Source organism: Maledivibacter halophilus (assembly GCF_900167445.1).
Lineage (GTDB): Bacteria > Bacillota > Clostridia > Peptostreptococcales > Caminicellaceae > Maledivibacter > Maledivibacter halophilus.
Genome location: NZ_FUZT01000006.1, coordinates 227,072 through 284,742, shown reverse-complemented (window position 1 = coordinate 284,742; position 57,671 = coordinate 227,072). Strand labels below are relative to the sequence as shown.

Here is a 57,671-nt window from a genome sequence, read left to right as displayed (position 1 = left end):
TTAAATCATGGAAGTATTAAAAGTATCAGCAAGATCAAATCCAAACTCAGTTGCAGGAGCGTTGGCAGGTGTTTTAAGAGAACGTGGAGCTGCCGAAATTCAAGCTATAGGTGCAGGAGCTCTTAATCAAGCAGTAAAAGCAGTTGCTATTGCTAGAGGATTCGTTGCTCCTAGTGGTATGGACTTAATTTGTATTCCAGCATTTACAGACATAGAAATCGATGGTGAAGAAAGAACCGCTATAAAATTAATTATACAACCCAGATAGTGAAAACGATTACCTTGAAAACCTGCTGTTACCTAAGCAGGTTTTTTCTATGGAAGTTTTTCTAAAAAAGAGTAAATTAATTTTTTTATTAGCATATATATCATTATTTTTATATTATTGTTATTTAAAAACATATAATGTATAATACTATATGGAAAGATACGAACATTATTTAAATATTTATAATAAATGTAAGGAGTGATTTGGTGACGGCTCTATATGAAAATCCACTGATAAGTAGATATGCTAGCAAAGAAATGCTTAAACTTTTTTCCCCCGACACAAAATTTAAAACGTGGAGAAAGCTTTGGATAGCATTAGCTGAAGCAGAAAAGGAATTAGGACTTCCCATAAGTAATGAACAAATAGAGGAATTAAAAAAGCATCAGGATAATATTAATTATGATGTGGCTAAGGAAATGGAAAAAAAGACAAGACATGATGTTATGTCCCATGTTTATGCCTTCGGTGAGCAGTGCCCAAAGGCTAGAGGAATCATCCATTTAGGGGCCACAAGTGCATTTGTTGGAGATAATACTGATTTAATTATAATGAGTAAGGCTTTAAATATTGTCCGTAATAAACTTATAAATTGTATAGATAGATTATCAAAGTTTGCTTATAAATATAAAAATGTACCCACACTAGGGTTTACACATTTTCAACCTGCTCAGTTAACAACAGTAGGAAAAAGGGCCACACTTTGGCTTATGGACCTTTTATTGGACTTAGAGGATATAGAATACCTTTTGTCAAAAATGATGCTTAGAGGGGCAAAGGGGACGACAGGAACTCAAGCTAGTTACTTGAAATTATTTGATGGAGACCATGAAAAAGTTAAGAAATTGGATCAGCTTGTGGCTAAAAAATTAGGGTTTAAAAAAACATTTCCAGTATCAGGACAAACCTATTCAAGAAAATATGATTATAGGGTATTATCTACCTTAAGTGGTATTGCACAGAGTTTGCATAAAATGACTAATGATATAAGACTATTACAGCATTTAAAAGAGATAGAAGAACCCTTTGGTAAAAATCAGATTGGATCTTCCGCCATGGCTTATAAAAGAAATCCTATGAGGAGTGAAAGAATCGCATCCCTTGCGAGATATGTAATAACTAACACTCAAAATCCAGCAAATACTGTGGCTACTCAATGGTTTGAAAGAACTTTAGATGATTCGGCAAATAGAAGACTTTCCATACCAGAATCTTTCTTGTGTATAGATTCTATATTGGAAATAACAATAAATATTAGCACAGGTCTAGTTGTCTATCCAAAGGTTATAGAAAAACGTATTAAAGAAGAATTGCCTTTCATGGCAACTGAAAACATACTAATGGAAGCCGTAAAAAAAGGTGGAGACAGACAGGAGCTTCACGAAAAAATAAGGGTTCATTCAATGAACGCCGGTAGGGTAGTAAAAGAAGAAGGGAAAAAAAATGATCTGTTAGAGAGAATAGCTAAGGATGATGCATTTAATCTTACTAATGATGAGATAAATAATTTACTAGATCCTATGTTGTTTATAGGAAGATCTCCACAACAGGTAGAAGAGTTTATTGAAGATTGTATAAAGCCAATTCTAGAAGAAAATGAGAATATTTTAGGTGTCAATGTTGAGTTAAAAGTTTAGTAATTATAGTTAAAATTCATAAAATTAAACCTCTTTAGTCTTTAGAGATTTCTTTTGAGTAAAGAGGTTTAATAATTGGAGTGATAAAATGATTTTTCAAACAGAAAAATTTTATGTAGATACAGTAGAAAAAGAAGATTTACCTGGAATTGTTGAAATATATAATTCCAATATTAATTTTTTGCAAGCCCATATGTCGAGAAAAAGTGTAGATATAGATTGGATAAAAAAAGAAATCAAAAATATGAAAGAGGAAGGTTTTTATTCTTGTAAAATAATTTGTAAAAAAACGAAAGAGATTATTGGAATAATAGACTTTTCACTTAAGGAAAAATGCTATTTATCTTTAATAATTATCCATAATAATCATAAAAAAATGGGATATGGGAAGGAAATATATTTGGGGTTTGAAGACTATGTAAAATCTAAAGGAGCTCGGGATATACGAATTGATGTTGTTACCAATTATGATAGAAATGTATTAAAGTTTTGGAAGGTAAATGGTTTTAATGTGGCAGAAAAGATAGAACTAAACTGGACAGGAAAAATATTGAATGCTTTTATCATGAAAAAGAGAATATTTTCTTAATCAAATATATATCAAAAGCCCAAGATAATATATTCTAATTAGAATAAATATTACCTTGGACAAATTGATTTTGTAAAAGATATAAAGTTTTTAAATATATTTTTCTTATATAAATTTATAACAGATAAGGTTTTTCTATATTATTGGCTAAATTAAATTATCTAATTGATTTTCATATTCATCCAATAATTGATTTATTTCATGTTCACTAAGCTTTTTTGAAGGTAAATCAGTATTTTTTTCTTCATAAGCAGGAACCATTGCGGCTATTGGTTTACCGTTTTCTGTTATTAGGAACTTTTTATGTTCCAGATTTGTTAAGAGCAGCAGGCTTTTGATAGTATTGCTATCTAAGCTATTTGAAGCTATAGTACTATCAGTTGCCACTCCAAAATCAACAGCAGCTAAACCATTCACAATATTACCTCCTTCCTTATTTTATTTTAAGTTAACTTTTTAATTTCATAAAATCTCTTAAAATTAGAGAATAAACCATATATAACTTTACAGGAAAACGATTACAGTTTATATTAATATTATATCATTAATTACCAAAAAAAACACAGAAAATTATTAATTAAGGAAATTATATAATTATTTTATTTTTAAAGCTATAACATCAAAATATATTATATTATAAAATAACTATATTAATCTCTTGGCTAATAGATTAAATATATAATTTCTTCAATTTTGAAAATAAAATTTAAAAATCAAAGAATGAGGGGTTGATATCATGGTGAAAATAGAAACCAAAAGATTAATCATAAGAGATCATTTGGAGAAAGATACTGATTCAATACATAAACTTCTAGTAGACGAGAAAGCAATGTATTATTTGCAAGATATAAAAACTAAGAATATGGATCAATCAAAGCAAAATTTATATGAAGCAATAAAGGAATCAAAATTAGAAAATAGAACAAAATATTTTTTTGCCATAATAATGAAGGATACTGATGAATATATTGGTGAAATAGGCTTTACTGTTATCATCGATTTTTCATATGGAAAAGTTGTTGAACTAGGATATTTTATTAGACCTAAGTTTTGGAGAAGGGGAATAGTAACTGAAGCAGCAAGAGAAGTAATAAAATATGGATTTAATGAAGCAGGTGTAATTAAGATTGAGTCGGGGTGTATAAAAGAAAATATTGGCTCAGAAAGAGTAATGAAGAAGGTTGGCATGATAAAGGAAGGTGAATTTAAAAAACATATGCTTTTAGATGGAAAATTATATGATAGAGTAGAATATCGTTTATTAAAGGAAGAATGGGAATTACTAGAGAAAAAATAAGGATAGTATAAGAATAACAATATTCCGAGTTGTAATAAACTCTGAAATAACAAACATAAATAGAAACTCTAATTCACAAAAAAACAATTAATTTAAAAATTCTTTAAACTTGCATATACAACGCGGAACTAGTATATTATAACTATATACAATTAAAATATAATCATTGGTTTTAATAAAGGAGGATTGCTCAATGAGTAAAAATATTATTTCAAACAACAGTAAAAATCTTATTGAATATTTCTCTATTGAAAGATTAAAACTTGAAAAAACCCGCAGAGATTATAAAAGGGAAATATTAAGATTTACAGAATTTCTAGGAAAAGATTATTTATATGCTAATAGAAAAGACTGTGAATCTTATATAAATAGTCTTAAAGATAAAGCAAGAAAAGGGAAAATTAGCATTTTTACTGTTGAAAAAATTTATATCTACTTGTTTAGTTTTTTTAATTATATTGAAAGCGTAAAACTAGTATATAAATTTATACCATCTTCTTTCTTTAATCACTTTAAATCAGTTAAAAAACCAGCTGCTCCTAGAAGTATTTCCAGTGATAAAATAATATCTTTATCGGAGCTTGATCAGTTAATAGGTATTTTAAAAGAAGGTAACTTTAGAGATTATATTGCTTTAATGCTGATATTTACATCTGGATTGACACTAAAGGAAGCAACTATTCTTAAATGGAATCAGTTTATAGAAGATGCTAATGGCAATATCGCTATTGAATTTACTATCAAAAATAATGAAAAAAGGTATATTAAGGTATCTACAGATATTGCAGAACTATTAGCAAAATATCGCGAATCCATTGGACCAGTAAGTAAAGATTCCCATGTTTTTCTAAATAAATTTGGGAAACCCATTAGCGGTAGATGGCTGAGAAAAGTATTAACTGACGCATGTAAAAAAGCTGAATTTGAACATATCTATACTCCAAGAGATTTAAGACATAGTGCCGCTGCCTTATGCCTTAAAAATGGTTCTTCAGCACAAAAAGCTAAAGAACAGTTTGGTTGGTCAAACACTAAATTAGCTGATAGATATAATTATTCAATTCCTGTTTTAGAGGATAATGCAATTGACTACTTAAATATTAAAATAAAATAATTTTATAGAGGAGAGATAATAATGGGAAAAAAATATAAATATGATTTCTATTTTAAAATAGAAAATGAGTCAAAATCAGATGAAAAAAGCTTAAATGATTATGCAACCCTTAGTTTAGAAAGGTATTTACCTTTAGATAAAGAAGAATATGAAAATGCTGCAGAAAAACTGGTAGAAAGTGTTTCAAATAGTACTGGTATCAATAAAAAATATATAACAGCAATTTCTAAGGAAGAATTTATGAAAAAATAAAAAAAATTGAAAAATAGAATTGAAAATTTATATAATTTATAATAAACTCATTTATAACGCTTATTATTTTATTAAAGGGGATGATATAGTGATTAAAAAATTTGCATCCTATTACAAACCACATAGAAAATTATTTATTCTCGATATGTTTTGTGCTTTTTTAATGGCATCAATTGATCTGGTTTTCCCTATAGCAACTAGAAGTCTTTTAAATGATATTTTACCCAACGGGAAGACAAGAACTTTTTATATTGTAATTGGAACTCTTTTTTTTCTATACATATTGAGAGCAATATTTAATTATATTGTTGACTATTGGGGACATGTTGTGGGGACAAGAATGGAAGCCGATATGAGAAATGACCTTTTTTCCCATATACAAACACTGGATACAAAATACTTTGATGAAACAAGAACTGGACATATAATGTCAAGGGTAATAAATGATCTTAGAGAAATATCCGAATTGGCACATCATGGACCAGAGGACTTATTTTTATCTGCTGTTATGATTATTGGCTCATTTGTAATACTTTTAAATATTGAATGGAGACTTACATTAATAATATTTACCTTTGTCCCAATTATGATTTGGTTTGCCATAGTTAAAAGAGAAAAAATGAGCAATGCATTTAGAAATGTAAGAAAAAAGATAGCAAATGTAAATTCACAGCTTGAAAACAGTATTTCTGGAATAAGAGTGGCCAAATCCTACGCCAATGAAGAATATGAAATGAGAAAATTCTCTGAAGGTAATAGAGAATTCAAAGAATCTAGGGAGTTTGCTTTTAAATCAATGGCTGAATTTTTTACTGGTATTAACTTTTTATCTAATCTACTTAACCTTCTAGTAATAGGAGCAGGAGGAATATTTGTATATAAAGGCTTAATCAATCTTGCAGACCTAGTTGCATACCTCTTATATGTTAATTTCTTTATGCAGCCAATTAGAAGACTCACTCAATTTGCACAACAATTCCAGCTGGGTATGACAGGCTTTGAAAGATTTATTCAAATATTAGAGATTAAACCAGAAATAGTGAACAAAAAAAATGCTATTAAATTAACTGATATAAATGGCAAAATAGAGCTTAAAGATGTTACTTTCAACTATAATGAAAAGGAATCAGTTCTTAAAAACATAAATCTAACTATAGATTCAGGAAAAACAGTGGCACTTGTAGGCCCTTCTGGTGGAGGGAAAACAACTTTATGTCACTTAATACCTCGATTTTATGATGTTGAAGCTGGTGATATTCTGATAGATGAAAAAAACATAAAGGATATTGACATTAAGTCACTAAGAAAAAATATTGGCCTAGTTCAGCAAAACATATTTTTATTTACAGGAACTATAAAAGATAATATTCTTTATGGTAGGCCAGATGCCACTGATAAAGAAGTTATAGTAGCAGCAAAGGAAGCTAATATTCATGATTTTATCATGACATTACCAAATCAGTATAATACACATATTGGAGAAAAAGGCGTAAAGCTTTCTGGCGGACAAAAACAAAGAATATCAATTGCAAGGGTATTTTTAAAAAATCCTCCTATTCTTATACTAGATGAAGCCACTTCAGCTTTAGACAATGAAACAGAGGTGAAGATCCAAGCAGCACTAGAAAAGCTTTCAAAGGGTAGAACAACCCTAGTTATAGCCCATAGATTGTCTACAATAAAAAATGCCGACAATATAATTGTTCTTACAGATAATGGTATACAAGAAAAAGGAAAACATAAGGATTTAATTAAGAAGAATGGTTTATATTCTAAATTATATAAACTTCAATTTAAAGATAGTATAAAAAATGATGTAGCAGTTTAGACTTTATAGATAATCGCTTTTGAATTTAAAATAGCATGATACTTTTATAAAGATAACCAATATCGAATTCTGGTTATCTTTATATCCGACTTTACTAATTCTACAAAGAAAATGAGACTATAGCCACAGCTCCAGTCTCATTTTCTTCTATATATCCCTTTTGATTAAATTTTTATATCTTGAACTAATAAGTTTCTGAAGTTCCATGAAATTTCAAAATTATGCTTATTACTCACATTTTCTAAAAGAACGTACTAGTAAAATACCTCCTAGTATGCTTAGTGCAGTGCTAATATATGCAGAAAGATAAATAGCTGCTTTAAACTTAAATATACTTAGCATAATCTCCCAAGGAATCATTGGAAATAATATAAGAAATATTGCAATAATAAAGAGGCTAAATCTAAAGCAAAAGCCTTTGGTGAAAATCTTAACAATATTTCTCCATTCAATTAGTGCACCAAATAACGTCATTAGAGAAGCTATTACAACTCTGTATTTATTATACTCTTGTACATTTAGTCTCTCAGATGCTATTTTTATTTTGGCACTAAAATCTCCCACTAAATTCAATAGTAATATACCAACACTTATTACAATCAATATTTCTATGATATCTTTTCCATTCCTCATATATAATTCACTTCTCTCCCAAAAATATTAGATTATTAATTCTTATGATAGAATAGTCAACTATAGTAGTTAATATCATTGCTATACTTTTTTTCATTAGTTACATTTTTTATTCGAGTGATCACTCATCTATACTGTACTATATGTATATTCAAAAATATGTAATTTTATGTAGAAAATAATATATTGTAATATATTTATAATGTATAAAATTTTTTAACATTTAAAATAATTACATTTATCCCCCATGAAAAAAGGATATAAGGGTAGTGCTAACATATGTGCCACCAGGCGAAAACTTATTCAAAAGTTCAGGATGGAAAAAAATTTTACAAAACATCTTATTGAAATTGTAAAATAAACTATTAAAGCCTACATGAAATCTATTATAAAATATGTTAAAATATGTACTATAAACTAATTCTATGGAGGTGTTTTATGAATAAAAAGAAAATCTTTAATATCTTTGTTTATATATTATTAATTTCCATGCTAATATACCTGGTCATTGATAAACACAATTTAACTAATGAAGTAAATGTATCTAATAGAAACCATCAAAGTTTAGTCGAAGATTTAAATAAAGAAATTGAATCAAAAGAAAATACTATTAAAGAATTAAATGAAATAATAAAAAGAAAAGATACAATTATTGAAAAATTACCTAAGCTTGATGCACTTATGTTAGACAATCTAAAGGATAAAGGTATCGACGATCCAATTAAAATTAAGAAAGACCTTATGAATCACCCTGAATTAATCCCATATGAAGGCTCCTTAGGTGGAACAATGTCCTTCTTTTCAATTGAAGATATTTATGTCTTAACTGATAAATGGATTTTTGCTTATTTTGAAGACGGCCATACTCTTGGATATATGCTGCTTAGATATGAGATAATTAATGAAAAAGAAAATGACATAAAAATCAAGTGGAAAGTTTTAGATTCATATATTTTTGAGTAATATAAAACTATTATAAGAAAATTATTTCTTTTAATGAAATTTAATATATAAGGAAATTTCATAATTCTAACTTGGCAAAATTGCATATGCGAATATTATCCTTAATTTAATTATTTATAATGAAATATATTTTGGTAGTGTATCTTTGTAGATTCTAAAACTATATATAGTAGATAGTTTTTGCTGAAGGTAATTATGCAATTTGCTCATATAATATATTATCAATTTTTAGGAAATGAGTATAGGGATGATAATTCATGATAAATAGAAAAATAATCAAAAATTCCTTATCAGCCAGCATAAAGAAAAATAAGCCTATTATTGGTGTGGCTGTAGGTTCTGGTTTAGCTGCAAAACAAGCTGATGAAGGTGGCGCCGATTTAATACTTGCATTAAGTGCCGGGAGATTTAGGAATGCTGGAGTGGCTTCGTTAGGATGTATGATGCCTTTTGCTAATAGTAATAATATGGTCATGGATTTTGGTAAAAGAGAAATCTTACAAAGAGTCCGCAATAAACCGGTTATATTTGGAGCATGTGGTACTGATTTAACATGGAATCAAGATGAACTATTAAATAAAATAATAGAAGCTGGCTTTCATGGAGTTACTAATTTCCCTACAATAGGAATAATTGATGGAGTATTTAGAGAAGCACTAGAGGAAATTGGCTTAGGCTATAACTGTGAAATAGAGTTAATGGAAAAAGCAGTAAAAAAAGGAATGTTTACCATTGCCTTTGTCTTTGATAAAAAGCAGGCTGTAAAAATGGTAAATGCAAATGTTGATATAATATGTACTCAATTGGGCTGGACAATTGGTGGAGATAAAGGTGTAAAGCAAAGAAAAAGTATAAGTGAATATGTGAAATATGTAGAAGAAATAGTACAAACTGTTAAAAAGCTAAATCCCCAAATTTTAAACATGGTATATGGCGGCCCTATTAATGATCCTGAGCAAGCCAATTTGTTTTATAAAAAAGCAGGAGCACTGGGATACATTGGAGGATCAAGCTTTGAAAGAATTCCTACGGAAATAAGTATCAAGAATACAACCGCAAAATTTAAAAATTTTTATAAGATTAAAGAAGAGAATATAAGGTTAAAGCAAGAATTAATAAAGAAAAAGGGATTCGATGAAATTGTAGGACAAAGTAAAAGGATGCAAGAGATATACGATATAGTAAATAAAGTTGCAGATAAAGATGTAAATGTTTTAGTTGAGGGAGAAAGTGGAACGGGAAAGGAATTGATTGTAAGGGCTATTCATTATAATAGCAAAAGATATAGAGAAGCCTTTGTCAAAATAAATTGTGCTGCTTTTCCCAAGGGAATTTTAGAAAGTGAACTCTTTGGTCATGAAAAAGGTGCTTTTACAGGAGCTGATAAAAGAAGGTTAGGTAAATTTGAATTGGCTGACAAAGGAACCTTATTTTTAGATGAAATTGGAGAAATGGATCTTGATGTTCAAGCTAAGCTTCTTAGAATTATACAACAACAGGAATTTCAAAGAGTTGGAGGAAATAAAACCATAAAAATAGATGTAAGAATCATTTGTGCCACCAATGTAAACTTGAGGGAAGCTGTAAATGAAGGCAAGTTTAGAGAAGATTTATATTATAGATTAAATGTAATCTCAATTAATGCTCCTTCTTTGAGAAAGCATAAAGAAGATATTCCTTTATTAATAAACCATTTTCTTAAACAAATAGGCGACAAATTTGGGTATCAAAATACAAAATTAACTGGTAATGTCTTAGATATATTTATGAATTATGATTGGCCAGGAAATGTACGAGAGCTAAAGCATGTATTGGAAAGGGCCAGTATATTAAGTGATGGAAAATACATAAAAACAAATGTATTACCAGAATATCTTCAAAAACTTTCTGATGAATTAGATATATTCCAGGAACAAAACGCTATTAAAGAAAATTTGAAAAACTTTGAGCATGCAGAAAAACAATTAATTAATGATGCTTTAAATGAAACAAATTGGAATAGAACAAAGGCTGCTGAAAAATTAGGAATTACAAGAAGAACCCTGTATAATAAAATTAAAAAATATAATTTTAAAAGAGGATGAGAAAATATTTCTCACCCTCTTTTAAAATGAGAAATATTTTCTCGATCAAATAAAAAAATGAGAAAACAATTTCTCAAAATCTATTAAAATCACATTGAAACGATTGGCATAGTTATTGCAACAATATTATTATGATATTTAAATTATATTAATTTTGAAGAAAGGGGTGTAAATCATGGATAAAAAAGTAATAATCCTGGGAACCCTTGATACAAAGGGAAAAGAATTTAAATTCATTAGAGAAATTATTGAATCTCAAGGTATAGACACTATTGTCATTAATACAGGAGTAAAGGGCCAAGCTCTTTGTAAAGCTGATATTTCTAATGAAGAAGTTGCCAAGGCTGGTGGAATATCAATATCAGAACTAATAGCACAAAATGACAGAGGAAAAGCGATGGATGTCATGATGAAGGGTGCTGCTGAAATTGTACTAAATTTATATAAAGAAGGCATAGTTGGTGGAATTATCAGTTTGGGAGGATCAGCAGGAACTACCATAGCCACCTATGCAATGAGAGTTTTACCAGTAGGAGTTCCTAAATTAATGGTTTCAACATTGGCTTCTGGTGATACAACGCCCTATGTAGGAACAAAGGATATAACTATGATGTATTCTGTAGTAGATATATCGGGAATAAATAGTTTTTCATCAAAAATATTAGCAAATGCTGCATATGCTATATCTGGTATGGCAAAAACAGTTCTACCAAAAATGAAAGAGGAAAAACCCCTTATAGGTGCCACCATGTTTGGTGTTACTACACCTTGTGTAACTAAAGCACGAGAGTACCTTGAATCAAAAGGCTATGAAGTATTAGTTTTCCATGCAACTGGAACCGGAGGCAAAGCAATGGAAGATCTAATTGAAGGAGGCTTCATTAAAGGTGTATTAGATATTACCACCACTGAATGGTGTGATGAATTAGTGGGTGGTGTGTTATCTGCTGGGCCAAATAGATTAGAAGCTGCAGGAAAGAAAGGTATCCCGCAGGTTGTATCTACTGGGGCCTTAGATATGGTTAATTTTGGACCTATTGAGACTTTGCCTGAAAAATTTAAGTCAAGAAATATTTATAAGCATAACGCCAGTGTAACATTAATGCGTACAACCATCGATGAAAATGAAAAATTAGGTGAAATTATTGCTGAAAAATTAAATCTTTCAAAGGGAAATACTGCGCTTTTTCTTCCATTAAAGGGAGTATCCCTTATTGATGTAGAAGGACAACCCTTTTATGGTCCTAAGGAAGATAAGGCACTATTTAATAAATTAAGAGAAAATATTAATAGAGAAAAAGTTGAATTGATTGAAATGGATATGGATATCAACAATGAAGAATTTGCTTTAGCTATGGCTAAAAAGCTTATTGAAATGATACAAGAAAGTTAAATTCTTATAAAAAATGAAAATTTAACTCCATCCAATTTCATCATTAAAGTAACTAAAAGGAGGAATTCTCAATGACGATTACAAGAAAAAGAGTATTAGAAAGACTTAAAAAACAAATTGAAATGGAAAAACCAATAATAGGAGCAGGTGCAGGAACAGGTATATCTGCAAAATCCGCTGAAGCAGGTGGTGTTGATTTAATTATTATATACAATTCTGGTAGATATAGAATGGCAGGAAGAGGATCATTAGCAGGATTATTACCCTATGGAGATGCAAATAAAATTGTAGTTGAAATGGCCAGTGAAGTGCTTACAATCGTAAAGGATACTCCTGTTCTTGCTGGAGTATGCGGAACAGACCCCTTTAGAAATATGGATGTTTTCCTAAAACAAATAAAGGATCTAGGTTTTTCCGGAGTTCAAAATTTTCCAACTGTAGGACTTATAGATGGAAAATTTAGAGCTAATCTTGAAGAAACAGGAATGGGATACGATCTAGAAGTAGATATGATCAAAAAGGCCCATAAATTGGGATTAGTAACAACCCCTTATGTTTTTAATGAGGAAGATGCAATAAAAATGGCTAAAGCAGGAGCTGATGTATTAGTGGCCCATATGGGTCTTACAACAAAGGGAACTATTGGAGCAGAAACGGCGTTAACATTGGATGATTCTGTTAAAAGGATCCAGGCTATTCACGATGCTGGGAAATCAGTAAATCCTGATGTCCTTGTAATTTGTCATGGAGGGCCAGTGGCAGAACCAGAAGATGCCCAATACGTCATAGAAAGAACAAATGGAATTGTAGGTTTCTTTGGAGCTTCGAGTATTGAAAGAATTCCTACTGAAATAGCCATTAGAGATCAAGTTGTAAACTTTAAAAATATAAGTTTTGAAAAATAGAATTTCCCATTATTTTAGGTAATATACATCAGATTGTATATGGCGTATAAATCTTATTCTTTGAAGAATGGAATAACAATTTATACGCTATTTTTTTTGTTTAGAAAAGCACGTATAAAATCTCTAAGTAAAATCATACCATATTGTGATATAATATGAAATGTAGTGAATATAATGGAGAAAATGAATAATTTATTTATGTATTATGTAAACAAAGTGAAATTACCAGCATATAAGAAAGAAGACATTCAAAAAATAAAGGAGACAATAGTATGTGGGCACCAGTAATAATAGCTATTGCAATTATCTTTGTAACTACAATACTTTTAATAGTCCTTGAGAAGAAAGAAAAAATGAAAAAAGGAACGAAAATTTATAAGATAATAGAATTTATAGGAGTTTATATTCCCTTCCTTATAATTTGCGGATATTATGGTTATATGAAAACAGATACACTTAGGGATTCCATAATTGTAATAAGCGGTATCTATATATGTCTTGCTTTATGCACTCTATTTTTTAGTATATGGAAAACGAATAAATACAATTATATTATTTTTCCAATTGTAATAATAAGCTGCTATTTTATTTTAAATGGTATTGCCCCTTATATGTTATCAAGTTTAAATAGGATATTTTCATCAGGACTTATAGGTTCCTTTTTAGGAGTTTCATTGGTAAATAATAGATATAAAGGAAGACTAATTATTTCAAGCATATTAACCATTTCAATTCTAATAACAACACCTATAAGCTTTTTAAAAAATTTTGAAAATAATAGTAAAGTTGAAAATGTATCCTTAGAACATACAAAAAAGCTTGGATATGATATTACTAATAATGATAAAGTAATTACATTTGGCAACCTTACTAGAAAAAAACCAATTCATATATGGATTGTTAGACAAAAATTCGATGAAGATTGGACACTTTCAAGGCACTTTAAAATAACTTATTTTAATGGAGTTATTAAAGATTTTTCAGTTTTAATAGAAGATGAATAAATTACAAATACTTCCATATAAATCTCGCCAACATATCCTCCAAAAACCACGCTAAAATATTTAATTCTACTAAATCTTTTATCAAATAATTATGGGGGCATGGCTTAAAGTAAAATATCATAATATTAAACCATAGCACCATATGATTTATAAATATTATTTTCATATTATAAAAGATTTAGTATTTACAAGAAATAGTATGGTAATAAGGATATTTATGTAAATATAAGTGTTTACTAATTATAAGAGATGATACTTATGTAAAAAATAGATGATTATATAATATTTATTTAGAAAGATTCTTATTTAAAGAAACGGTAAAAGAACTTAAAAATTCAAGCTTAAACTCTATGAAAATATGGGTGTTAAAGGATAATCCATATAAAAGATTTTATGAAAAATTAGGTGGAAATCAAATTGAAATTAAGAATATTAAAGGGATTGATATTGTATCTTTTGGGTGGAATAATATTAAAAGTATAATGTAACCAAGTAGTAGATGACTCTGATATAAATATTGGAGGTAAATAAGTAAAAATGAAAAAAATAGGTCAAGGTAGAACAGCTGAAATATTTCAATGGGATGAAAATAGAATTTTAAAACTGTTTAATCATGGAACAAAAATGGATGATGTTAAAAGGGAATTTGAAATCAATAGGGATCTTGCTAAACAAAAAATGCCTGTTCCTGATGTTTTTGATTTGATTGAATATAATAATAGATTGGGCATTATTTACGAACAAATTAATGGTCAAACACTTACTAAGTTAATATCATCCAAGCCATGGAAAATACTAAATGAAGCAAGAAGATTTGCTAAAATACATAGAAAATTTCAAAGTAAAATTTCATTTGAAATTCCAAGATTCAAAGTTAAATTGATGAGAAATATTAAGACATCAAATATTCTTGATATAAACTTGAAGAATAGCTTGTTTAAATATATAGAAACACTGCCGGATGATGAGATTCTTTGTCATTGTGATTTTCATCCTGATAATATAATGATATCTGATGGGAAAATGCTAGTAATTGATTGGATGACCGGAGCAAAAGGTCACCCAATATCTGATGTTGCAAGAACGTCAGTCATTCTTAAATTTGCAGTTATACACGAAGAGAAGTCTTATATAGAAAAAAAAATAATAAATTTATTGAGAAACAAATTTTATCTCGAATATATTAAGCATTATATGAAATTATCCAATATTAAAATCCAGGATATTGAGCAATGGGAATTACCAATTGCAGCTGCACGACTTAGTGAAGACATATCAAATCTTGAAAAAGACATTTTATTAGATTATGTTGAGAGAAGAGTTGAAAATATTAGTTAATGAAAATCAAAGGAGGTTAAAAAATGGCAATAAGAAATATAAGAACTTTAGGTGATGAAATATTAAGAAAAAATAGTAGAATGGTTGAAAAAATTGATGATAGAGTTTTGGTTCTTCTTAAAGATATGGCAGAAACTATGTATAAAAATAATGGAGCAGGTTTAGCTGCACCCCAGATAGGAATACTTAAAAGGTTAGTTGTAATAGATATGGGAAAAGGTCTCATTAATTTGATTAATCCTGAAATAATTGAAGCCAAAGAAACACAAGAAGTAACAGAAGGATGTTTAAGTATACCAGGAAAATGGGGTAAACTAGAAAGACCTGCAAAAGTTAAGGTTAAAGCGTTAAATAAACAGGGAAAAGAAATAATCATTGCTGGAGAAGGAGAGTTTGCAAAATGCTTATGCCATGAAATAGATCATTTAAATGGAATACTATTTATTGATAAGGTTAAAGAGTTTTTGAAGTAATAATTTTAACACTTCCAATTTAATATAATTTTATATATTAAATTGGAAAAAAATTTTTAAAGGAAAATATATAAAAAAAAAGAACCTAGTCCGTAAATGTAGATTGTAGGACTAGGTTTATGTTATTATAATATATAGGGGATAGAGGAGAGAAAACCTCTATAACCTTTGATATATCTACATATTATACATATATTTTTAGCTGTTAACTTAATACTCATTTAGATATTTCAAAGAAGTAAGAATAAAAAATAAAAACTTTGATAAATAGTTAACAGACTTTTGTGCCTCTATATATTAAAAAATAAAGAAATTCGACACTCAATAATTATTTAATAAATTTTGTAGAAAAATGCTATTATAAAATTTCAAATTTATAGGTTTTTGTCGATAAAGGCCACAGCTTAAATTTTTAGAGGTTTTTATTTAAAGCGTACCAAATGTATTATGATGTCGAAAAAAATTGCTTAAAACTCAAAATATAAAGTCGTTTTTGAAGGGAGAAAATATTATGTCGAAAATTATAGTGTCTGATAAGAACCGAAGTGATATTCCCAATAATATTTTAATAGAAAGAGAAATTCTACGGGAAAAATTAGAAAATCTAAAATCTATTTCTCCACCTATTTTAATAAGATATATGAACTATCTTTATATTAATGAAACTGCCAGAAGTGTAAATATAAATACAGCATTAAAATATATAAGGGAAATCATTAGAATTTTAGAATGGCTTATTAATGAAAGAATTATCAACAAACCCGATATACAAGATATCGATAAATATGATTTAAATAGTATTGAAGCCTATGATATTCAGCATTATCTTGATTCCTGCGGCAGCTATACAGAAATAAATAATAAAGGTGAAAAAGTGCTATATAGTAATAGTATAAGAACCATATTTTTTAAAAGCTCCTGTATTAGAGGTTTTTTCACCTGGTTATATAAGAATAATTATATTAAAAGAAACGAAACGGAAAAGCTAAGAAAAGTAATTACCCCGGATTTGCCGCCGGTTATTGTTTTAACCGATGATGAGGTCAAAGCCATGCTTGAACTGGTCAAGCATGGAGAAACAAAGGTTTATAATGAGAAAATAGAGCTTAGCAAAAAAGAAATGGAAACCCACGAGAAAACCAAATACAGAGATTTAGCAATACTAAGTATGTTTGTATATCATGGTCTAAGAATTCATGAGCTTTACCATATCAATCTATCTTCTTTGCATTTTGAAAGGGATTATTTTGAAATATATAGAAAGAGAAATAAGAAAAGAAATATGTATTTTTCTAAATATACTAAAAAGAACGTACAAAACTATATATATCTAGAAAGGCCAAAGGAAAATATAGCTTCAGAGGACATTGATGCTTTATTCATTAGCACCAGAGAAAATAGAAGGCTCAGCATTAGACAAATAAGAAGAATTGTAAAGAAATATGCAGTTAAAGTATCAAAAAATCCAAAGCTTTCTCCCCATAAGCTAAGAGCTACCTTTGCAACAAAAGCCATTGACATTACTGGCAATATATATAAGGTTCAAAAAAATCTGGATCATAGTTCACCTAATACTACTGAAAGATATTTAAAAGAGGATGAAAAGTTCAAGAAGGAAATTGCTGCTGCTATAAATTATGACTAATTATCTAATTAATGATATAGGCTTTACACAGTAAAGCTTATATTGAAAAATTTCAAAACTACAATTTCACTTTGCACCTGGTCACACATTTGCTGGTACTGCTCCAAGTAGATACAGTTTACATAATAACATTATTTAATTTATATGTATTTTAAAAGAATTTTATATGCTTCACTTACATATTTTTAATAAAAAGCATAAAGGTGGTTATAAATATGTTTTTTATTAATAATCTTGTATATACATTTTTAATTGCATTAGGTGTAATAATTGGTGCTGGATTTTTCGCAGGAATCGGAGCTTTAATCAATAATCATCCTCCACTTAAAACCATGATTGATATATCTAGCTCAATTAAAATTTGGGCAGTTGCTGTTAGCCTTGGAGGAACCTTTTCATCTTTTGAAATAATTGAACAGGGAATATTCAAAGGAGAAATAAGATCTGTAGTAAAACAAGTATCATATATTGCCGCTGCCCTTATTGGAGCAAATCTTGGATATTTAGTTATTAAATTGCTATACATGAGTGAAAAGCTATGGAAAAGGTAAACTTAATGAATATAAAACATTTTGTTTCCATATTATCAGGAATAATAATTGGAATTATAATTGGTGCTTTCATAATTATTGCCCTAGTTAGCTATAGAATTGATAGATACTATGAAGAAATTCAAAAGCTTAATGCATCAATAGAAGAAAGAGATGAAAAGTTAAAAAAACTTGAACAATCTATAAATAGACAAAGGCTAATTCTTAAAGATATAAATGTTATATTAACCTACGAAGGCGATGAAATAGATAAAATCACCATTGAAAAGTATGCTGAAAATAAATATCATAAATTATTAGGCCGTGAAGTAGAAACTATTGATGTTGACATAATAGAAGATATTATTGATAATAGAATTTTTAAAGTATCAAACAAAGAATATCGTTTGAAAGTTACTAAGATAATCTTGACTGATATATTAAAAATTTGGATATCAGCCGAATCAGTCAAATAAATTAATAAACATGTTATAAATAAGAGACAGGATTTGATTATACCTATGAAATCCTGCCTTTTGCGTTTTTAGAAAAGAAATAATGAATAATCATATCAGATGGTGAAAGTAGGGAGGATATTAAGTTAGTTGGAGCTTACTGCTTTTATTTTAGGCTGTTTGAAGGCTTATTAGGAAACGATCTAGGACTAGCTTTAGCAATACTTACAAATGTGGTATACTTTAAACTATATTGAGTCTTATGTTATTTCACATTTGTAAGAGAGTGCGTAGTAAGGATAATTTATGCAAAGATAGGTAAATAAATAGTAATTTGAAAGGAGAGAATTTATGAAATTTAAGAATCCTATGTTAGTTGTAACAGATATGGAAAAATCAAAAAAATTCTATAAAGATGTTTTAGGCTTAAGGGTTATTATGGACTTTGGGGCTAATGTCACTTTAACTGGTGGTGTTGCTCTGCAAACAAAAGAAAGCTGGAAAGAGTTTATCGGGAAAAATGATAATGAAATAATTTTTAGTGGCAACGATGCTGAATTGTATTTTGAAGAAGATAATTTTGACAGCTTTATTGAAAGATTAAAAGCTCTTAAATATATTGAATACGTTCACCATGTTTATGAACATAGGTGGGGACAAAGAGTGGTTCGTTTCTATGATTTAGATAAGCATATCATTGAGGTGGGCGAAAATTTGAAAGTTGTATGTAAACGCTTTTTGGATAGTGGACTTACCATAGAAGAAACAGCAAAAAAAATGGATGTTCCCATTAAATTTGTTAAAACATGTGCAAAATAAATTCCAATTTATCGTTTAATTAATTCGTAATCTTTTTGAAATATGACATAGGAGATATTGCTATGAAAATAACAAAGCAATGTGTTAGACTATCTCCTTTTATTTGCTCTGTGCCTTAGCATAGGGCTTTTTCTAATTTTTTCATTTAAAGAAAGGGAATGAAACATCCTACAAAAATATTATATCTTGATGCGAGGTGCTTTATTATCACGTATCTTGCTGTGATGACGCTTCAAATTGTGGAGAGTATGGGATAGCTATTTTAGTGGACAAAATACAATATTTATAAATAATTAATTTTGTGAAGTTAAATATTTAAGATTCTTGATAGATTTCTCCTTATTATTACGAAGTAATAGGTGATGAGGTAAATTTTCAAACTATCTACATGTAGAAAATAATATTGAAAGAAGGTGATGTTATTGAAAATAACAGAAGAAAATTTTATTGAACAAATGAAAAATATAATTTCTTAATATATATACTCAAAAACTGTAATGAGTTAATTTAGCATTATAAATCAATTAACTTATTACAGTTTTTAAATTTCCTATAATTTATTTATAATATATCAATAATAAAATCAATGCTTTTCCAATTTAAAATCAATTTCAATTTTTCCAACTATCTCATGTTTAAAATTATATACGTTGTAGTCGATATATTTCTTTAGACTTACAGCTTCCTCTCTTGTTATTACTCCAATTTGAGTTAAAATTTCTAGAACTACCTTGGGCACAAGATGGGAAGAGCCGTCTTCCATTTTAACAGCTATTCCAATTCCCTTATTTTTCAGTCCTACAGCGTAGAAAGCGGCAGCTCCAGATTTGGCAAATAATCTATCTCCAAAGGCCGCCATAATATCAGTGCAAAATCTATCGCTTCCAGCCACCATATCCCGATGAGCTGTCATAGCATCTGTAATTCTTTTTATTGCATTACCTCTATTTTTTTCAAAAATTTCCGTTTTTGACATTCTTCCATAGCCTTGGGCAAATTTATATAAGGGCATTGCATGTACCGGAACTCCACATCCGTCACAGGCAATCTCTATTTCACTTTTATCAATATCACATACCTCTGACAATGTATTTAATATTCTCTTTTGTACTGGATGGTACACTTTATAATAATCATCAAGACTTTCATCATAAGTTTTTGCTGTTATAAGCATACCAGCATGTTTTCCAGAACAGTCACTATGTATATTCCTAGGTTTTATACCCTTGGCTCTAAATTCATTCTCAACATATTTAGCCATGGGATAGTGGGAACCACATTGTAAATATTCCTCGTCAAGGCCACTTTTTAAAAGTATACTCTTTACAGCATCAACATGAAATTTTTCAGCATTATGGGATGCGCACATTACGGCTAATTCCCTGTTTGTAATATTATATTTTTCTAGAGCACCGCTTTCAACAACAGGTATAGCCTGGATGGGTTTTGCCGATGATCTAGCAAAGGTAATTCTCTTATAGTCTCCACAGGAATATAATATATTTCCCTTATAATCTGAAACTGCAATATGCCCATGATGGAGAAGATCAACAAGACTTCCTCGATATTTTTTAGCTAATAAAGACATCATAATCCCCCTTGTTAAATAATATTAAACTGTGATGAATAAATTTAAAGGTATTTTCCGTGTAACCTAGAATAAATAACTATATATAAACTTTTATACAAAATATGAAAATTATATATATTATTTTTAGCTTATATATTTATAATACCACTTAATACAATAAAAAGAAAAAAGCATTAATGTTTAAGGAAATTGCATAACTCTTATTTGGGCAATTATGTAATTTGCTCATTTAATTATTTTATTATAGTAAATTGAGGAGATAGATCAATGGAAAAAGTGACATTAGAAAACATTAATAGATATCTTTCTCTAAACAACGAGCTTTCAAAGAAAGATCCCTATATATTAATAACCGATAAACAATCGTTTTTGAATAAACATAAAGAGAAAATTATAAAAGAAAAGGAAATTATATATATTTTAAAAGAAAATGCAGCAGATATCGGTTTTATATTTATTGTTATTGAAAGTCAGGTTGTATTTATTGAAAAAATATATATAAAGGAAGCATACAAAATTCACAGTAAATATATAAAAATGTTATATTATATCTACAAGCTATTATATAAAAGAAACATAAATCAAATTAAATATATTGGTGTTAACGAAAACAATGAGCTAAATAAAGCTTTAAAAGAATTCGGTTTTAACATGATAAAGGAACATATACAAATGGAAAAGAAACTGCAAATTAGTCCCTCTACCCATTATTTACCTGATATAAAAATAAAAGCATTTCATACTATCAAAAACCATCAATGGATTTATCAATTTATGAAAGAATGTCTAAATGAGGAAATTTTTAATTATACTTTAAATGAAGTAAAAGATATAGTAGAGCAAGAGAAAGATTTTGCATATATAGTATATAAGGAAACTAAACCAATAGGCTTTATTGTAGCTTATATTAATGAAAAAAGAAATGAACAGGAAGAAAAGAAAGTAATATATATAGAAGAGATTGCAGTTCATAATAATTATAGAAACAAGGGAGTAGCTACAAAATTGATCAATTATATTTGTGGTTTAGGAAAGAGTAAAGGAATGAATATTGCTAGACTACATGTTTATAGTACTAATTCAGCTGCATATAAACTATACGAAAAATTAGGATTTTTAAGAATTAAAAGCATAGGCCATTGGGTTTTAGATTATACTGATTATAGTAAAATTATATAAATAAATTAAATTAGGAGGATTCATATGGGGTTATTTAACGGATTAATAGGAAATGCTTCAGAAAAAAGTATTAAAGATATTGAAAGAGAATTTGAAGATATACTTGCTAAAGGCGAGGAAATAGATAGGGCCTTTGTGATAATAAGAGATTTAATCGTTTTTACCAACAAACGTCTTATATTAGTAGATAAACAAGGTGTTACTGGTAAAAAAGTCGAATATCTATCAGTTCCCTACAGTAAAATTAACCGTTTTAGTGTAGAAACCGCTGGACATTTTGACTTGGACTCTGAACTTAAAATATGGTTATCAGGAACTGAGGATCCAATACAAAAACAATTTAAGAAGGATAAAAGTATATATGAAATTCAAAAAGCCTTAGCAGAATTTGTACTATAATAAATTTCAATATTATTTATCTATAGATAACCAATCTTAAAGCTTGTTTTATAAATCTTAAAAATATCCATGCTTCTTTGTTTATCTTTATAAGTAAAAATTGAAAATATTAAATAGAATAATTGAAACTAAAAAATTTATAGAAATTTAAATAGATTAAACTTGGACTAAATTTTGGAGGAAAAATATATAATGAAACAAACTAATAAGACTGCAACCAATATATTTAGAAGCTTTTTTGTAATGTATATTTTAATTTTAATATACTTGACATTATTTAGTCCTTACTATGGACGAATATATTTCCATAGAAGTTTTAATTTTATACCTTTTAAAACTATTATTAGCTTCATTAAATCTTCCTATAAACTCAATCTTGAAGTTGTGATAACAAATATTTTAGGCAATATTATAGCCTTTATACCTATGGGATTCTTCTTGCCAATTGTATTTAAAAAGATGAATAGATTCAAAATAGTTGTTTATATTATATTATTTTCAACATCATCAATTGAAATTTTTCAATATATTTTAGGTGTTGGTACTACAGATATAGATGATATAATCCTAAATACATTAGGTGGCATTCTTGGTTTTATATTATACAGAATAGGAGTCAAAATAATTAGATCAAAGGAGCTTTTTTATGAAAAAACAATATGATATTATAATCATCGGTGCTGGCCCCTCAGGAAGTATGACTGCATACAATCTTGCTAAAGACTTTGATGTCCTTATAATAGAAGCACATTCTCTACCACGGGATAAGTCATGTTCTGGCGTTTTAATAAAAAAATCAGTAGATATACTAGAAAAATACTTTGGTGAAATACCTGAGAATGTGAAATCTACCCCCTATACAACCAATGGAATTGTTATCTTTGACGAATTTATGAAGTCCCAAGACTTTCCTGATAATGGAGTAAATATATTAAGGGATAAATTTGATTATTGGTTAGTAAAAAATGCCGCTAATGCAGGAGCCGATTTAATTGATGATTCAAAGGTTATTAAAATAGAGGAATCAAATATTGGAGTAACAGTAACAATAAAAAATAATGACGTATTTAAAATTGACTCTAAAATTGTAATTGCCTGTGATGGTGTAAATGGAAACTCAAGAATTCTTACCAATACACCAAAGCAGGATAAGGTTATTACATATCAAAAATTCTATGAGGCAAAGGCTTCAATCGACAAATCAAAGTTTTACGCCTATATTTCAAAGAATTTTTCAGAATATGATGCCTGGATAAATACCAAGAATGATTATATTGTTATTGGTACCATAGCAAAAACACTGACTAGAGCAAAAAAATTGCACAAAACTTTTATCCTATTTTTAGAAAAACAAATAAACCTTCAAATTATTAGAGAAGTTAAGGATGAAGCATGGTGTATACCCTTAGTCATACCTGATCTTTCTATTCTGCTGAGAAATAGAAGAGTTTTCTTTGCCGGTGAAGCAGCAGGATTTTTAAAGCCCTTTGGAGAAGGTATTTCAATAGGATTAACAAGCGGACTTTGTTTATCAGATGCAATTTTGAAGCAAAAATCTTTGGAATCAATAATATATGAAGAAATTGAGAAAATTTACAGAAAGAATATGTCAAAGGAAATTGAGCATATGAAGAGGCAGTGGAATTTCCTTAAGAATTTTTATCCTCATTTTTGGACTAATGCTATACAGAAAAAATATGATTAATAGCAAAATTATTTATATGATTGAAAAAATATTTTTGGGAAATTTATGGAAAAAGAGGTACAGTATCATGAAATTTTATTTTAAAAAAGCAAAGGATCATTTTTATAAATACTCCAGTAATTTTTTTATTATTATAGGAATACTGAATATATTATACTGTTTTTTTGGATTATCCCTGGGATGGGGATTTTATTTTGGTTTAAAGGTAATATTTGCATCGGGAATTTTTTTATTAATTCATGGATTACTTAAAAGCTATAATAATTTCTATAAAAATAGTAAAGCCACAAAATTCATAAATTGGGCAATAATAATATCCCTATTGTCCTTTATAATTCTAGAAATTCTTATTTTCACAGGTGCATATATCAATGATTTAGAGGATATTGACTATGTTTTGATTTTGGGAGCAGGAATTATTGATGATAGGCCATCCCTGGAGCTGAAATATAGACTTGATAAAGCTATTAAATTTATTGAAAAAAATCCTAGTATTAAAAAAGTAATATTATGTGGCGGAGTAGGGGAGGATGAAAAATTTTCTGAAGCCTATGTAATGGAAAAATATCTCTTGAATAAAGGAATTCATGAAGATATGCTAATTAAAGAAGAAGAATCAACAAGTACATATGAGAATATAAAATATGCTAAGAAAGTCATTGAAATAATTGATTCTAGGCATAATGTAAAAATTGCCATATCAAGTAACGACTTTCATTTATTCAGAGCAAAATACTTAGCAAAAAAGCTTGGATTTGAAGCTGCTGGATTACCATCTAAAACTCCCTTATATATAATACCAAACCACCATGTAAGAGAATGCTTTGCTATAGTAAAAGCTGTTTTTATCAGATAAATTATGATAATATTGTCCTACAAGAAGGGTACTGAAATTATTGAGAAAAATAAAGAATTACTTTTTATATGAAAATTATTTTTTTATTTAGGGGGATAGACTAAATGAAAGTGGTTTTAAATGACAGATTAAAAGTAATAACACCAATATTTCTAATTATAATATCTATATTATTAACTGCTAATACAAATAATAATCCTGTTCCGTTTATGGAAAGAATATTTAAACCCATTAATATAGGCTTAGGAACTTTTCACTATTCAGGTCTATTAATAATAGTATTAATTTATAATTGTATAAGGGTGCTTGGGAAAAATTTAAAGGGTAGATTTTCTTTTTTTACTAAATATCCATTTATAATAACAATATTAATACTTTTACTCGCTTCTAATTTAATACCCAATGTGACAAAAATGGTTAAATCCTTTTCTGGAGGTCTAAATTCTATTTACTGTAATCGTGAAGCAAAAGCCTTGCGCTTAGATTCTAAAGATGAAGATACAGTGAAAATAACAAGTATAATGGAACTAAAAAACTACAGCCACGAAGAAAGAAATTTCTATTTAAAAATTTATATACCTGAGAAGTATAAAAATAAATTATCTGAAAAAGAGTTTTATGCATTATCTAATGATGGAAGTAAACATCGTATATTTACTTTAAAGGGTAAAGAAAAAAGACCAATAACTGCTATATTTATAGGAAAACCATCTAAAGATAAATTAGGTGAAACAGGACATTGGGGTTCATTTACTAAATATTTTGAGTTTGAGTTAATTAATGAAAATGAAACAATTAAATTCTTTGAAAAGCCGATGTTAATTAAATAAAAACAAAGAGGCTTTTATTTTTTTACCTACAATCCATTTAGTTCTATTTAGTTTAAATTTTCTCCTCATATTTATTTTACAAAAAAAATACAACTTCTACATAAAAACCATACAACAATATTGTATTATTTAAATATAAATACTTGAAATTTAACTAAAGAGGATGAAAGCAATTATGGATAGATATTTAGAGCCAATAAAAATAGCATTTATAACTTTTCCTATTATAGCAGCATTGTTTACTTTTCCTTTTTTGGTTTTTCAATATAAAAAGTACGGATATATAAACAAAATAAGATCGATAGTATTGTACTCTTTATTATTATTTTTCATAACTGCATATTATTTAGTTATTTTACCTCTTCCAAATATAAAAGATATAGGAAATTTTCAAAAACCTATTACCAAATACATGCAGTTAATACCCTTTACATTTATATTGGACTTTTTAAAAGAAACAAATCTTCAATGGAACCAACCTAGTACCTATTTAAACATCTTAGGAGAAAGAGCTTTATTACAAGCAGTTTTCAATGTTATATTGCTTATGCCTTTAGGAATTTATTTAAGATACTACTTTAGGAAAAGCTTGGGTAAAACAATAATAATAACATTCTTAATATCCTTATTTTTTGAAACTACTCAGGTAACAGGATTATATGGAATATTTAAAACGCCCTATAGACTATTTGACGTGGATGATTTAATCTTAAATACCTTTGGAGGAATTTTAGGATATTTATTAGCACCTAAAATAACATATTTTCTACCTAATTCTGATAAATATGATGTGAATATTGATTTTAAAAATATGCAGTTAAGCTTTACAAGAAGAGTTGTAGCAGCAATTATTGATTTTATCATAGTGCTTTCAATAATTATATTATTAAAAAGCAAATATAGTGCAGCACTTGTTTTAATATCCTATTATATATTCCTGCCATATAAAACCAATGGGAGAACAGTTGGAAAGTGGATGACAAGAATGCAATTAAAAGGAAGTGCAGACAAACTGATGTTAAAGGAAATATCTATACGCAGTTGCATATTTCTCTTAATTTTAAGTATGCAGATCCTATTAACTTTTATAACACCTGTATTAACAATTATATATAATCTTGTATTATTAACATATATTATATTTAGAACAATTGAAAATGATAAAATATTGTTTTACGAAAAAATTAGTGGAACTAGGAATATAATTGTTTTGGAAGAAGAAAGCAGTAGACATAAAAGCAAAATTTCAATACGACAGCAAGTAGCTTAAACAAATAGTAAAAGATAGAATTTTTATGAATCAGTTTAAATAATAATCATCAATTTATCCTTGATATTCCATTTTACTATTTCTGTTTCACATAATTAAAAATACAGGATAAAAGTACTAATAAAATAGCCAATGTAGCACTGACTTTTGTACCAAATGCTATTTATATACCCCTAAAGAACTGATAATATTTCGTACACTACTATAGTATCAAAATCATATAAGCTTCTTTAGGGCTTATTAGTCTTAATACTATTGTATATGTGAAAATGTATTGGCTAGTATATTAACTAATAATATTGGAGGAAAGTAAAATGAATGAACTGTTAAAATTATATCTTAAATCTGAAATTGAAATTTTGTATAGGCGATTAGAAATAGAAAAGAAACGTGAAGGAAGTGGATATTTTTTAGAAGGATATAAAAAAGGACAAATAGAAGAAATCAATAGACAAATTTGTAATTTACAGTTTATCTTGAAAACTGATTGGAATATATTAACTACTCAAAAGAGTAGTTAATATATTAGTAATTAAAGGCTTTAATAATCCTTAAATGCAATAGAATTCAACACTAAATGGCTAATTTTATGATATGTATGATACATATCAAAGAATAAATATTAAAAGCTATTACTCAAAATTCACCAAAAACTTATTATAAATTCTTGTAAATAAAATTCATTTATATTAATATGAAATTAGTAGGTAAAATATTAAGGGTTTAATTAAAAGATTTAGAAAGGGGTGTAGTATATAACTCTTGATAAAATTCACAACAACTATATTTTAAATGTATATTTAGGATATAGTTGGGTAGAAAAAGACTTTAATTTGTATTTTTTAACCTCTTCTATAGATTTTATACTAAAAATCATATTATATTATATAAACTTACTTTCATCCTTATTTAACATTATTAATTATAAAATTATTATTGCAAATTTTTATTCATATATAGATATTTAGTATATATAAATAAAATATATCAAATAATTCTATAGTCAATCTTGATATTCCAGTCGAATAATTGGATTTATATTTATTTATAATAATTTAATACGCTTATATATTTTACACAGTTTTATTTACTATAATAATTTTATGTAAACCATATCTGTGTTTTCTTAAGTCAACTATCTCTTAAAGACTTTCTTCACAAATATTAACTTTATTTATTACATAATTTTACTCTCATCTGATTTTCTTTTTTTATATCTTACCCTTTCAACAAGCTGTACTAATTTTCGTATCTTTATTATTTTGTAATACTATTTCATCTCCTCTGTTTTTTAAAAGATATAGATTAGATAATGAATCTTTAAATTTAAGTAAATAATATTGACATAAGCTAAAAATAATCTTATCATTATATCAGTCTATTTTATAGATTTCCCATAGCAAAATTTAATTTATGCATATCAAAACATCCAGTATTTCCAGGAACTTTTGATGAAATATTTATATGTACTTTAAAGATATATCTTTATAAAAAGCATCCAAATTAACATATCAACATAAAAAATATAGCAAAGGAGATAATAAATGTTTGAACTTATAATCGCTTCATTAATTGGCTATTCTTTGGGAAATTTTCAAACTTCCTATATATTAGGGAGGCTCTTTAGAAAAATAGATATACGGAATCTTGGAAATGGTAATGCTGGTGCATCAAATGCCACAAAAACATTGGGCTGGAAATATGGTATTATAATAGCTCTTTTGGATATCCTAAAGGCAGTGTTGGCTGTTATTATGGTTAGAAGGCTATTTCCCGATTCACCAATATTTTTATTCACAGCAGGTTTTTCTACTATGCTCGGGCATATATATCCTATTATTTTAGGCTTTCGAGGTGGAAAAGGAACAGCTTCTCTTATTGGTATGCTAATAAGTATAGACTATAGAATAGGACTTATATTAATATTCCTCCTAGTATCTATTACAATTATAACAGACTATATTGCCTTGGCCACTATCGTAGTTGTTTCTATTCTACCTGTTTTGACTTATTTATTTGGATATTCTATTAATTCAATCCTTATATGTATATTTATAGCTCTTTTATCTATTTACAAGCACCTACCTAATATAAAAAATATCATCAATAAAAGAGAACCAGGACTTAGAGAAACTATAAACAAAAAAAAGAAAAAGTAATGGAGGCTCTCATATGACCAAAGAAGAGAAAAGCTGGATTTTATACGATTGGGCAAATTCAGCTTTTGTAGTAACAATTGTTACAGCAGTTTTACCTATATATTTTAAAGATGTCGTTGCAAATGAACTACCATCTTCCCATTCAACAGCATATTGGGGTTATATAAATACGATTATAGCTCTAATAGTAGCTGCATCCTCCCCTATTTTAGGCTCCCTTGCCGACTATAAAGATAATAAGAAAAAATTCTTATTTTTCCTAGTTGTGATGGGAACATTGTCCTGCTCCCTATTATCTATAGTTGGTGAAGGGGATATTATACTGTGTTTAATTATATATATGTTTGCAGGGATTTCTTACTTTACCGCAAACATCTTCTACGATTCCCTTTTAGTAGATGTTACTGAAGAAAATAAAATGGACTGGATATCATCTAATGGATTTGCATGGGGTTATATAGGCAGTACAATTCCTTTTATCTTAAGTATTGCTATTATATTAAAACCTTCTTTAATAGGTCTAGCATCTAAAACAGCTGCCACAAGGGTATCCTTTATAATTACTGGATTATGGTGGTTTATATTTTCTATTCCAATATTTATTAATGTCAAACAAAAACATTTTGTAGAAAAATCCAGTCAAAACTTTAAAGGAAGTTTTAGAAGATTGTATAATACATTTTCAACAATTAAAAACAACACCAATATCTTTTTGTTCTTACTGGCTTATTTTTTCTATATTGACGGTGTAAGCACCATATTTAAAATGGCTTCAGTTTATGGAAGGGACATTGGCATAGAAAGTAATCAATTATTGCTGATATTATTAGTTACACAGTTTGCAGCATTTCCCTTTGCAATTCTCTTTGGAAAGCTAGCTGGTATATGGTCAACAAAAAAAATGCTTCTTGTTGGCATAGCTATATATTTTTTTATTAGTATATATGCATTTTTTATAAAAACAGTTTTTGATTATTGGATTTTAGCAATATTGGTGGCAACATGCCAGGGTGGAATACAAGCCCTTAGCCGTTCTATGTATTGTAAGATGATTCCTAAGGAAATGTCTTCCAGTTATTTTGGAATCTATAATATTATTGGTAAATTTTCAGCCATAATTGGTCCCCTAATGATAGGAGTTATTTCTCAACTAACTAAAAACTCTAGATATGGAATTATAAGTCTTGTTGTCTTATTTCTATTAGGATTTGTATTACTGAAAAAAGTTCAAATAAATTCTCAGAATTAAAATAAGAACTTTATGCTAGTGTTAACATAATTATATTATGTTAACACTCTTTGCTTTTTCTATAATCTTATTATAAATTTCAATTAAATATGGTTCATTTGAATACTGGTCCAGCCTATTTACTTCAACCCATCCAACATCGCTGGTCTCCTCTTGATTAATGACGAGCTCTTCCCTTTCATCTCCTATTAATATGTAGGATGTGTTCAAATGCAAATGGGAAGATACATATTCTCCCCTTTTAATATGTCCATATACAGGTATAATATCAATAGAAGCTAAATCATAAGTCAAAGGTACTATATCTAAAAGTCCGGTCTCCTCCTTTGCTTCCTTAAGAGCCACCTTGAGCATATCTGTATCACCATCTGCATGGCCTCCAGTCCATGTCCAAGTGTTATAGATATTATGATGAATCATAAGGATTTTATCTAAGGATTTATTTAAAATCAGTCCAGAGCTTGTCATATGGGCTATTTTATTTTCTCTGGTTAAAATATTTTCAATAAATTGGTCAATATAGCCTAATGTAATTTCTTTATCCTTTCTTTCTTGCTCATTAATTGGTTGATATTTTAATATTTCTTGTCTAAAATTCATTAAGCAATTCACTTCCCTTTTAATACTAATTTGATAATATGAGCAAATTGCATAATTACCTTTCCAAAAAACCAACTACTACATATTGTTTTGAAATTTCTCAAGCTATATCATATATATTATGTAATTTTGCCAAGTTAGAATTATGCAATTTCCTCAATATGAATATTATAACATATAAAATAACCCCAAGATTTTCTATATGTTATTCTTGGAGTTATTTTATAATTAAACTGATTATCTTTATTACTTTAATCCAGCTGATTTTTTAATTGAATTTTGATGATTTTTATCCTTTCTATTGTCCATATGCCTTGTACTATTTTTAAAATGAAGATCTACAACTCCATTCATACCGTTATTTTTGACCATATCAAGATTATAGCCTCTTCCATATCCCCCACTTCTTTTTGATAAAGTGGCTCCTTCTGGCTGATTATCTATTCCAGCATGGGGCATATTAGTCATGGAAGCTGCCAAAACCCTATTCCCTACGTATACCAATACTGGTCTTCTACTCCAACTGAAGCCTCCCCAGATGTCCTTCATAATATTTGTATCCTTCATTGTCAAACCTTCTACATCGGCATGGTTAGTACCATAGGTAACTTTAACATAGAATTTCTTTTTTGTTTGAAAATCTTGTACCAGTACATTATCTCCTCTATTAATTAGCTTTCCCTTAACTTGAGTCCACCAGTCTAAATATTCTCCAAAGCCTTTTCTTTGAACTACTCCCCTACTTACCTTTTGATTGGGATTATACTTTATCAGTCCCAGCTGCTCCATTTTTTTTAAGCTTGAAAGGCCTATAACTCCATCGGGATTCAATCCATATTTTTTTTGAAATTTTATAACTGCTTTTTCAGTTATTGTTCCAAAGTATGTAGTAAACTGATGATAATCATAAACTCCATCAAGTTTTAATGCCTTCTGTATAATAGGTATATCTTCATTACCCATACCTTTCTTGTAAATAGCTTGATTACTATTTAGAACGAGATTGGAATTTCCAATATCCTGGAATACGCCTATCTCTTTCATTTTATCAATTGTCGATTGCCCCACTATACCATCGGCTTGCAATTTATATTTCTTTTGAAACTCTATAACAGCTTCTTCTGTTATTGGCCCAAAATATGTAGTAAACTTTTTATAATCATATGTACCGTCCTGCTTTAATGAACTCTGAATTATTTTAACTTCTTCACAATTCATTCCTTTCTTATGTAATTGATGTTTACTGTTTGCAAATACCATTCCGCTAGGAATAGCCGCTAAAGATAAACTTAAAAACAATGCTATAGACTTTTTACCCAATTATAACCACCTTCCTTATTATATTAAAACCAATATTACTGAATCTAAAGTAATACAGTCTATTTAAAATTATACCAAAAAAATATAGAATTTGATAAAAGTAAAATATTCCATACTATAATAAAATAAAGATCTTTATTATAAAACAGTTTTACAAAAAATAAAAAAACCCGAAGATAATCTCTTCAGGTTTCAATACTCTAATTTATTTAATTAGATTACTGTAATGTTTGAAGCTTGAGGACCTTTAGCTCCTTCAACAACGTCAAAGGATACTTCTTGACCTTCTTCTAAAGTTTTGAATCCTTCTTTGTTAATTTGTGAGAAATGAGCAAAAACATCATTTCCTTCTTCTGTAGTAATGAATCCAAATCCTTTGTCTGCATTAAACCATTTTACTGTACCAGTCATATTTTCTTACCTCCGAAATTTTTATTCCTTTTATTCTATGTAAAAAATTATTAATACAACTCAAGGGCATAAACCCTTTCGCTTTGGTCATATACCATTTTATGAAATGACCTAGAATAAAAATTTCGAAATCTATACTTTAAGTTATTCCTATTTTTAGATTTTTCGAAAAATATTCTTCTGTAATAAATTATTTACCTATGAATAAAGGTTCTCTATAATCATATACTATTTACAGAATAAGTCAAGCGTTTTTTTCACTATTTATCAAAATATATTTTAATCAGTATATCTTTTTATTATGCTTAAAATCTGATATACTTAATTGAGCAAATTCCATAATTACCTTATGCAGCTTTAAAATCTTCAAAGACATACCCTAGCTATTATGCAATTTTGCTAAATCTTAATTATGAAGTTTCCTTAATAATTGAAATTGAGAGGTACATTGTTATGATAAAATTTAAAAAGCTAGATATTAGTGATGATATTGTGAAAGTCCTTAAAAATCATGGAATAAATAATCCAACTCCAATTCAACAACAAAGCATTCAGCTAATAAAAGACGGAAATGATGTTATAGCCGAGGCCCAAACCGGTACAGGGAAAACTCTTGCTTTTCTACTGCCTATGTTTGAAAATATGTCTAATGATATAAATACAATCCAAGGTCTTATTCTAACTCCTACAAGGGAGCTAGCTATACAAATAACCCAGGAAGCTGAAAAGTTAAAGCAAGCTAAAGATTTAAACGTCCTAGCCGCATATGGTGGACAAGATATTCAATCACAGCTTAAAAAATTGAAAGATAATATTCATCTAATAATCGCAACTCCAGGAAGATTATTAGATCATCTTCGTAGAAAAACAATCAATCTTGATAATTTGAAAACATTAGTTCTAGATGAAGCCGATCAAATGCTTCATATGGGCTTTAAAAATGAAGTTGAGTCCATTATAAAGCAAACCCCAAGGAATCGGCAAACCCTATGTTTTTCAGCAACAATGAACTCTCAGGTTAATAAACTGGCTTATAAGTTTATGAATAATCCAAGAATAGTAGCAATCCAAAAAGAAGAAGTTACTCTTAAAAATATCAAACAAACTTTAATAGAAACCACCGATAGAAGAAAACAGGATGATTTGTGTAGGGTTTTAGATGAGAACAATCCTTTTATGGCCATTATATTTTGTAGAACGAAAAGAAGGGTGGATAAACTTGAAGAAGTCCTCTATCAAAAAGGTTATAATTGTCAAAAATTACATGGCGGATTAACCCAAGCAAAACGAGAAAAAGTTATGAAGGCTTTTAAGAACTTAGAGTTTCAATACTTAATAGCCACCGATGTAGCCGCTAGAGGCTTGGATATTGGCGGAGTCACCCACATATACAACTATGATATCCCAGAAAATGCCAAAGACTATATTCATCGTATAGGTCGAACTGGAAGAGCTGGTGAAAAAGGATATGCATATCTATTTGTAGCTCCAAAGGATAAAAAGGTTTTAGATACTATAGAAAAAGATATTAAATTTAAGATTCCAAGAAAAACTTTAACAACTACAGGTGATAGTAGAGAAAAATTTAAATCAAATAATCGGTATCCTAAAAAAAAGCACTCAAAAAGAATAAATACTAGCTCTAAGAAGGCTTATAAATATCATAATAAAAAAAGATAATTACATTATATGTATGAGTTAAAATCTTTACTTAAGCCTCTATAAGTTTTTATGTAACTTAATACAACCTTTATACATATGATAATTTCAAGATAATTATATGTATATTAAGGAGGTTTTTAAATTGTTTAATGGATACAGATTTCAACAAAACAATATGCAATATCCAGTTCAAATGATATCATTGATAGACCCTTATGTAGTTGAGACATTAGAAAGTATTATAGGTAAGAGGGTTATTGTAGACACCGTTAGAGGTGTTGTTCAAGGAAATCTTATAGAAGTAAAACCCGATCATATTGTATTAAAAGAGCTTGAAGAAGATCAGCCAACTTTTGTTAGGATTCAACAGATAGTTTTTGTAATGCCAATTAAATAATATATTAGAACAACGAAAACCTTTGCTTTTATATTTCAAAGGTTTTCTAATATTTTTAAAACTTTAATATATTTGAATTATTTAATATTTACCAACATAATTCCACCCCACTGGAATTCCCCTCTCTCCAGGCTTCCAGTTCGCTGGTACTCCAAGCCCTGTTCTTCTGTTATACTGAAGCCCCTGAATGATTCTTAGAATTTCATTTATATTTCTTCCCACTGGTTGTGGATTAACTAAATAAGCCTGTATATTTCCATCAGGATCTATTATGAAAGCACCTCTATATGCAAAGCCTTCCTTTTCATTTAGAACACCATATTTTCTAGATACCTCTTGAGTTCTATCAGATAACAGTGGATAATTTATTTTTCTTGCAGATGGTGAAGTCTCCATGAAAATTTTATGGGAATATATGCTGTCGGTGCTAATAGCAAGGACCTCAGTATCAAGGGCCTTAAACTCACTATATAAATCAGCAACTGCTGCTAATTCTGTAGGTCATACAAATGTAAAATCTGATCCATAAAAAAATACTACTACCCACTTTCCTTGATAGTCTGACAATGAAACTTCTTTAGGTTCTCCATTAACTATACCACTTAGGGTAAATTCAGGTGCAGGTTCACCTATATTAAACCCTTTCTCACAATTCTTATCCTCTTGGTTAGGTGTGTTGCTTTGAGCCAAAATCTTTTTATTATAAGCTTCATAAGGATAATTGTTGTTAACAGCTCTTCTATACATATTATGATTCATTGGATACAAATATGGATTATACATTTTCAAATACCTCCTTATTTTCAATATATGTTACCTATTTTTTTTAGTTACAATACAATTTATAATCTTTTTAAATTGCAACATAATAAGAAAGTATTTAACAAACATTTTTTCTTAACCATATAAAAATTATTAATATACTAATACTATACCTATCATTAATAAATATTCCACTAATGACAGAATAAAAAAAGAAATAAACTTTTTGCTATTTAGTAAATCTTTTTCTACAAAAACTTGATACTTATGGTCGTAATAATATGAAAATTGTTTATAGTTATCATAATTTCACTATTACCTAGGAAATCATTTAATATATTTCCTATTTCTCTTTTCCTTTACATAGATATCGTAACATAATTTAAAAAGATGAACAAATAATAGGCAAGTTACTTTACATTTTTCAGTAAATACTCTTCCTTTTCATAATTAATAATTAAATTAGTACTTATACTTATAATTCCTTCTAGAGAATATCCCTTAAAAAGCTTTTTCATATTCTTTTCCATCAATTTTATGAGGTTGGGATTTTCTATTAAATGATTTATTTCTTCATTTATGGACTGGGTATTATAGCTAATTATAGCTGCACCAGCTTCAGCTAAAAATTCAGCATTTTCTTCTTCTTGTCCTGGAAGCATATTTGGAATTATCATTGGTATATTGGAAGCAATAGCTTCAGCTACTGTTAATCCCCCTGGCTTTGATATAAGGATATCAGACCTGTGCATAAGTCTAGGGATATCATTTGTAAATCCATATAAGAGAATTTCCTTATTACCTGCTTTATGTAGAAAATTTCTTTTTATATTATCCATTAAATCTTTATTTTTCCCACATACAGTAATTATTCTCAATCTATTTTTACAATCTATCAGCTGTTTTAAAATCTGCTCTATTGAACTGCATCCTATACTTCCCCCCATAAGTAATATTGTAAAAACATCGTTACTATATCTTTTATTTTTCCTTTGAATTAAAAATTCTTGCTTTATTGGAATACCATAGGGATATATCTTTTCACTTCTTACCCCTCTATTCATCATATCTTTTTTAGTATATTCACTTGCTGTTATATATGCATCTACATATCTATTTATATGAAAACTATGGGCTTTAAAATCAGTAATTATAGAAATGAATGGTATCTTTAAATACCTCTTTCTCTTTAAATTACAAATAATAGGTACAACAAAGGCATGGGTTCCAATAATTAAATCAGGATCTTCTTTTATTATCCTATTGTAAATTCTTTTTTGAAAAATTTTCATCCCATAGTTCGATATTTTAGAATTAACTCCTTCATTATTACAATATATATATAGACCTTTATATATATATGGCAACTTGATACATAAAAGGTCATTTCCTCTTATTATTGCTTTTTCAATAATTTTGCCTGCTACCTTTAAAAAATCTATTATTACAACTTTATAACCATGGGCCTTATATACATGTTCAAGAGATTTTGCTGCCTGGTTATGTCCTCCTCCAACAGATGCTGTTAATATCATGACTTTTTTCATTCATTTCATTCCTCCATTTTATTTAAACCAAATTTCAATTATGTCCTACAGCAATATATTTAAAAGCCCTGTCTTCTACTATTTTTCTTTCATATATATTTCTCAAATTAAAAAAGTACGGTTTCTTGATGTTTTTCACAATTCTATCTAAATCCAAATGTCTAAATTGATTCCATTCTGTAATTATAATAAGTGCACTGGCATTTTTTACTGGTTCATATATTGGTAGTATTCCTTTTTTTTAGATTTTCTATTTTATCTTTATCAATATCTACACAAATTACTTTTAATCCAAAATCCGATAGGCATATTCCCGTCACTAGACCTACATATCCTGTACCAATTATACCTATTCGCGTCATGTTATTTTCCCCTTTAGTAACTATCCTTTAACCCAGACTATTTAAAGACATATTTCCATATATAAAATAATTTTTATCAAGATTAATATTTAATAATTCTTCAATATTATCATAAACTTTTTTGCCAATAAGCATATGAGTATTTATCAACATGTTTTCATCTCCTTAGAAAGTCTAAAATCAAAAACCGAATTTGTTAATTTTCAAGCAGTTCTCTTTTTAATATTCCTAATATGCTCTATAATCATTCTATATTTACTGAATAAGTAGGAATATATATTATCCCAGCTTTTGTTAGTCGTATATGTTCTAGCATTTTCCCTTAAGGGTAAAACAATTGAAAATACCAATGATCCAAAATAGGTTATGATATTCATAAAAGCATCTAAAAATCTACAATGTATTTTTTTATTAAGTAATATATTGAAACATCATTTCTAATTAAATAGCTGTATAATAAACTCACGATTATTCACCTCCTTTTCTTCAATTATATTGATAGTTTGTTAAGCAATCGTTATATTTTAGTTATAAGAATGTGAAAAAGCACTCCCCTTAACTGGAGAATGCTTTAATCTATATATTATGAATATTCAAATCACTTAATTTTCTTAATAAACACTACTTTAAGGTAGTTTCCCTCCTTGAAGGTCTCAATAGTTCCGAAATCCTTAGGAAGTGAAAATTCCTCCATTAGTTTGTATTTACCCTCCATTTCTTTGAAAGCAGTATCAATAAAGCCTTTAAACTTATTCATACCAAATGAGCTGCAATTAGTTGAGGCTACAATTATACCTTTATCTTCTGTTATGGCTATAGCTTCCTTAAGAAGATTTTTATAATCCTTTGCTGCACTGAATTTATACTTTTTTGACTTAGCAAAACTAGGAGGATCCAGTATAACCATATCAAACTTTATATTTTTCTTTACTGCATACTTAAAATAGTTAAACACATCTTCAACAACTATATCATGGGCTTCATAATCAATCCCGTTTATGCTAAACTGCTCTATAGTCTTTGGAAGGCTTCTATTTGCAAGATCAACGCTGGTGGTTTTCTTTGCTCCTCCCAGGGCTGCAAAAATCGAGAAGGCACCTGTATAGGAAAATGTGTTTAAGACTGTCTTTCCTTTAGAATACTTATCTCTAATAGCTTTTCTTACATTCCTCTGATCCAAAAATACTCCTACCATAGCCCCTTCATTTAAGTATACCGCAAATTTAACTCCATTTTCCTTCACTATAATAGGAAACTTACCTCTCTCTCCTAGTACAAATCCATCTTCATCTATATATTTACCTTCTGTGTTAAATCTCTTTTTTTGATATATAGCTTTAAATTCAATTAGTTTTTTTAATGAATTTATAATATAATCTCTAAAAGTATAAATACCTTCACTATACCAATTTATTAAATAATAGCCATCAAAATAATCAATGGTTACACCACCTACTCCATCACCTTCTCCATTAAAAACTCTAAAGACAGTTGTCTGAGGATTATTGTAAAAGGCTGCTCTTTTGTTTAAAGCAGAAATTATTTTCTTTTCAAAAAATTTTCTATCTATTTTTGTCTTCTCTTTTCTACTGAGAACCCATCCATACCCCTTATTTTGCTTTCCGTAATATCCCCTTGCAATGAATTGATTTTTTTCATCTACTAATTTAACTATAGTTCCTTCTTTGTGAAGATCATCAATATTTATAATAGCTTCTTTAAAAATTAGAGGATATCCATTTTTGTATTTGTTAACATGCTTTGACTTGATTTTTAAATTGATTTCCCTATTCATATTTTTCATCCCATCTATTTTTTATATATTTCCTTTGTAAACTCTTTTCCATTATCATATTTTACTTCTAAAACCAATCTATCAAATTCTTTGCCATCATCAAGTTTAATATTGTAGATTTTTTCCTTTAAATGGGATTCTTCTCTGTAGCTCAAATCCTCATTTAAAACTAATTTACCATCTTTAAAGGCCTTTAATCTAGGGGTATTTATTTTTGTTACAAGATCTGAAGTATTATTCCATCTTAAAGAAACATTATATATATTGTTCTCAGTAATATCTATATTTGCAGCTAAAAAACCATATACTCTATCCACAAGATGGTCTAAGTTAAAGTTATAAAACTCACTGGATTTTATTTTATCCTTATTTTCCACGCTAATATAATATTCAAGGCCGGATTTTCTAACAGCAGCCTGTGAAGTTTGGGAAACCGAAGCTGAGTTACTGGAAGAGTTGCTTCTATTTATTCCTATTGACCACTGGGGTTCTATTCTAGAGCTTAAGTTTATGGAAAAATCAGCTTTAAAATAGCCATTCCCCTTATCAACAGCTTCTATTTTGTCAATTTCTCCACCTTCTCTTTTATAATTAAAATAAACCTTAGAATCCTTATCATACTCCTTTATCTGCCAATTAGCCTTAAAATATAATTTATCTTCCTTTAATTCCTTTAATTCAAATTCTGCCGGGATTACCCATCTTTCCATTTGCTTTATTTGATTAAAAGCACTATCAATTTGATTTGGAATTGAATCGACCGATGATACTAATCTGCTGTTCTCTGATATTAATGAATTTATTCTATCATTAATTGTATTAAGCTTTGTAAAAATAATTAAGTTTAGACCCAAGCTGACTATAGTTATTAATATTAATAATTTGTTTGAATATTTCACCCTAAATCCCCCTTACAATCTATTTTACAAACATAATTATATCAAAAATAAATTGTTTTGAGTATTTTAGTTTTATTATTTCCCCTCTAATATTGATATAATTAATAATATAAATTATTATTTAAAGGGGGAAAAAGCTTTGAAACTACATATTTTAATGGACAATTATGTGACATACCGTAAACTGCTAGCTGAACATGGTCTTTCATTTTTTATTGAAGCTAATAATAAAAAAATTGTTTTTGATACAGGACAAAGTAATGCCTTTATAAATAATGCTAAGGCATTAGGCTTAAATTTATCTGAAGTAGAAAACATAATATTAAGTCATGGTCATTACGATCATAGTGGAGGTTTAGAGGATTTAACTAAACTAAATAAGAAAGCTAGGATATATATGCACCCTTGTGTCCTTAAGAAAAAGTTTAGTTTAAATAAAGGCATATTAAAAGATGCTGGTATTCCCTTTGAATTTAAAGATATAGGGTTAAGTGAGGAAAGAATAAAATTTAATACTGGGCCTTTAAATATTTACGATAATATATTAATATCTGGTGAAATAGAAAAAAATAATGATTTTGAGACTATCCCTAAAAATCTCATAATAAAGGAAAATGGCGAATTAAAACAAGATAATATGATTGATGAACAATTTTTAATAGTCCGTGAAAAAAGAGGTATTATCATTGTACTAGGATGCAGCCACCCGGGAGTTGTAAATTGCATAGAATATGCTTCTACCCTAATACCAGAGAAAAAGATATTAGCAGTTATAGGAGGCATGCATTTGAAAAATGCTTCTGAAGAAAGGATAAATAAAACAATTGAATATTTTAAATCTAAGGATATTGAAAAAATAATTCCTTTACACTGCACAGGCTTTGAAGCTATAAGCAAATTTAAAAGAGTTTTTAAAGATAAATGTATTATTGGATCTGTAGGTAAATTGTTAGAAATTATATAGAAAAGGATATAATAACTTAAGGTAATTATGCAATTTACTCACTTAAGGGAATCTACCCCTTTTGGGAAAAAATTTCATTTGAGCAATTGCATAATTACCACATAAAAAACTCCCTACTACATATAGATTTAAAATTGATATAAGTTGTATAGATATTCCAGTAAAACAGTTAATTTATACATCTCAAAAATCCTTAGAAACACTGGATATTTTAATATGTATAAATTAAGTTTTACTATGGGAAATCTATATTATAAGCAGTGCATTTTCTCCTCAGCCTTGTTCCATGGAACTACATAGCCTTTCCCCTTAGAACAAAATATAGAAGATGAGCTGTACTCTATATCTGCATTTTTGTCGTAGTTTATTTCTTCTGTAACTTCATCTTCATTATGACATATATCATAACCCCCAAAATAAAGATTTATCATTCCCCTGCCACTGGTAAAAGCCACTAGCTCTTTTGGATAATTCATAAAAGTTGCAACTGGGGCCCTGCCCTTTATAGTTACTTTCCTATCTTTAGATTCAGGATTTTTAAAGGTTCCACTACATTTTTGTATATCCGATAAAACTCTTCCCATATAATCTAAATCCACTTTTATCTTAAAATCATAATATGGTTCCAAAAGTATATTATCAGCCTTTTCAAGTCCCTGTCTTAAAGCTCTATAAGTGGCTTGTCTAAAATCTCCTCCACTAGTATGCTTATTATGTGCTCTTCCTGTCAGTAAAGAAATTTTTACATCTGTTAAAGGACTTCCTGCAAGTATACCTTTATGCTCCCTTTCATAAATATGATATCTTACAAGATTTTGATTCCCACTGGTCAGATGATCTACATGACATAGATTTTCAAATCTTAAACCACTATTTCTTTCTGCAGGTTCTATTTTAAGATGCACTTCTGCATAATGTCCAAGTGGCTCAAAATGTCCATATCCAATCACTTTATTTTTTATAGTTTCTTTATATAAAATATTAGGCCTTCCAAATTCCACAGAAAAGCCAAATCTATCTTTCACTATTTTTTCTAGTATTTCCAATTGTATAGGTCCCATTACATGAATATGAATCTCCTGTAGCTTTTCTTCCCAGGTAACCTTTAAAGAAGGGTCTTCTTTATCTAATATTTTAAAAGCCTTTACTACTTCCTTTATATTTAATGAGGAATCGAATATCACTTTAGATTTCAAAGTAGGTACTATATTATATTGTATTTCTTTACTCATATTTCCCAGTCCCTGTCCAGCAAAGGTTTTTGACAGTCCCATAACTGCTATTAATTGTCCGGCACCAGCACTGTCTACTGTTTTGTATTTTACTCCATTATATATTCTTATTTGGCTTATCTTTTCACTAATTTCTTCTTCATTATATGTATATCTTATTTCGTCCCTAACCTTTATACTTCCACTTAATATTTTCATATAGGTTATTTTAGTACCGCTATTTTCATGGCCTATCTTGTATATTCTGGCTTTAAATTCTCCATCCATATATTCAGTTTCTGTTAGACAATTAATACTATCCAAAAACTCAGATACACCTTTATCCTGAAGTGCAGATCCACTTGAACACATATATATAAGATTTTTCTTAATCATTTTCTTCATACGGTCTGTCCACAAATCTTTATTATATTTATCTTCCATGTATAGCTCTAAAAGCTCCTCGTCTCTTTCAGCTATGAATTCTATTATTTCCTCATCTAATCCATCATCTAAAAAGCCTTGAATATAACATATATCTGGGGTTAAATCGATTTTTATCTCTTCCAGTACTCTCTCAACATTCGCTCCTACTCTATCGGTTTTGTTTATAAAGAAAAAAGTTGGAACTTTATGTTTTCTAAGGAGCTGCCATACAGTTTCGGTATGACCCTGTATACCTTCTACAGCACTAATTATTATTATGGCATAATCCATGACCATTATAGATCTTTCCATCTCTGGTGAAAAGTCCACATGTCCAGGAGTATCTATTAAATAATAGGTTGACCCTTTGTATTCTATAACGGCCTGATCTGAAAATATTGTTATTCCCCTTTCTTTTTCTATTTCATGAGTATCTAAATAGGAATTTTTATGGTCTACTCTTCCCCTATTTCTAACAGTTTTTGTATGATAAAGTAAGTCTTCTGAAAATGTAGTTTTACCTGCATCTACATGGGCTAATACTCCAATTGTTTTATTCATTTTCACACCTCAATTTACATTTTATAAATTGATTATATCAAAAACACATTTTCTTGAGAAATAGTACAAAGAAAGTTCTTCTTTTCCTATTTTCTATAAATTTTATTAAATTTCAAAGTATAACAAGATACATAGGGATTACATATATAGATATTCCAGTAAAACAGTTAATTTATATATATCAAAAATCCTTAGAAACACTGGATATTTTGATACGTATAAATTAAGTTTTACTATGGGAAATCTATATATGTAACCAAATTAAAAGGTGAATTTATACATATGAAAATTATAGCATAATTTCTCTACAATACCTTTTTTTACTTTATTTAGTTTAGATTAAGTTATATAATTAAATTGTAGTATAGATTAAATATATATTATTTGAAAGGAGTGTTTTTATGAATTTCTTCAAAAAGGCAACTGGAATGATTGTTTTAACACTTTTATTGGTAACAAGTCTATTTCTTAATCCTGCATTAGTTAATGCAGAGGAAACAGAGGAAACTACAATCACTATCTTAGGCACTACCGATATACATGGTAGAATTTATCCCCATGATTATGCCACAGATAGTGAAGATGACGATGCTGGCTTTGCAAAGATTTATACCCTTGTAAACCAGGAAAGAGAAAAAAATCCAAACACTATTCTTATTGACTGTGGAGATGTGATTCAAGATAACAGTGCAGAACTTTTTAATGACATGGATGTACATCCAATGGTACAAGCTATGAATACTATGAAATATGACACATGGACCCTAGGTAACCATGAATTCAATTTTCAAAAATCCTTTCTTGAAAAAAATATTAATGCCTTCAACAATACAGTATTAGCAGCAAATATTTATAAAGAAGATGGAACAAGATTTGTAGATCCCTATACCATTATTGAAAAAGATGGAGTAAGAGTAGCTATTGTAGGCTTAATTCCTCCCCATATCCCAACTTGGGAAGCAAGCTCTCCAGAACATTTTGAGGGATTGAACTTTAGCGATCCTTTAGAAGAATCTAAAAAAGTTATTAAAGAGCTAGAGGGAAAATATGATATTCTAATAGGAGCCCTCCACTTAGGTAAAGATGCAGAATACGGCTCTACTGGTGGAATGGATATAGCCCAGGAATGTCCTGAGTTTGATGTGCTTTTCCTAGGTCATGCCCATGCCACTCTAAATGAAGAAATTAATGGGGTTAAGATTATAGAGCCTGGTTCATACGGATGGGCTTTGGCAAAGGCTGATATTAGGCTTGTGAAAAATGAAGAAAATTGGGAAGTCGCAAGTATTGATACGGCAAACTTAGAAACTAAAGATCTCTCTCCTAGTCAAGAAATATTAGATAAGTTTGAATATGTACATACTGAATCTGTTGCCGATGCCAATAAGATTGTTGGTGAAATAACTAAGGATTTCATAGAAAGACCGGATTATATAACAGGAGATGATGAAATTACTACTATACCAACTTCCCAAATACAGGATACAGCAGTAATTGATTTAATCAACGAAGTTCAAACCTTTTATGCAAAATCAGATATAAGTTCTGCTGCCCTTTTCAACTTTGGTTCTAATTTGAAGCAAGGGGATTTTAAGAAAAAAGATGTTGCATTTATTTACAAATATGCAAATACTTTAAATGGTGTTAATATAACCGGGGAAAATCTTAAAAAATACATGGAATGGTCAGTAAGCTATTATAATACATACAAAGATGGAGATGTAACAGTAAGCTTTAACCCAGAAATTCGTGGTTATAATTATGATATGTTCTCTGGTATGACCTATGACATCGATATTTCTGAAGAAGCCGGTAATCGTATTAAAAATCTTTTAATTTCAGGGGAGCCCCTTGATGAAACTAAAGTTTATAAATTGGCTCTAAATAATTACAGACTTGGAACCCTTCTCAACAATGGATGGGTAACTAATGAAGATAAGTATTATGATTCATATGAAGAGTTACAAGATTCCGGTAGAATTAGAGATTTGATAATCAAATATGTTCAGGAAGAAAAAGGTGGGAAAATAGAACCTAAGGTAGATAATAACTGGAAAATAATTGGGACTGATTTTGACAAGGAAAAGCAGGAAATAGTATTTGAGAAAGTAAGAAATGGAGAAATAGAAATTCCTACTTCTGAAGATGGAAGAACCTTAAATGTTGTTGCATTAAATTACGATGAATTGATGGCTGAAGGTAAGTTGGAAGCTCCTGATTCATCTTCTGACAAGGAGACTACTGATCTATCTCCTGCCGAGGAAATTACTAAACAATCTACAGTTAGTGAGGCTGTTGAAAGTGAAACTACAACCTATACTGTTAAGTCTGGAGATGTACTTTGGAAGATAGCAGAGAAATTCAATACAACCTGGAAAAAATTAGCTGATTTAAATAATTTAAAGAACCCTAACTTAATAATTACCGGACAAAACCTGATTGTTCCCGCAAATTAAATCAAAAATTTTTTATAGGTATATTTTAAGCAGGTAAAAGAGATTCTTCCCTTTTACCTGCTCTTTATTTTAATATATATTGAAATAAAATATCAAATTATAAAAAAAGACACCTTTGAAAAAATGAAGGATTGGTCAAATTTTTTCAGCTTACCTTTTTTGGTGTTGACTATGGATATGGGTTAATGAGTTTTAAAACTATTCCATTTTTAATGCCATCTAAATATAATGTTTCGGGAAATGCTGGTTCCTAAATTTTTATAGACAAAAACTATAGTCATAAAACTGACTATAGTTATAATACATATTCTCTAATTCAAAACTCTTTCTATATAATCTCTTCCTTTTTCCTTTGCCATATAGAGATTTTTATCAGCTTTTCTGATAAATTCAATCTTTGAATCATCCTTTGATACAATTAATGTATTAATTCCAAAGCTTATTGTCACATAATCACTGACCAAAGAAAACTCATGGGGAATTTTTAAGGATTTAATATTTTTTCTAATTCTTTTCGCCATTAAAGTTGCCGTCTGGGAATCTGTATCAGAAAATAATGCAATAAATTCTTCTCCTCCATAGCGTGCAACGATATCTGTTTCATTTCTTATACTTGCTTCTATTGTTTTTGCAATTTTTTTCAAGCATTTATCCCCTTCAAGATGTCCATAATTGTCATTAAAGTTCTTAAAATAATCTACATCCATCATAATTATAGAAATAGGTATTTTTTCTCTTAATGACCTTTCCCACGCATATTGTAATAGTTCATCAAAATACCTTCTATTGCCCAGTCCTGTAAGTGGATCAATTTTCGATATTTGAGATAATTTTCTATTTACAATCTCAAGTTCTTGAGTTCTTATTTTTATCTTTGTCTCCAGATCCTCATTTAATTCCTGTATTTCCTTATACATATCTTCATTCTCCTTTGATAGTCTTGCAATCTCATCAAAGGAATCATTAAATCTCAATGCTAAAAATATAGCTTGAAATAAAACAAATAGTACTATACCCACCGATAGTAATTCCGGTGTATTAATTAAACCCAGCTCTCTAAATATATCATTTATTGCAGTTATTAAAACGGCTGTACTTCCTGTCATCATTGTATATATTCTTCTTGTATTCTTAATGAGCTTATTGACTGCAATTATATAAATTATATAAATAGCACTGGCCACAATTAACCAATTTCCATATTCAAAAATCCAGTCATAAACCTTCACTGTATATAGCATAATTAGAGATAAGAATAAAAAAACTGTATATTTTAAAATTTTAACAACTTTATCAAGCTTAGGAGATTTTAAAACCTCATTTATATAAAGTGTTAATAGAGGTAAAAGTATAAAAACTGGTAAATATCCCAACTTCATCATTACCTCAGCAGAAAAATTCGGTAATAATCTTATTAATATTCTTTCACTCACGATAGTCTCCCTGATAGCAACTAATAAGGCTATTACCGACAAATATAATACTGCTGAATCTCTTTTCTTCATGAAATAAATCACAAAACAGTAAACTGCAACTAATAGTAAAAATCCAATTAATATGCTTTCTTTAACTATATTTAAATATGTCTTATGTAGAATTTGATCTGCTGTTCCAAATAAAATTTCATTCAATACTATTCGCCTATGATGAAAATTTGCTATTTGAACCACTATTTCAACATCTTCCCCTTGGCTTTCAAACAAAACCTCCCTAGGTATATATTGAGGCTTATATGTCCTCCTATCCCTTCCTACCTCTCCAGAAGAAGAAAGGGGAACCCCATTTACCCATATTTTATTTGCCGATGCAAAATATTTGAATTTCAGCCCATAAACTTTGTCAATATCACTTATCTTCATGTTCAATCTCAATGTGGCATATCCATTTCCAGCCCCTAAATTACTTTTTGTACATATTTGGGTCAAGTCCGTCGGAATATTTATAAAGCTCTTTTGATAATTACCTTTTTTAAAATCTTTAGGCTCTAGAAGCCTATTACAATAGAATTCCCATTCTCCATTTAAAGGCAATATCTTACCCTCATCAAAATCCCAGCTGGAAGCATCTATATATCCATTTTTAGCTGTTATTTCGTCTGATTTAATTAATGCAAATGCATTAATCCATGGCATTAACATTACAAATATAATTATAAACATTATATTAAATTTATTGCGATTTTTAAAGTTCATGATAGATACCTCTATTCAATATATTGATTTTCCACATATTCTAGGTATATTTTCAATTATATAGTACCTATCATCTATTGTAACTTTATTCTATAATTGTATCAATCCCTTTAATTGTTAATCTATACTAATATTTTCAATTTTTTTTAAAAGAGAGCTTTTTCAGTTCTTATAGGTTAATAAATTAATCTGTTGTGCTAGTAATTTAAAATCATTCTTCATCAATTTCTTTCTTCATTTCATATAGAAGATTTTTATACCATTTAAGGGAATATCTATAGGAATTCAATCCATATTCAAGGGTTTTTATTTGATATTTAGCTATTTCTTCATATTCAATAGGTATTTTTATAGCATCAATATCTTTTTCTACATTTTCCAATTCCTTACCATATGCTTTAATTGCTTCAATACTTTTTTTAATTATAATGATTCTATCCTGTTTATCTTTAATTAGTCCCAGAAAAAACAATTTTGATAATATTGCAGTTTCCAATTTATTCTTTTGTATATCCTCCATCATCCATTTATAAAATCTCTCTTTTCCAATATCTAAAATTGAATATACCTTTTTATTCCTACCCTTTGAAACAGTTTCATAATAGGTTATTAATTTTTTTTCTAGCAATTTTTTTACTGCCCTTTGTAAACTTCCATAGCTTGCGCTATAAAATAAAGATATTCCCTTTTTAAAAGTACTATTCATTTCATAAATAGTCATAGGTTTTATCATCAGCAATCCTAGTACAACGTATTCCATATAGTTCTCCTTCCCTGATGTGTTTAATCATTTTCTTTAAAAATATTTACTTCTCTCCATTTTTAAGAATCTTTACATGCTCTAATAACATATTGTCATACATATTCTCATGGACTTTTTTTCTAAATCCTTTAATTCCCATGAGAAATCTAAATATTGTTACCTTAACCATTAATAATACATCCTTTAAACTTGTTCTGTATAAATAGCCATTCTCCTTATAGTATTTATAGTCTGCAACAAAAATAGCACTCAAGCCTTTAGAAACACCTTCATTAAAGATACTCTGTCCACCTACTCCTAGAAAATTAGGATTTGGTACATAATTCTCCTCACTATATTTTATACTTAACTTAGCTATTGATTCAAGCTCCTTATCTAGTATCTCACTATCGCCACTCTCATCGCTTACAAAACCTACAAGATTTCCATCCATACTTCCACCTTCAAGGATTTGTTTTAGATTCTTCTCTTCACTTAAGCTCCCCGATATAATGTAGGCAAATTGCTTCCCCTTTAATACAGGAATATGATTATAGGTAAAGCTCCTTTCTGTATAAAGTTGAAATAAAGAAGATAAATATCTGTCCTTTATAGTTGATGCATATATTATAATATCTGCTTTTTCTATAATATAGTCTAAAAAACTACGAAACCCATCCTTGTAAATACATGTATTATCATATCCACACCTACAGCAGCCAATGCAATGTCCTTTGATATCTATATCATTTAAGTTTAAAACTTCTACACTACCCTGTATACAGCTCTTATATTTGTTTATCATTCTATTTATATTAGTATCATTTTCTTTTACATCTGTTATTATAATTGTTCTTTTTTTTGTTTTAACCTTATATCCATCAATACCTGGAGTATATTTAAAGAGATGCTTTGAAAGTTGTTTATACTCTTTGCTTATTTTTATATTATTAGTAATACTATAGGCAAAGATATCTAAAAATCCTTGCAGTTCTTCTCTTTGATTTTTCTTTAGCAAATCATTCATATCATGGGATAAGTACTTTATATAGTTCATATTCAAATCATCACATATACCATGGATATAATTCTGTGCAGTATGATCATAAAAATGAATTGATGTTGAAAAGGCTGTGGTATATCTTCCTTCAAAATACTTCTCTAATCCACATTCAAATATCAGCTCAATGAATTTTTTGTAGTTGGAAGGTATGAAAGCACAGTATACGGGAAATGACCATATAACACCATCTGAATTACTGATTTTTTCACATAATTTTATCATCTCATTTACATCTTTTTGATATTTTTTAATTTCCCTTGTAATGTGGACATACTCAAATTCATGGTTTTTATTATGCATTTCCAAATATTTAATTGACTGCAAAGTAACACTTTTTTCTGATTTCGGACTACCATTTAATATTATAAATTTCATATTTTCCTCCTTCTTTTATATATTTTAAAACCCTATTTACGGCAAAACATATTACTATTATATATATTACTAATAGTAATATGTTATTCCCAATTTGTCAATTATAAATTTTACACTCAAGGAATAAATTTTTCTATTTATAATATAATGAGGGTTTAGAATACAATTTAACAGTTTAGAAGTAACCTTTTCATCCAATATATAGTATCAATAATGTAATATTTTTTTAGTTTAAATCTGATATAATTAATAATGAATATATACATTGCTAATATCAATATAAACAATATTTTTTAAAATATATCTTAGAGAAGGAGGCAATATTCATGAAAAAAAATCTGTTACTTATTTTAACAATTATTATTTTACTGGGAATACCAAAAGAAACTTTGGCTCAAGAAAATGATACTTATATTATGCATCTTCCAAGTTTTAACATAAGTATAATGGGGAATGAAGTTGATAATTTGCACAATAGAAATCCTATCTTAGTTTACAATGGGATAACATATATACCAGTAACCGATACATACGGTAAAGCATTATCTTTTGAAGGCAATTGGTCACAAAGAGGTCTTACAATAAATGCATCTAAAGAGCCAGGACAATTTATTCAGGATAAATCTGTAATTAATGATATAAACCAAAAATATCATGCTGTTAAACCTAGCTTTAATGTATATCTCAATGAAATGACTATTAATAATAAAATTTCTAACTATCCTATATTGGTCCATAAAGATATAACCTATTTTCCCCTTGTTGAAGAATACTTAAATAAGGGTTTAAACATATCTGTGAAATGGACTGAAGACTATGGGCTTATTATTAGTTCAAAGGCTAATAAAGAAGAAGTAGATAATGCTAAAAATCAAGATATAAACCTAAATAAAATACTTGAAAAATCTATTAGAGACAAACTGGAAAAGCCCAGCGGTGCAATAACAAAGTCAGATTTATTGTCCATAAAATCTTTGAATTTATCAACACAAACCCTTAATAATTTAAGTGGAATTGAATATTTAGCAAATATCGAAGAGCTTTATATAGATGATAATAATTTAGTAGAAATACAAAGTCTTGCATCATTGACTAAATTGAAAGTTCTTCATCTTCAAAGAAACTCCATAGAAAATATCACTCCATTAAAGGGTTTAATAAATTTGAAGGAATTATCTTTAAATGGTAATAAAATTTCGTCACTAGAACCCTTAAGGGGATTAACAAATCTTGAAAAACTATATTTTACTGATAACAATATTACAGACATAAGCCCCCTTAAAAACCTAGTGAATTTAAAAAGCCTTTATATGAAGCATGGTAATAATATAATAAACTTTAGTCCTATAGCTAATTATTATAATAATCTTACAGATAGCGACCTGGTTCTAAATGAAGAAGAGCTTCAAGCAGTGCTAAATAGTATACAAAGCCCCTATCTTAATATATCTGAGCTCATTGAAGAAGCAGGACAAAGAAAGGTAATAAATAACTTTAAACTTAACGGCTTCTATGCCATAGCTTCAAATGATCAGTATAATAGCTTTAAAAAGGATAATAGTATAAAGATTTTTGATTCTATATCCTTTGGGTGGGCCTTGATTGATTATGACCCTGATACGAATAAATCCTTTATCAATATCAGCAGCTCAACAAATGAGTTTCGTATTCCTGAGGGCTATAATGATATATCAGACTATATGAAAATAAATAAAATAGATACTAATATTAACATCTATGCATCCAAAAATTATGAAGCTATATTTTCAAATTCTGATGAATTGATAAATCAAATAGTAAAGATACTAAGGGGAAAAAATAAGCAATATAAGAACTTAAGCTTTAATGGTGTAGTAATAGATTTTGAAGAGCTTCCTGCTATCCATAAGGAAAATTATATAGTGTTTCTAAAAAAACTTGATAATAAACTCACTAAATATAATAAAAACTTAATTGTTGCAGTTTCTCCATCAAATTCCTATGATTTTGGAAAAATATCAGAGATTGCCGACAATATAATTCTTATGCTCCATGATTATGATATTAAAAACAGTGCTGGCCTATCAGTCACAAATAACAAAATAGATAATCCTAATACCCCTATTGAAAAAATAAAGGGTGACCTTATAAATATATTGAATCAAATTGACAGAGATAAGTATATGTCCAAGCTTTACCTTCAAATTAACTTTTCAATAAGTCAATGGAAGGTTGGCGATAATGCAATATTAAATCAAACACCCTATACACCAAAGTATGATAATTTAGTTGAGAGGATATATAAAGAGATTGAGTCTGGTAAAAATATTGATGATATAATAGGATATGATCATATGTATCAAAATCCCTATATAATCTATACCGAAAACGGTGTAACCAATTCAATTTGGTATGAAGATACTAGAAGTGTATCAGCTAAGATTAAGCTTGCCAAGGAACTAGGACTAGGTGGTATATCACTGTGGAGAATTGGAAATATCCCTAATTATAGTTCAAATATATATTTAGATACATGGGATTATATAAAAAGAATTAATGATTAGACTAAAGGACCGTTTTAATATAATACGGTCCTTTCTCAATAATATTGTTTATTACCTTAACTTGTATTTTAAATCAATATAATATCATCCCCTATATCTGCTTCTGAATAGAAAATATAAATATAGTAAAGCTATACCAGCAACTAAATATGATAGTACTGGAGGAACATTAATCCTAAACACTAATTGGCTGAAGAAGCAGCAGCAACAGAAACAGTCATTCCAGCTATTAAGGCAGAGGTTTGAGCAGCAATCAAGGTCTCTATAGATATGTTGATTGTGGTATCAATTAAGCTATTTGTCTTTTCTTTTTCCTTTATGTACTTTTCACTAACCATAGCCGATGCCAAAAGTACATTCATCCCCTTACCAAGCCATTTATATTTTTTTAAACTATTTAAATACCTAGATAACTCAATTAAATCTCCAGCAACAATACCATTATTATCCTCCAATAAAGATATCAATCCCAGGGCTGCATAATAATTAGAATATATTTTTAATCTATTTTCCCTCAGCTTATCATATAATCTCTTACATCTTTTCACCGTGACTTCTACCTCTTCGTTGCTAAAGGATAAGATATGGGAAAGAAGCTGCAGTCCATTTCCTTTACTAAATCCTTCCTGGTTTAACTTTGTATAGTATTCTTCTATAGTATTTACAGATCTATCAAAACCTGCAATCAGTATGCTTAAAGGATAATCATCTCCACTTGTTAGCCAAGGATGATTTTTTCTCATTTCCCTATAAATTTCATAGGCTTTGGTTATTCTACTATCAATTAGGCTATCCTCACAAGTTAATAATAAAGTATAGTTAGCAATGGCTAGATACTGACTGTTTTTAAATCCAGCTTTTCTCAGTTTTTTATCGTATTCAAGCATCTTCATGAATTTTTCTTCCGGATTATTAAATTCACTACATAAAAGCATTGCCAATATGAACATAGGATTACCCCTATAACACGAAAACATACCTGTATTTTCTTTTATTACCTTTATAACATTATCAATTCTTCCCTTGTCAAATTCTTTCTTTTTCTGCATATATATCAGGGCAGCAAAATGCTTTGATAAATTATGCTGCCATCTAAATTCCTCATTTATTGTTAAAAACATTTCCAGCATTTGATCTGCTTTTTCTTTTAATGGTATACTCATATTTTCTCTCCTTAATATATAGATTTCCCATAGCAAAATTCAATTTATGAATATCAAAATATACAGAGCTTTTAGGGATTTTTGATGTGTATAAATTAACTGTTTTGCTGGAATATCTATAGGTTTTATATAGTAAAACTTAGTTTATACATGTACGAATACGTAAAACTAATATTAATAAAGAAATACAAAATATCTCTTTTAACTTTCTTAACAAATTTCCTTTACATTGTTTTCAAGATGTGAAATATCTCCATGTAATTTGACATTTGTCTTTTCATCATCAATCTCAATTAAACTTAGGCTTGTTGGATGTATATATGGTAAATCCCATAGTTTTTCTAAGGGTCTCTTTTCAAAGTAAGCCATAATTTGTTTGATAACAATTGTATGGGTCACTATTAAAATATTCTTCTCATCATTTTCTCTGATTATTCTTTTTAAGCTGCCGATAACTCTTTTCTTTAATTCGCTATAACCTTCCCCTGAAGTTGTTTCAAATAAATGGGGTTTATTCCAAAACAAATCATACTCTTTAGAATATTTTTCTATGACATCATCATATTTTAAGCCTTCCCAGTCACCTAATTTCATTTCTGATAAAGCTTTATCCTTTATTATTTTAATTTCCCTATTGTCTTTTATAATTTCTGCAGTTCTATAGGCCCTTTGCAAATGACTTGAATAAATTAAATCAAAATTCTGACTAGCTAGTCTATCTCTCAGCATTCCAGCTTGTTTTTCTCCAAGCTCTGTTAATAAAGAATCTTTACTACCCTGAAACCTTTTTTCCAGATTCCACTCCGTTTGTCCATGACGAGTTATAAACAATCGTATCACAAATTTTCCTCCTATTTATCTTAATTTCCATTCAATTATAACATATATTACTAGTCATAATAATCTATGACTTTAATTTTAAAATAATTGTATTTAAGTTGATTATTATATAGAATATTAATATGAGATAATTGTATAATCTCTTAAATATGTCATTTAAAATTAGTAATATTTTATATGCTTTTAAGGAGGATTTAGCATGGAAAGTAAAAATTTCAAAATTCATAACAAATCATCTAAACCCGATAATATTGTTAAATCTGAAAATGAATTGATTAATAAATGTTTATCAATTGAAGCCCAACTGCCTGATTTTATGAGGGACTATTTTATATTTTTAAAAAACAGCATATCCTTATCCTCAAGACATGCTTATTTGAATGATATTGTTTTTTTCTGTAAATATCTAATTTCAAACACCAATATAACTACTGCTGGTACTACAAAGGAAATTTCTGTAGAAGAATTTAATAGAATTAAAGCTAGGGATGTAAACAGATTTATTGGAGACTATTGCAGTAGATATTTAATTAATAAGACTGACACTACGGTTGTAATGGAAAACCATAATAGGGCTCTGGCAAGAAAAAAATCATCCCTTGTATCATTGTTTAAGTTTTTATATCGTGATGAAATAATTAAAAAAAATATAACTGATGGATTCAATCCTATCAAACTGCCAAAGCCTCAACCAGATGCTATTAAAAAACTGGAAATAGATGAAGTTGCAATAATGCTGGATGCCGTTGAAAAAGGAATAGGCTTAACTGAAAAGGAAAAGCAATATTGGGAAAAGACTAAATTAAGGGATAAAGCTATTCTTATTTTACTTACTACATATGGACTTAGATTAAATGAATTACATCAATTAAATATATCATCCTTTAATTTTAATCGTGGAGAATTCAAAATTTATAGAAAAAGAGGTAAAGAGGTCAATATGCCTTTAAATCAATCTGTTGAAAAAGTAATAAAGACCTATTTAAAGGAGGAAAGACCAAATCCTGAAAGTATATCTGAAGAGCATAGAGATGCGTTATTTTTATCTTTACAAAAAAGGAGAATGTCAAAACTGTCTATAAGAAAACTTGTTAAAAAATATACTTCTATAGCTTTGGATACTACTAGAGAAAGTGGATATAGCCCTCATAAACTTAGAGCTACAGCAGCCTCTTCCCTTATACAGTACGGCTTTTCCATATATGATGTGCAAAATCTACTGGATCATGATAATGTTACAACAACACAGCTGTATGCAGCCCATAAGAAAAATGTTAAAAGAGAAATAGTTAAAAATTTTGAATGGCTTGAGGAGTAAAAAGCGTCTAGGAGACGTAATTGAATATGTAGAAAAAAATTAGACGAAAAAACAGATATTATGAACTTTATTTTAAAAAGAGCACCTACATTATGGTAACGGGTTTACTTTTGGGGTGCACACAACCCTAATCACATTAAATTTAGCATGCTAATTAACAATCAAATTAGCATGCTTTTGTTTGCGTTAATTTGAGCAATCATATCTGTTTTATAGCTTGATTATCAATAGAATTAACATATTAAATAACAAGAGACTTACTGTCATAAATAAATCTATTTATAGTGTTAAAAGCGATGCTAAACCCATTGCTAATTTAGATGTTAAAAATCATCTTTTCGTAAAAAATAAGATGTTAAGGTAAAGATGCATATATGTCAACTTCACTTTCAAAATTAAAGACTATTGTTGAGGTTTGTTTACCTACAATAGTCCTTTTTTCTATACTATAGAATTTTATTCGCTTAATACGCTTAAAGCAATAACATATATATTGTCTTTACCAAAATAATAACCGTGATGGGTTCTAACCTGCCCCAATTCTTCTTCGTTGAGTGATGATGCAGGCAAAACCACCTGAATACTACCTGTTTCATCTACTAACTTTGCACTTAAATAATCTTCTTTATATGGTACAGCCTTGGAGTTTGGGAATATTGTACTTGGCAGTTCATCATCTTTAAGCTTTCTTATATTTTCTAAGTGACCTTTAACTATTATGCCTTTAGTAGAATCCACATCCTCTTCATTCATTGAGACAATATCAGATACGGTGATGTTTTCTAGTATTTCTACTTTTTCTCTCTTCATTGCATTTTTCCACATATTTACTATATTTAATGAGTAATCTTCATAGGCATCAGTATTCATTATTTGAATTCCTATAAGGGTAAAATCTTCTGTCCCTTCCTCAAGGGGATTTAAAGTAACCTTAAAATGAGCATTATCTATTCTCTTTGACCAAACTGCACGCCCATATTCCTTATCCCTTCTATTGTTACTATACTTAACAAATTCTCTATATACTCTTTTGTAATCATTACTATTACCATATAGAGTACAAGCTAATTTGAACATGTCTTCCCATTCATTTTCATTAATCGTCGCTTTTAGAGGGTCCTTACCCAGCTTTGATATGGAAAAGAAATTTAATCCCAAATGTCTCATCTCATCTTTACTATAACTACTTATAGTAGAAATAATTTTATCATTTTCATTTTTGAGTGTGTAAATGGTGTGTCCTTCTTGAAAAGATTGTGACTTTTCTATAAACCATGATGACTCTTCTTGTGCTAAAACTTTTTCTATAACTTCACTGTCAAGAGGAAAAGCATATTTAACATCTTCAGGACTACATGCAGTAATCAACAAAGACAATGAAAGTACTAGAATCATAAAACCAATATTTTTTTTCATTTAAATCCCCCTAGTTAAATATTCTCAGAAAAAATAACTCAGTATTAATAATCATACATAGACATGGAAGTTATTACCTTTTTTTAATGAGTTATATAAATTATAACCTATCTTCTTCAGTACTTCAAAATTTTCTCTTTTACCATCACCGGTTTTTCCTCTGTTTTTATTTCTTCGATTC

General features: G+C 28.6%; 56 protein-coding genes (1 of these 56 cut by a window edge). 35 read left to right on the top strand and 21 right to left on the bottom strand.

What is annotated here, in order from left to right:
• The first annotated feature begins 7 nt into the window (after positions 1 to 7).
• From B5X81_RS13485 to B5X81_RS13475, 3 genes are all read left to right on the top strand, one after another.
• A complete protein-coding gene (locus B5X81_RS13485) occupies positions 8 to 268 on the top strand; it encodes a stage V sporulation protein S (protein WP_079492379.1) in 261 nt (86 codons plus the stop codon).
• Between the two features lie 206 nt (positions 269 to 474).
• On the top strand, positions 475 to 1,905 hold the full coding sequence (purB, locus tag B5X81_RS13480; protein WP_139380333.1) for an adenylosuccinate lyase: 1,431 nt from the start codon (positions 475 to 477) through the stop codon (positions 1,903 to 1,905).
• An 88-nt stretch (positions 1,906 to 1,993) separates the two neighbouring features.
• Entirely contained in the window at positions 1,994 to 2,494 is a 501-nt protein-coding gene (locus B5X81_RS13475) for a GNAT family N-acetyltransferase (protein WP_079492376.1), read from the top strand.
• Between the two features lie 147 nt (positions 2,495 to 2,641).
• On the opposite strand, the gene B5X81_RS13470 is transcribed toward B5X81_RS13475, so the two are convergent.
• Complete coding sequence (locus B5X81_RS13470) at positions 2,642 to 2,911, bottom strand: hypothetical protein (protein WP_079492374.1); 270 nt, start codon at positions 2,909 to 2,911, stop codon at positions 2,642 to 2,644.
• Between the two features lie 319 nt (positions 2,912 to 3,230).
• Here B5X81_RS13470 and B5X81_RS13465 point away from each other — a divergent pair, with 319 nt between their 5' ends.
• The 4 genes from B5X81_RS13465 to B5X81_RS13450 all read left to right on the top strand — a co-directional run bounded on the left by B5X81_RS13465 (position 3,231) and on the right by B5X81_RS13450 (position 6,985).
• Positions 3,231 to 3,791: a GNAT family N-acetyltransferase gene (locus tag B5X81_RS13465; protein ID WP_079492373.1), complete on the top strand. Its 561-nt coding sequence runs from the start codon at positions 3,231 to 3,233 to the stop codon at positions 3,789 to 3,791.
• Positions 3,792 to 3,984: 193 nt separating this feature from the next.
• Positions 3,985 to 4,905 (top strand): tyrosine-type recombinase/integrase, encoded by a 921-nt coding sequence (locus tag B5X81_RS13460; RefSeq protein WP_079492371.1) that lies wholly within the window; start codon positions 3,985 to 3,987, stop codon positions 4,903 to 4,905.
• Between the two features lie 21 nt (positions 4,906 to 4,926).
• Positions 4,927 to 5,157 (top strand): hypothetical protein, encoded by a 231-nt coding sequence (locus tag B5X81_RS13455; RefSeq protein WP_079492370.1) that lies wholly within the window; start codon positions 4,927 to 4,929, stop codon positions 5,155 to 5,157.
• Between the two features lie 88 nt (positions 5,158 to 5,245).
• Positions 5,246 to 6,985 carry an ABC transporter ATP-binding protein gene (locus B5X81_RS13450; RefSeq protein WP_079492368.1) on the top strand — a complete coding sequence of 580 codons (1,740 nt, stop codon included), beginning with the start codon at positions 5,246 to 5,248 and terminating at the stop codon, positions 6,983 to 6,985.
• Positions 6,986 to 7,213: 228 nt separating this feature from the next.
• On the opposite strand, the gene B5X81_RS13445 is transcribed toward B5X81_RS13450, so the two are convergent.
• Complete coding sequence (locus B5X81_RS13445; protein ID WP_079492367.1) at positions 7,214 to 7,618, bottom strand: hypothetical protein; 405 nt, start codon at positions 7,616 to 7,618, stop codon at positions 7,214 to 7,216.
• A 438-nt stretch (positions 7,619 to 8,056) separates the two neighbouring features.
• Between B5X81_RS13445 and B5X81_RS13440 the strand changes: the two genes are divergently transcribed.
• From B5X81_RS13440 to B5X81_RS13390, 12 genes are all read left to right on the top strand, one after another.
• The gene (locus tag B5X81_RS13440; RefSeq protein ID WP_079492365.1) at positions 8,057 to 8,581 is read left to right on the top strand and encodes a hypothetical protein; all 525 of its coding nucleotides are present in this window, start codon (positions 8,057 to 8,059) and stop codon (positions 8,579 to 8,581) included.
• A gap of 257 nt (positions 8,582 to 8,838) precedes the next feature.
• Positions 8,839 to 10,665, top strand: a complete 1,827-nt coding sequence (locus tag B5X81_RS13435; RefSeq protein ID WP_079492364.1) for a phosphoenolpyruvate hydrolase family protein — start codon at positions 8,839 to 8,841, stop codon at positions 10,663 to 10,665.
• Between the two features lie 175 nt (positions 10,666 to 10,840).
• On the top strand, positions 10,841 to 12,058 hold the full coding sequence (locus tag B5X81_RS13430) for a Tm-1-like ATP-binding domain-containing protein (RefSeq protein ID WP_079492362.1): 1,218 nt from the start codon (positions 10,841 to 10,843) through the stop codon (positions 12,056 to 12,058).
• 71 nt (positions 12,059 to 12,129) lie between these two features.
• Positions 12,130 to 12,963, top strand: a complete 834-nt coding sequence (locus B5X81_RS13425) for a phosphoenolpyruvate hydrolase family protein (protein WP_079492361.1) — start codon at positions 12,130 to 12,132, stop codon at positions 12,961 to 12,963.
• Between the two features lie 272 nt (positions 12,964 to 13,235).
• Entirely contained in the window at positions 13,236 to 13,967 is a 732-nt protein-coding gene (locus B5X81_RS13420; RefSeq protein ID WP_079492359.1) for a hypothetical protein, read from the top strand.
• 350 nt (positions 13,968 to 14,317) lie between these two features.
• Positions 14,318 to 14,455: a hypothetical protein gene (locus tag B5X81_RS27860; protein ID WP_208985061.1), complete on the top strand. Its 138-nt coding sequence runs from the start codon at positions 14,318 to 14,320 to the stop codon at positions 14,453 to 14,455.
• A gap of 49 nt (positions 14,456 to 14,504) precedes the next feature.
• The gene (locus B5X81_RS13415) at positions 14,505 to 15,305 is read left to right on the top strand and encodes an aminoglycoside phosphotransferase family protein (RefSeq protein ID WP_079492358.1); all 801 of its coding nucleotides are present in this window, start codon (positions 14,505 to 14,507) and stop codon (positions 15,303 to 15,305) included.
• 23 nt (positions 15,306 to 15,328) lie between these two features.
• Positions 15,329 to 15,778 (top strand): peptide deformylase, encoded by a 450-nt coding sequence (gene def / locus B5X81_RS13410; protein ID WP_079492356.1) that lies wholly within the window; start codon positions 15,329 to 15,331, stop codon positions 15,776 to 15,778.
• Between the two features lie 511 nt (positions 15,779 to 16,289).
• Positions 16,290 to 17,423, top strand: coding sequence for a tyrosine-type recombinase/integrase (locus tag B5X81_RS13405; RefSeq protein ID WP_079492355.1), 1,134 nt, complete (start codon positions 16,290 to 16,292; stop codon positions 17,421 to 17,423).
• Between the two features lie 215 nt (positions 17,424 to 17,638).
• Positions 17,639 to 17,974: a YtrH family sporulation protein gene (locus B5X81_RS13400; RefSeq protein ID WP_079492353.1), complete on the top strand. Its 336-nt coding sequence runs from the start codon at positions 17,639 to 17,641 to the stop codon at positions 17,972 to 17,974.
• Positions 17,962 to 18,429, top strand: a complete 468-nt coding sequence (locus B5X81_RS13395; protein WP_079492352.1) for a hypothetical protein — start codon at positions 17,962 to 17,964, stop codon at positions 18,427 to 18,429. The genes B5X81_RS13400 and B5X81_RS13395 overlap by 13 nt, the downstream gene beginning before the upstream one ends.
• A gap of 330 nt (positions 18,430 to 18,759) precedes the next feature.
• On the top strand, positions 18,760 to 19,227 hold the full coding sequence (locus tag B5X81_RS13390) for a VOC family protein (RefSeq protein WP_079492350.1): 468 nt from the start codon (positions 18,760 to 18,762) through the stop codon (positions 19,225 to 19,227).
• A 583-nt stretch (positions 19,228 to 19,810) separates the two neighbouring features.
• Here the strand turns inward: B5X81_RS13390 and B5X81_RS13385 are convergent.
• A complete protein-coding gene (locus tag B5X81_RS13385; protein ID WP_170917416.1) occupies positions 19,811 to 20,815 on the bottom strand; it encodes an asparaginase in 1,005 nt (334 codons plus the stop codon).
• A gap of 270 nt (positions 20,816 to 21,085) precedes the next feature.
• On the opposite strand from B5X81_RS13385, the gene B5X81_RS13380 reads away from it, so the two are divergent.
• The 10 genes from B5X81_RS13380 to B5X81_RS13335 all read left to right on the top strand — a co-directional run bounded on the left by B5X81_RS13380 (position 21,086) and on the right by B5X81_RS13335 (position 30,465).
• A complete protein-coding gene (locus tag B5X81_RS13380; RefSeq protein ID WP_079492347.1) occupies positions 21,086 to 21,997 on the top strand; it encodes a GNAT family N-acetyltransferase in 912 nt (303 codons plus the stop codon).
• 24 nt (positions 21,998 to 22,021) lie between these two features.
• On the top strand, positions 22,022 to 22,396 hold the full coding sequence (locus B5X81_RS13375; RefSeq protein ID WP_079492346.1) for a PH domain-containing protein: 375 nt from the start codon (positions 22,022 to 22,024) through the stop codon (positions 22,394 to 22,396).
• Positions 22,397 to 22,588: 192 nt separating this feature from the next.
• The gene (locus B5X81_RS13370; protein WP_079492344.1) at positions 22,589 to 23,059 is read left to right on the top strand and encodes a VanZ family protein; all 471 of its coding nucleotides are present in this window, start codon (positions 22,589 to 22,591) and stop codon (positions 23,057 to 23,059) included.
• Positions 23,043 to 24,101 (top strand): NAD(P)/FAD-dependent oxidoreductase, encoded by a 1,059-nt coding sequence (locus B5X81_RS13365; protein WP_079492343.1) that lies wholly within the window; start codon positions 23,043 to 23,045, stop codon positions 24,099 to 24,101. Before B5X81_RS13370 ends, B5X81_RS13365 begins: the two co-directional genes overlap by 17 nt.
• 67 nt (positions 24,102 to 24,168) lie before the next feature.
• Complete coding sequence (locus B5X81_RS13360) at positions 24,169 to 24,957, top strand: YdcF family protein (protein ID WP_170917415.1); 789 nt, start codon at positions 24,169 to 24,171, stop codon at positions 24,955 to 24,957.
• Between the two features lie 104 nt (positions 24,958 to 25,061).
• Positions 25,062 to 25,787 carry a hypothetical protein gene (locus tag B5X81_RS13355; protein ID WP_079492340.1) on the top strand — a complete coding sequence of 242 codons (726 nt, stop codon included), beginning with the start codon at positions 25,062 to 25,064 and terminating at the stop codon, positions 25,785 to 25,787.
• A gap of 175 nt (positions 25,788 to 25,962) precedes the next feature.
• Entirely contained in the window at positions 25,963 to 27,057 is a 1,095-nt protein-coding gene (locus B5X81_RS13350; protein WP_079492338.1) for a VanZ family protein, read from the top strand.
• A 314-nt stretch (positions 27,058 to 27,371) separates the two neighbouring features.
• Positions 27,372 to 27,578: a hypothetical protein gene (locus B5X81_RS13345; protein ID WP_079492337.1), complete on the top strand. Its 207-nt coding sequence runs from the start codon at positions 27,372 to 27,374 to the stop codon at positions 27,576 to 27,578.
• A gap of 1,023 nt (positions 27,579 to 28,601) precedes the next feature.
• Positions 28,602 to 29,216, top strand: a complete 615-nt coding sequence (locus B5X81_RS13340; RefSeq protein ID WP_079492335.1) for a glycerol-3-phosphate acyltransferase — start codon at positions 28,602 to 28,604, stop codon at positions 29,214 to 29,216.
• Positions 29,217 to 29,229: 13 nt separating this feature from the next.
• Positions 29,230 to 30,465: an MFS transporter gene (locus B5X81_RS13335; RefSeq protein ID WP_079492334.1), complete on the top strand. Its 1,236-nt coding sequence runs from the start codon at positions 29,230 to 29,232 to the stop codon at positions 30,463 to 30,465.
• A 30-nt stretch (positions 30,466 to 30,495) separates the two neighbouring features.
• Here B5X81_RS13335 and B5X81_RS13330 read toward each other — a convergent pair whose 3' ends face one another.
• From B5X81_RS13330 to B5X81_RS13320, 3 genes are all read right to left on the bottom strand, one after another.
• Complete coding sequence (locus tag B5X81_RS13330) at positions 30,496 to 31,065, bottom strand: NUDIX hydrolase (protein WP_079492332.1); 570 nt, start codon at positions 31,063 to 31,065, stop codon at positions 30,496 to 30,498.
• A 246-nt stretch (positions 31,066 to 31,311) separates the two neighbouring features.
• Positions 31,312 to 32,385 carry a peptidoglycan-binding domain-containing protein gene (locus B5X81_RS13325; protein WP_079492331.1) on the bottom strand — a complete coding sequence of 358 codons (1,074 nt, stop codon included), beginning with the start codon at positions 32,383 to 32,385 and terminating at the stop codon, positions 31,312 to 31,314.
• A 213-nt stretch (positions 32,386 to 32,598) separates the two neighbouring features.
• Positions 32,599 to 32,796 (bottom strand): cold shock domain-containing protein, encoded by a 198-nt coding sequence (locus B5X81_RS13320; protein ID WP_079492329.1) that lies wholly within the window; start codon positions 32,794 to 32,796, stop codon positions 32,599 to 32,601.
• A gap of 453 nt (positions 32,797 to 33,249) precedes the next feature.
• Between B5X81_RS13320 and B5X81_RS13315 the strand changes: the two genes are divergently transcribed.
• Together B5X81_RS13315 and B5X81_RS13310 are read left to right on the top strand one after the other, a co-directional pair.
• Positions 33,250 to 34,476, top strand: coding sequence for a DEAD/DEAH box helicase (locus B5X81_RS13315; RefSeq protein ID WP_079492328.1), 1,227 nt, complete (start codon positions 33,250 to 33,252; stop codon positions 34,474 to 34,476).
• A gap of 124 nt (positions 34,477 to 34,600) precedes the next feature.
• Positions 34,601 to 34,855, top strand: coding sequence for a DUF2642 domain-containing protein (locus B5X81_RS13310; protein WP_208985060.1), 255 nt, complete (start codon positions 34,601 to 34,603; stop codon positions 34,853 to 34,855).
• Positions 34,856 to 34,936: 81 nt separating this feature from the next.
• Here B5X81_RS13310 and B5X81_RS28135 read toward each other — a convergent pair whose 3' ends face one another.
• The 7 genes from B5X81_RS28135 to B5X81_RS13285 all read right to left on the bottom strand — a co-directional run bounded on the left by B5X81_RS28135 (position 34,937) and on the right by B5X81_RS13285 (position 40,220).
• On the bottom strand, positions 34,937 to 35,488 hold the full coding sequence (locus B5X81_RS28135; RefSeq protein ID WP_280175282.1) for a peroxiredoxin: 552 nt from the start codon (positions 35,486 to 35,488) through the stop codon (positions 34,937 to 34,939).
• A 539-nt stretch (positions 35,489 to 36,027) separates the two neighbouring features.
• Positions 36,028 to 37,164 carry an MGDG synthase family glycosyltransferase gene (locus B5X81_RS13300; RefSeq protein WP_079492327.1) on the bottom strand — a complete coding sequence of 379 codons (1,137 nt, stop codon included), beginning with the start codon at positions 37,162 to 37,164 and terminating at the stop codon, positions 36,028 to 36,030.
• A 34-nt stretch (positions 37,165 to 37,198) separates the two neighbouring features.
• Entirely contained in the window at positions 37,199 to 37,348 is a 150-nt protein-coding gene (locus B5X81_RS28790; protein WP_408606810.1) for a hypothetical protein, read from the bottom strand.
• Between the two features lie 31 nt (positions 37,349 to 37,379).
• Positions 37,380 to 37,526 carry a hypothetical protein gene (locus B5X81_RS28130; protein WP_330397378.1) on the bottom strand — a complete coding sequence of 49 codons (147 nt, stop codon included), beginning with the start codon at positions 37,524 to 37,526 and terminating at the stop codon, positions 37,380 to 37,382.
• 27 nt (positions 37,527 to 37,553) lie between these two features.
• Positions 37,554 to 37,679 (bottom strand): hypothetical protein, encoded by a 126-nt coding sequence (locus B5X81_RS28470; RefSeq protein WP_280175276.1) that lies wholly within the window; start codon positions 37,677 to 37,679, stop codon positions 37,554 to 37,556.
• 445 nt (positions 37,680 to 38,124) lie between these two features.
• Complete coding sequence (locus tag B5X81_RS13290; RefSeq protein ID WP_079492326.1) at positions 38,125 to 39,321, bottom strand: class I SAM-dependent rRNA methyltransferase; 1,197 nt, start codon at positions 39,319 to 39,321, stop codon at positions 38,125 to 38,127.
• Positions 39,322 to 39,335: 14 nt separating this feature from the next.
• The gene (locus B5X81_RS13285) at positions 39,336 to 40,220 is read right to left on the bottom strand and encodes a hypothetical protein (protein ID WP_079492325.1); all 885 of its coding nucleotides are present in this window, start codon (positions 40,218 to 40,220) and stop codon (positions 39,336 to 39,338) included.
• Positions 40,221 to 40,359: 139 nt separating this feature from the next.
• Here B5X81_RS13285 and B5X81_RS13280 point away from each other — a divergent pair, with 139 nt between their 5' ends.
• Complete coding sequence (locus B5X81_RS13280) at positions 40,360 to 41,184, top strand: MBL fold metallo-hydrolase (protein ID WP_079492324.1); 825 nt, start codon at positions 40,360 to 40,362, stop codon at positions 41,182 to 41,184.
• Positions 41,185 to 41,435: 251 nt separating this feature from the next.
• Here the strand turns inward: B5X81_RS13280 and B5X81_RS13275 are convergent, their stop codons facing one another.
• Positions 41,436 to 43,382 carry a GTP-binding protein gene (locus B5X81_RS13275; protein WP_079492322.1) on the bottom strand — a complete coding sequence of 649 codons (1,947 nt, stop codon included), beginning with the start codon at positions 43,380 to 43,382 and terminating at the stop codon, positions 41,436 to 41,438.
• A 401-nt stretch (positions 43,383 to 43,783) separates the two neighbouring features.
• Here B5X81_RS13275 and B5X81_RS13270 point away from each other — a divergent pair, with 401 nt between their 5' ends.
• Positions 43,784 to 45,838 (top strand): 5'-nucleotidase C-terminal domain-containing protein, encoded by a 2,055-nt coding sequence (locus B5X81_RS13270; protein ID WP_079492321.1) that lies wholly within the window; start codon positions 43,784 to 43,786, stop codon positions 45,836 to 45,838.
• A 311-nt stretch (positions 45,839 to 46,149) separates the two neighbouring features.
• Here B5X81_RS13270 and B5X81_RS13265 read toward each other — a convergent pair whose 3' ends face one another.
• The 3 genes from B5X81_RS13265 to B5X81_RS13255 all read right to left on the bottom strand — a co-directional run bounded on the left by B5X81_RS13265 (position 46,150) and on the right by B5X81_RS13255 (position 50,210).
• On the bottom strand, positions 46,150 to 48,030 hold the full coding sequence (locus B5X81_RS13265) for a diguanylate cyclase (protein ID WP_079492319.1): 1,881 nt from the start codon (positions 48,028 to 48,030) through the stop codon (positions 46,150 to 46,152).
• Between the two features lie 211 nt (positions 48,031 to 48,241).
• Positions 48,242 to 48,790, bottom strand: a complete 549-nt coding sequence (locus tag B5X81_RS13260) for a PadR family transcriptional regulator (protein WP_079492318.1) — start codon at positions 48,788 to 48,790, stop codon at positions 48,242 to 48,244.
• Positions 48,791 to 48,836: 46 nt separating this feature from the next.
• Positions 48,837 to 50,210 carry an NAD(P)H-dependent oxidoreductase gene (locus B5X81_RS13255; protein ID WP_079492316.1) on the bottom strand — a complete coding sequence of 458 codons (1,374 nt, stop codon included), beginning with the start codon at positions 50,208 to 50,210 and terminating at the stop codon, positions 48,837 to 48,839.
• A 326-nt stretch (positions 50,211 to 50,536) separates the two neighbouring features.
• On the opposite strand from B5X81_RS13255, the gene B5X81_RS13250 reads away from it, so the two are divergent.
• Positions 50,537 to 52,753: a leucine-rich repeat domain-containing protein gene (locus B5X81_RS13250; protein WP_079492315.1), complete on the top strand. Its 2,217-nt coding sequence runs from the start codon at positions 50,537 to 50,539 to the stop codon at positions 52,751 to 52,753.
• 182 nt (positions 52,754 to 52,935) lie between these two features.
• Here the strand turns inward: B5X81_RS13250 and B5X81_RS13245 are convergent, their stop codons facing one another.
• On the bottom strand, positions 52,936 to 53,916 hold the full coding sequence (locus tag B5X81_RS13245; protein ID WP_079492313.1) for a DUF4003 family protein: 981 nt from the start codon (positions 53,914 to 53,916) through the stop codon (positions 52,936 to 52,938).
• A gap of 210 nt (positions 53,917 to 54,126) precedes the next feature.
• Complete coding sequence (locus B5X81_RS13240; RefSeq protein ID WP_170917414.1) at positions 54,127 to 54,756, bottom strand: histidine phosphatase family protein; 630 nt, start codon at positions 54,754 to 54,756, stop codon at positions 54,127 to 54,129.
• A gap of 199 nt (positions 54,757 to 54,955) precedes the next feature.
• Between B5X81_RS13240 and B5X81_RS13235 the strand changes: the two genes are divergently transcribed.
• The gene (locus B5X81_RS13235) at positions 54,956 to 56,074 is read left to right on the top strand and encodes a tyrosine-type recombinase/integrase (RefSeq protein WP_079492310.1); all 1,119 of its coding nucleotides are present in this window, start codon (positions 54,956 to 54,958) and stop codon (positions 56,072 to 56,074) included.
• A 456-nt stretch (positions 56,075 to 56,530) separates the two neighbouring features.
• Here B5X81_RS13235 and B5X81_RS13230 read toward each other — a convergent pair whose 3' ends face one another.
• Both B5X81_RS13230 and B5X81_RS28785 read right to left on the bottom strand, forming a co-directional pair.
• Positions 56,531 to 57,490 carry a hypothetical protein gene (locus B5X81_RS13230; protein WP_079492308.1) on the bottom strand — a complete coding sequence of 320 codons (960 nt, stop codon included), beginning with the start codon at positions 57,488 to 57,490 and terminating at the stop codon, positions 56,531 to 56,533.
• A 51-nt stretch (positions 57,491 to 57,541) separates the two neighbouring features.
• Positions 57,542 to 57,671, bottom strand: the 3' portion of a protein-coding gene (locus tag B5X81_RS28785; protein WP_079492307.1) for a recombinase family protein. The gene runs 86 nt beyond the window's last position; 130 of the gene's 216 nt are visible here — the last part of the coding sequence; its start codon lies beyond the right edge, outside the window; the stop codon is at positions 57,542 to 57,544.

What these genes read in the sequence shown, in the direction of transcription:
- def (WP_079492356.1), top strand. Translation starts at nt 15,329, where the DNA reads ATGGCAATAAGAAATATAAGAACTTTAGGTGATGAAATATTAAGAAAA.
- B5X81_RS13365 (WP_079492343.1), top strand. Translation starts at nt 23,043, where the DNA reads ATGAAAAAACAATATGATATTATAATCATCGGTGCTGGCCCCTCAGGA.
- B5X81_RS13430 (WP_079492362.1), top strand. Translation starts at nt 10,841, where the DNA reads ATGGATAAAAAAGTAATAATCCTGGGAACCCTTGATACAAAGGGAAAA.
- B5X81_RS13355 (WP_079492340.1), top strand. Translation starts at nt 25,062, where the DNA reads ATGAAAGTGGTTTTAAATGACAGATTAAAAGTAATAACACCAATATTT.
- B5X81_RS13475 (WP_079492376.1), top strand. Translation starts at nt 1,994, where the DNA reads ATGATTTTTCAAACAGAAAAATTTTATGTAGATACAGTAGAAAAAGAA.
- B5X81_RS13435 (WP_079492364.1), top strand. Translation starts at nt 8,839, where the DNA reads ATGATAAATAGAAAAATAATCAAAAATTCCTTATCAGCCAGCATAAAG.
- B5X81_RS13455 (WP_079492370.1), top strand. Translation starts at nt 4,927, where the DNA reads ATGGGAAAAAAATATAAATATGATTTCTATTTTAAAATAGAAAATGAG.
- B5X81_RS13290 (WP_079492326.1), bottom strand. Translation starts at nt 39,321, where the DNA reads ATGAATAGGGAAATCAATTTAAAAATCAAGTCAAAGCATGTTAACAAA.
- B5X81_RS28470 (WP_280175276.1), bottom strand. Translation starts at nt 37,679, where the DNA reads ATGTTGATAAATACTCATATGCTTATTGGCAAAAAAGTTTATGATAAT.
- B5X81_RS13260 (WP_079492318.1), bottom strand. Translation starts at nt 48,790, where the DNA reads ATGGAATACGTTGTACTAGGATTGCTGATGATAAAACCTATGACTATT.
- B5X81_RS13250 (WP_079492315.1), top strand. Translation starts at nt 50,537, where the DNA reads ATGAAAAAAAATCTGTTACTTATTTTAACAATTATTATTTTACTGGGA.
- B5X81_RS13345 (WP_079492337.1), top strand. Translation starts at nt 27,372, where the DNA reads ATGAATGAACTGTTAAAATTATATCTTAAATCTGAAATTGAAATTTTG.
- B5X81_RS13340 (WP_079492335.1), top strand. Translation starts at nt 28,602, where the DNA reads ATGTTTGAACTTATAATCGCTTCATTAATTGGCTATTCTTTGGGAAAT.
- B5X81_RS13420 (WP_079492359.1), top strand. Translation starts at nt 13,236, where the DNA reads ATGTGGGCACCAGTAATAATAGCTATTGCAATTATCTTTGTAACTACA.
- B5X81_RS13380 (WP_079492347.1), top strand. Translation starts at nt 21,086, where the DNA reads ATGGAAAAAGTGACATTAGAAAACATTAATAGATATCTTTCTCTAAAC.
- B5X81_RS13400 (WP_079492353.1), top strand. Translation starts at nt 17,639, where the DNA reads ATGTTTTTTATTAATAATCTTGTATATACATTTTTAATTGCATTAGGT.
- B5X81_RS13460 (WP_079492371.1), top strand. Translation starts at nt 3,985, where the DNA reads ATGAGTAAAAATATTATTTCAAACAACAGTAAAAATCTTATTGAATAT.
- B5X81_RS13465 (WP_079492373.1), top strand. Translation starts at nt 3,231, where the DNA reads ATGGTGAAAATAGAAACCAAAAGATTAATCATAAGAGATCATTTGGAG.
- B5X81_RS13405 (WP_079492355.1), top strand. Translation starts at nt 16,290, where the DNA reads ATGTCGAAAATTATAGTGTCTGATAAGAACCGAAGTGATATTCCCAAT.
- B5X81_RS13300 (WP_079492327.1), bottom strand. Translation starts at nt 37,164, where the DNA reads ATGAAAAAAGTCATGATATTAACAGCATCTGTTGGAGGAGGACATAAC.
- B5X81_RS13315 (WP_079492328.1), top strand. Translation starts at nt 33,250, where the DNA reads ATGATAAAATTTAAAAAGCTAGATATTAGTGATGATATTGTGAAAGTC.
- B5X81_RS28130 (WP_330397378.1), bottom strand. Translation starts at nt 37,526, where the DNA reads ATGACGCGAATAGGTATAATTGGTACAGGATATGTAGGTCTAGTGACG.
- B5X81_RS27860 (WP_208985061.1), top strand. Translation starts at nt 14,318, where the DNA reads ATGAAAATATGGGTGTTAAAGGATAATCCATATAAAAGATTTTATGAA.
- B5X81_RS13360 (WP_170917415.1), top strand. Translation starts at nt 24,169, where the DNA reads ATGAAATTTTATTTTAAAAAAGCAAAGGATCATTTTTATAAATACTCC.
- B5X81_RS13445 (WP_079492367.1), bottom strand. Translation starts at nt 7,618, where the DNA reads ATGAGGAATGGAAAAGATATCATAGAAATATTGATTGTAATAAGTGTT.
- B5X81_RS13235 (WP_079492310.1), top strand. Translation starts at nt 54,956, where the DNA reads ATGGAAAGTAAAAATTTCAAAATTCATAACAAATCATCTAAACCCGAT.
- B5X81_RS13385 (WP_170917416.1), bottom strand. Translation starts at nt 20,815, where the DNA reads ATGTCTTTATTAGCTAAAAAATATCGAGGAAGTCTTGTTGATCTTCTC.
- B5X81_RS13265 (WP_079492319.1), bottom strand. Translation starts at nt 48,030, where the DNA reads ATGAACTTTAAAAATCGCAATAAATTTAATATAATGTTTATAATTATA.
- B5X81_RS13270 (WP_079492321.1), top strand. Translation starts at nt 43,784, where the DNA reads ATGAATTTCTTCAAAAAGGCAACTGGAATGATTGTTTTAACACTTTTA.
- B5X81_RS13335 (WP_079492334.1), top strand. Translation starts at nt 29,230, where the DNA reads ATGACCAAAGAAGAGAAAAGCTGGATTTTATACGATTGGGCAAATTCA.
- B5X81_RS13275 (WP_079492322.1), bottom strand. Translation starts at nt 43,382, where the DNA reads ATGAATAAAACAATTGGAGTATTAGCCCATGTAGATGCAGGTAAAACT.
- B5X81_RS13395 (WP_079492352.1), top strand. Translation starts at nt 17,962, where the DNA reads ATGGAAAAGGTAAACTTAATGAATATAAAACATTTTGTTTCCATATTA.
- B5X81_RS13390 (WP_079492350.1), top strand. Translation starts at nt 18,760, where the DNA reads ATGAAATTTAAGAATCCTATGTTAGTTGTAACAGATATGGAAAAATCA.
- B5X81_RS13245 (WP_079492313.1), bottom strand. Translation starts at nt 53,916, where the DNA reads ATGAGTATACCATTAAAAGAAAAAGCAGATCAAATGCTGGAAATGTTT.
- B5X81_RS13230 (WP_079492308.1), bottom strand. Translation starts at nt 57,490, where the DNA reads ATGAAAAAAAATATTGGTTTTATGATTCTAGTACTTTCATTGTCTTTG.
- B5X81_RS13255 (WP_079492316.1), bottom strand. Translation starts at nt 50,210, where the DNA reads ATGAAATTTATAATATTAAATGGTAGTCCGAAATCAGAAAAAAGTGTT.
- B5X81_RS13485 (WP_079492379.1), top strand. Translation starts at nt 8, where the DNA reads ATGGAAGTATTAAAAGTATCAGCAAGATCAAATCCAAACTCAGTTGCA.
- B5X81_RS13425 (WP_079492361.1), top strand. Translation starts at nt 12,130, where the DNA reads ATGACGATTACAAGAAAAAGAGTATTAGAAAGACTTAAAAAACAAATT.
- B5X81_RS13375 (WP_079492346.1), top strand. Translation starts at nt 22,022, where the DNA reads ATGGGGTTATTTAACGGATTAATAGGAAATGCTTCAGAAAAAAGTATT.
- B5X81_RS13330 (WP_079492332.1), bottom strand. Translation starts at nt 31,065, where the DNA reads ATGAATTTTAGACAAGAAATATTAAAATATCAACCAATTAATGAGCAA.
- B5X81_RS13320 (WP_079492329.1), bottom strand. Translation starts at nt 32,796, where the DNA reads ATGACTGGTACAGTAAAATGGTTTAATGCAGACAAAGGATTTGGATTC.
- B5X81_RS13440 (WP_079492365.1), top strand. Translation starts at nt 8,057, where the DNA reads ATGAATAAAAAGAAAATCTTTAATATCTTTGTTTATATATTATTAATT.
- B5X81_RS13350 (WP_079492338.1), top strand. Translation starts at nt 25,963, where the DNA reads ATGGATAGATATTTAGAGCCAATAAAAATAGCATTTATAACTTTTCCT.
- B5X81_RS13415 (WP_079492358.1), top strand. Translation starts at nt 14,505, where the DNA reads ATGAAAAAAATAGGTCAAGGTAGAACAGCTGAAATATTTCAATGGGAT.
- B5X81_RS13370 (WP_079492344.1), top strand. Translation starts at nt 22,589, where the DNA reads ATGAAACAAACTAATAAGACTGCAACCAATATATTTAGAAGCTTTTTT.